The sequence below is a fragment of the Paenibacillus sp. BC26 genome, assembly GCF_900116125.1.
GTDB lineage: Bacteria > Bacillota > Bacilli > Paenibacillales > Paenibacillaceae > Paenibacillus_Z > Paenibacillus_Z lignilyticus.
On record NZ_FPAD01000002.1, the window covers coordinates 865072 to 922742 of the forward strand.

Consider the following 57671-nt stretch of genomic DNA (forward strand, 5'->3'; position numbering starts at 1 on the left):
TGCCTTCATCGAGCGCATAGATTGAGCGTATGCGGTTTTTCATCCTATAGCGCTGAATATCCATATACGCTTTAATACATTCGAACTCCTCCCGCATCGGGATGACATCTTTTCCTTTACTCAGGGAAATGCGGTAGAACTTCGCCAGGCTTTCCACGATCTCGCATACGTCGTCATTCCCGTTCTTCCGCCCAAGCCAGCTGACCGTAGACAAGGTATTGTATAGAAAGTGCGGATTGATTTGGCTTTGGAGTGCCGTCAATTCGGCTTCCTTTCTCTTAATCGTGAGCGTATAGACTTCATCGATCAAATATTTCATGCGTTCCGCCATTTGATTAAAGCTATGGTCCAGAACGGCGATTTCATCCTTCCCGCTCACAAACCGTCCCGTCTCGATTTCTCCGTTCCTCATTCTTTGGATGCGTTTGAGCAGAATGGTCATACGAGAGAGAATCAGATTCGAGAAAATGACCAGCAAAGCTACTGAAACGGCTGCGCTGACAAGAATAAACAACAGGCCGTAATTTCGCATGTTCTTCGTTTCTTCCAACAGACGGTTGACCGGAATCATATAAACCATTTTCCAGCCGTTCGACAGTTCGCTGTACATGACTTTGAAATGGTCCTCACTCCGCTGCAGCAGAAAATCGCCGCCAGCCTGACTCCCGATTTCGCCAAGCACGTCCGCTTCCAGGTTCTTGCCTACGCTGGTCCGGTTATTGGACGTAATGATATTCCCATCGGGCTCCACGAGGTAGATCGCCTTGTCTGTTCCCTCTTTGGAAAGCAGCTGATAGAACTCCGATTCCTTGATTTCAATCGTGAGCAAACCTACCGAATGATGATCCGTATAAAATTCCAAGGGCCGATTATAGCTGAATACGCGGGTATTCGGCGCGTTGCGCCTTAACTCCACGTCCCAATACAAATTCCCGTCCGGAACGGACTTCACCTTCCCCCAATATCCTTTATACTTGGATGCCGAGGCTCTCTGGAAATTAAGCTGACCCGCGATTTTGTCGTCGGCAAAGGTCAGATAGGGCTTGGCATTATACAAGGTTGCATTATGAAAATAAATACCGACGGTACGTACGTCGTTTTTGAATTTCAGCAATACTTTGACCCGCTCGATAAAATCGCTCTCGACCTCGTATTTGTCCAGGTTCGAGCTTTTGCTGTAATCCTTCTGGAGATCTAAGTTCAAATTGGTATCAAAGTAGAAATGATTGGACAGCTCCTCATACGAAGCAAGCCGGGTTTCCATATTGTACATCAACTGCTGCATCGAGATCCCATAGGTAAGGTTTGTCTGATTCTCGATGATCTGATTCGCCTTATGCACCAGAAAGAAGCCCATGAACAGGAGCGGTAAAAAGCCGGCAATCATATACGAAGCGATTAATTTCGGCTTCAGCCTGATCCGGTTAATCGTATGGTTGGATAAATCTTTAAGCCAGGATTTGATAGGCATCTTTGAAATCCCCCGGCGATATGCCGTAAAAGTTTTTGAATACCGCGCAGAAGTATGAAACGTTCTCGTAGCCGACGGCAAGCGCGACTTCATTCACTTTACGCTCGGGCTGGCGAAGCAGCTCGCTGGCATTTTTCATTCGGGTTTGCACGATGTACTCCTTTAGCGTCATGCCCGTGTGGTTCTTGAATAATTTTCGGACATAACCCGGAGCCAGGAATACGCGGCCTGCAATGGAATTAATCGTTACATCCGTCATGTACTCGCTCTTTACCCACTGCTTGATCGTTTGCACAATGTGTTCGTTTCTGTTGCCTTGATTCTTCTTGATCAATTCGGCGATGCCTTGAATATAAGCGACGACCCAAGCTGCCAGCGAATCGATGGTATCCATCTGCATCAACTTCTCCCATGGTGCCTTCTCTTGCTCGAACGCCGCTTTCACCAGCTCTTTCTTCTCCGCAAGCGTTTGCAAGGCCGTATTCAGAAGATCGATCGCGACGAACCAGGCCTGCTCCTTCTTCATCGATTTGCCTTGTAAGCTAGCCGTCACGATTTGTTCAATCCTGGCCGGATCGGAGGTTAGGATGGCTTCTTCCAATTCTGCTTTCGAGCGGTGAATGACAATCGGATAATGAGCCCAGCTGCCTTCGTCGTCCTCGTGCCACAGCACGTTTTGCGCGCCTGAATAAAACTTGCGGCCGACTGCCGTTCTGGCCATACGATAATAGCGCGGGCAGCTTCGGATCCCTTCCTCTGCCAGGGCAATGCCGATCGCAAGCGTCATCCCCGTTGACCGTTGCAGCTGCTGAATCCAGCTCGCGGCCGTCTGTTCCAAGTGCTCTTCCATATCTTCCTGAGCAAGAATCGGAGAGCAAGGAATCAGCACGACATATTCGCCTTCACGGGTCATGACGACCGGCAAATTCGTTTCCTCCCCGATCATCCCGCTCAGCTCGCGATAGACGGCGATCGTCTTCAAGTGCTCCGAGTCCTCGCGGTCAACCCCAAGCTCCTCCGCTTTCACGATCATGACGGCCGTAGGAATCGCAGGCAGCGACAACCCATAGGACGCTGCCCGCTGCATCGTCCGATCGTCGTCGATCCGTTCGATGCCGAGCAGAATGTCCCGCAGCAGTTGCTCTCGCAGCAAGGGCAGGCTCTCTTCTACCTGATGCTTAAGCTGGACCTCTTCTTTCTCGCGATGTTTCTCTTCCTGAATCCGGCCGATCGCTCCGGCAATGGTATCCATCAAGGTCTCTTTATTGATGGGTTTCATCAAATAAGCAACCGCGCTCACATCCACCGCGTTCCTTGCCGCATCGAAATCCTCATACCCGCTGATGAATATGAATTTGACGTTCGGATAATGCCGCTTCAGCCGGCTGGCGAACTCCAGACCATTCATGCCCGGCATCCGCACATCTGTAATCACGATGTCCGCTTCCACGTCGACAAGCGCCTCTAAAGCGGCTTGCCCGTTCCAGGCCTCGCCAATGATCGTGATGCCGAGCTGACTCCAGTCGAAGAGAGAACGAATCCCCTCGCGTTCCATATCTTCGTCGTCCACGATAAACAACTTGATCATGATGATTCCTCCTTGCCGAAATTGCCCGTGAGAAACTCGGAAAGGCTCCCGTCGTGGCAACCGGAGCCGTTCCGAAATTATCTTCTTATTGCTTCCATTCTGCTTTGCGGTCCTGATACATTTGGTTCATCGCCGCTTCCGCTTGGCCGATGCCCATATCATCCGCTTTCTTCAAGAATTCATCATAGCCTTTATCGAATTCCGCATCAGACGCGGATAGGATCAGCTTCACGATCGTGTTGTAAGATAACTGATTCACTTTAGTCGTAGCAATGTACTCCGCGCTCTCCGGCTTAAAGTTAAGTCCGGCGATATCCGTGTAATCCCACCCCGTGCTTCTTCCTTCCTCGATCCAATCCGTCCCTTTCTCGCCGTAACCCTCGTTGGCCCGCTTCGTCTCGTCGTCCCACCACATGGAGAAATCCAGTTCTTTGCGGGACATTTGGTACGTGAAGCTCGGGTGATCGTTCATATCCGTGCTGAAGGTCAGAAACCCGAATGTGTTCAATCCGCGCTTCGACGCAAACAGCTCATCATTCTGCCAGCCGTTCACTTGGAAAGTCGTGCTCTTGATATATTTTTTGCCTTCTTCTTCCGTAATAAAGTAATCATAGCCATCTTTATCTTCACCGTCAAAGTTAACGACGCCCTTTTGCAGCAAGTTTCCTTCCTGCGTATTCAAGTAATTAACGAACTGCATAAACCGCTCCGGATCTTTCATTTTGCTCGAAATATAGACGCCCGAATCGTAGTTGGCTCCGTATGCGTCGTAAGTCGTCTTTGCTACTTCCGGATTCCCTTTCAACAGGAAGTATTTGAAGCGAAACGGCTTCTTGTCTTGGGTGAAGATACTGTTCGCTTCGTACATGTTGTCGAACCAAGATCCGATGGATGAGAACACTTTCTCCGAAGCCATCTTCGCCTTAAACCCGTCAATGTTCTGAACGGCAGACTCCTCGTCGAGCAGTCCTTGCTGATAGAGTTGGTTCAGCCATTTCAACGAATCGCGGATGCCGGCGTCCTTATATTTGTAAATCAGCTTATCGTCAGGCGTCCAGACATAATCGTTGTAAAGCCTTACGCCCTCGGCGCCTGCCAAGGTTTTGACCATGTTCGTAAAGAAGCTCTCCGTTCCGAGCGCCAGAGACATCGGAATGTATTGCGGATACTTTTCCTTCACTTCCTGGAGCAGCGCCGTGAGTTCGTCGAACGTCTGCGGCTTGTACCAGCCCTTAGCCTCCAGAACGTTAGTCAGAAACTGAAAGCTGTAGCCGGTCTCGAGCATTCTATCCGCGCCCGGAAGAATGTAGCCCGAAGGGATTTTATAGATCTTGCCGTCCTCGTTCTTCAGCTGGCCCCAGACCGAGTTTAAATTTTCCTTGATTTGTCCGCCGTATTTGTCGAACAGTTCGTCTAATGGAATCACATAACCGGCGTCGATGAACTTTTGCGCCATCGAGGGGTTGTTAATGACGATCGCGTCCGTCATTTCCCCGCTTGCCAGCATAATGTTCAGCTTCTCATCCACATTAGCCGGAGGCGATTCAAGATTAAGGCGGACTTTCGTTTTATCATAGACCTGCTTCACGACCGGCGCATCCTGAGACGCAAGCTGCGGTACGTTCCAGCCCAGCATGACGCTGAATTCGGCATCCGGCAATGCAGACATATCTCCTGCCTGCGCCGCTGCGTTTCCTTCCGTATTCGCCGCTCCGTTTGACTCCGACGTCTGCTGTGCAGCATCGCCCTTCGCGTTGTTATTGCTGTTGTTAGAACAACCGGCTGCTGCGGTAATGATTATAAAAGCGCTCAACATAATACCAAGTACTTTCCGAACACTTGCTTGTCTCATTTGAAACCTCCCCCATTAGTGTAAATTCTCTTTTCCTATTTTGCTATTACAAATCCTCTTGGAGGACGAACAGCCCGGAATCCGCCTAACCTATTAACCCTTGATGGAGCCGAGCAGCATGCCTTTGACGAAATACCTCTGAATGAAGGGATACACGCACAGTATGGGCACCGTTGCGACCATTGTAATCGCCATCTTGACTGCTTCAGGCGTTACTTTGACCATACCGCGGCGAGCCATGCTGGATTTCATCTGATTGATCATCGCGCCGGCCTCGGTCTGATTCAAAATTTTCATGAGCACGTATTGAAGCGTCTGCAGCTTGCCATTCACCGTGAAAAACAGCGTGTCCTGCCATGAATTCCATTGGCCGACGGCAACGAACAGGCCAATCGTGGCAATAATCGGCGTCGATAGCGGCAATATGATTCGGAAAAACACATACACATCGTTCGCCCCGTCAATATAGGCGGATTCAATCAAGGAATCCGGAATGGATTTGAAATTGGTACGAAGCAAGATCATATTGAAGGCGCTGATTAATCCCGGGATAATATAAACCCAGAACGAATTGTAAATGTGAATGGTCTTAAACAAAATAAACGTTGGTATCAAGCCGCCGTATAGGAACATGGTCATAATGAACAGCGAATTGAAAAACTTGTAGCCGATCAGATCCTTCTTGCATAACGAATAAGCCAGCATAGCCGTGCAAATGACCGAGGTCACCGTCCCGACGACGGTCCGAAGCACGCTCATGATGGAAGCATCGATCAAGGCATCATAGCGGAAGATGACGCCGTAGTTCGCAAAAGTGAATTTACGAGGCCATACCGTCAGTCCTCCCCGCATGGAATCTACGGCATCATTTAGAGAGAAAGCCAGCACATGCAGGAACGGATACAAAGTAACAATCATCAATATCGTAAGGCCGCCTATGTTAAAGAAATCGAATGCAGTATCCTGCCATCTCTGTTTCATCGTTTTGTCCCTCTTTTCATAGCACGTTGTCCTCTCCGAGCCTCTTCGCCATGCGGTTTACAAGATACAAGAGCACCAGCGATACCAACAATCGAAACAGGCCAATCGCAGTTGCGTAGGAATACATCGCATTTCCCAGTCCCATGCGGTAAACGTACGTATCAATGACTTCGGAATACTCGTGAACCATTGGATTGCCGAGCAAGTAGGAGGGATCGAAGCCGGCGTTCAAAATTCCGCTTGCGCTAAGCACGAGCAGCACCACAATTGTCGGACGGATACATGGTAAGGTGATATGCCACATTTTCCGCCAGCGTCCCGCCCCGTCCACGCTGGCTGCGTCGTACAATTCCGTGTCTACGGACGACATTGCCGCAATGTAGATAATCGCATCCCAGCCGATGTTTTTCCAAACGTTGATGAGTACGACGAGCACCCAGAACAGATGCGGCTCGGCGAAGAAGAAGATCGGCTTATCGATCAGGCCAAGCTTCAATAACAATCGGTTCACTGTCCCATCCGAAGGAGAGAGCAGTGTCAGAAACAGGTTGGCGACAACGACATACGAAATGAAGTAGGGCAGATACGATACGGTTTGAACGGTCCGCTTGAAGAAAACGCCCTTCACTTCATTCAGCAGCAGCGCAAGGGCTACAGCGCCGAACGTACCCACCACGATATTTAAGACGCTGATCGCAATCGTGTTGCGAAGCAGCGTATAGAGCATTTCTTCTTGGAAAAAAGCTTGAAAATGCTTGAGGCCAACCCAAGGACTGCCCGTCACTCCTTTACCGGGATTGTAGTCCTGGAAAGCCATGATCCAGCCCCAGATCGGAGCATAGCAGAACACGGCTGCCCAAATCGCAAATGGGAGGCTGAAGAGTAGCAATATTTTCTGCCTCTTGATCTTCCTCCATAGGTGGTTTCTTTGATGAATAGGAGGGGAAGCTGCCGGTTGTAACTTTCCCGGTACATCATTCATATTCTGGTCATCCTCTCTGGCCTTTCCTCGCTGCATTGAAAGCGGATTCATTTCCTGTATCCATCATAGCTCACGCCTCTCTCGGGAAATATCCAAATTAGCGGACATTCATGTTTGAAAACGCTCTTTTTAAGACGTCACAGCTGCCGTCCTTGCGTGAGTGAAGCGAGTTTCATTCGGGTGAAATAGAAAAACCCGGATGGTTATCCGGGTTGATGTGGCTCAGGCCCTATCGAATCCAGCGTCCAAACCTGCAGCGAGCGAAACGTGACGCTGCCGCTGCCTGCCGCAAAAACGCTGATCCGATTGCTGTCTTCCGACAGCGGATACATCCGAGTAGAAAGACAGGATTCATAGTCGGCGAATACCTCCAGTAAGGAGTGATCCAGTAAAATATGCACGATAGCCTTATCTCCCGTTTGCCAATTAATCTCGCCTTGCAGCTCCATCCGATGAGTCAAAGGTGACAGGCTCGAGCGGGAGCGATCTACGATAAAGCGCTGCCGTGCAGGCTCAAATAAAAGAAGCGTGCATTCCTCGTCATCTTCGGTATGCAGCAGCTTGAAGCCGAAGGAGGAGTTCGCATCCGTCAGCACGATTTCCGCAAGCAGCTCGATCCCTCGCCCCCTTGTCTTAAACGTCAATGTCTGACCACCGCTCAACGTTAAATCGCTTGTGCTCTCGTATTCACCGCGTAACTGTTTAAGCTCCTGGACCGGCTCCATGCGGAGCGCTCCAGTCTCCGTCAGCGATAACGTCCGAGGAACGGTCAGCGCGCCTGCCCAACCCTTCGCGCCATCGAATTCTCCACGCGCAAATTCGGGCATCCACGCCCACAGTAATTTCCGTCCCTCGCCGTCTTCCATCACATTTGGCGCATAGAAGCCTTCCCACCCACTGGGATCGAGTATCCCGTGCCGTTCCGGCGTAAACGTAAAGTCGTCGTTGAACGTGCCCGTATAATACCGGACGGCGTCCTTGGGTGAGTAGATCAGCACGTACTTGCCGTCCAACGGAAAAAATATCGGGCATTCCCAAAGATACTCTTCGGCGCGCTCGGCTTCCATCAGCTTATTCAACAGCTTCCACGCCTTTAGATCGTCCGAGCCGTAGATCATAGCACAACCTTTGCCGTTATGTTTTCCGCCCACGACCATCAGCCACTGCTCCCCGTGTTTCCAGACATAGGGATCGCGCCAATCGCGGATATTCAGTTCTCCGTGCACTTCCTTCGACAGAACCGGATTCCCCTGGTGCTTATTCCAGCTCATCATGCCGTCCGTGCTCGTAGCCATCCACTGCTCCGCCCCGTCTTCATAGCCCCGATCTCCGCTTCCAATGCTCGTGTAGAACAAGGTTGGAACATCATCCGGGGCGATCACGGCGCAGCCGGAGAAGCAATGCTCCTCTCCCAGCTCCGGCGATGGAGCGAGCGCGACCGGCAGATGCTCCCAATGGAGCAGATCCTTGCTCTTCGCATGGCCCCAATGGATCGTTCCCCACTCATCTCCATTCGGATTGTATTGATAGAACATATGATATTCTCCCTGATAATAAAGCAGGCCGTTAGGATCGTTCATCCAGTTGCTCGGCGGCAAAAAATGATAGATTGGGCGATAGAGGTTCATATTAGCATGGCTCCTTAATCCGATTCGCGGTAGTTCGTATGGGCTCTCCACCGACACCATCATCATAGAGCACGCCATTCGGACGCGAATATATTAAAATGTGATTTTTCATGCTGCTTTCCGTTCCATTTGCACCGAAACGGTAAAATGCCTGTCACCGTGCCGCGGGGGCATAATGACAGGCATTTAATAGATTAGGATTTAGGAGTGCAGGAACAGCGATGCCGAAATCTTATTTCGCGGGTTTAAGCACCAGCACCCAGTCATTCCCTCTGCCGCTGATCGGCGGCGTGAACGTTGCTTCCCCGCTGTTGTCATACTCGCCGATAGCGCTGTACTCCCCTGTCCGAGGATCGAACCAGGATGCTGCAACACGGCTCCCTTTCAGAATGCCAAGCGCCGCGCGGAATGGGAGTCCGTTAGGGGCGTAGATGAATCCATAATCTTCGCCGCGAGTAGCGACCATGTAGTTGGCGCCTTCGTAGTTCTCGGCGATCAAGCTTTGATCCGGTACCCGGTCGAAGAAGGACACCGACTCGATCAACCCCCGCACATGCTGCATCTGCTGTGCGCCCGGACGATGGAGTGCTTGTCGCCAGTTCATAATGAAATAGGGCTCCGGCTTCGTTGTCATCGACCAAATGGAATGATGCCCATAGGTATGGCCAAAACCGCCGGAGAACACGGCATAATACGCCCCTGTCCGTACATCCGCTTGGTCGAAGTAGCCATTAACAGCATTAAAGTTAACCGGATGATCCTCGTAACAAGGCTCTGCGTCGAATGTCGGCTTCACCGGCAATCTCTCGTAATCCGCCTTCACATGCTTATAGTTTACGCGAATCCGCTCATGATGACCGGATTGAATCATATTGAAGTCCAGCCACGACGCATCATGCAGATGCCGCGAAGAGGATGAATCGCCGCACGGATGGAAGGTAATCAGATTACGCCCGCCATCGCCTTCCCGCAAGCCAGCAGCCAGTTCATTATTAACCTCAAAATGCTCGATGGTTTGCAATGGACGGTCACCGCCAAGCACCCAGATGATGTTCGAACGATCCTTGTACCGCTCACCCAGCCATTGTCCGTATACTCTCGCATTGTCCCCGTTGAAGATCGCCGGCCCCTTGCCCCATGCAACGTTGTATTTATCGCCCCATGTCGGCAGGAATGCTACATAAATGCCGTACTCCGCCGCGCGGTCCACAACATAATCGACATGGCTCCAATAGTTATCGTCTCCGTCCAAATCAGGCAAAGTCGGGTCATAGTGTCCTTCAGCATTCTGCTTCAGCGGACGACGTCCATAAACGTTATCGACGGTCAGTCCCTCGAACTCGGCAAGTGCAACGATTTGTACCACATTGAACTTCTGCTCTGCTCTGCCTCTTAAATATTCATCCGCATCCTCGCGGTTTAATCTATGAAACAGCTCCCAGGCCGTATCCCCAAGCCAAAAAAACGGCGTACCGTCCGCTTGCATCAAAAACCTCTTGTTATCGCTGACCTTCAACTGCTGCAACGTGCTCGACATCCTCTTACTCACGCTCCTGGTATAGGTTATTGATCGGCATCTTCTAGCTGTATCCTCAGCCTATCATATATCAATTCTGTACACAATATGTATACAATAGTTTAATTGGGAGATTAGTAGAGCAAACAATAGAGCGATCGGTAGAGTAAACAACTCTTCTCCCTTCATCAAAAAGAAGCCCCGCATTCACGAGACCTGCCGCGAACACCGAGCTTCTTCCATCTTGTCGTATAGGTCTTACTTCAACAGATCCTGACGGATCGGCGTAAACGTGTCCAGCAGCGCGGACGGCTCCAGCGCCTTTGCACCGTGCCTGGCACCACTCGGGATATAGATCGTTTCGCCTTGCCTGATTACCGTCTCCGTTCCATCGATTATGAACGCCATAGCCCCTTTGAGGCAATAGGACATTTGCTCGTGCGGATGGTCATGCTCATAGCCTTCCGCGCCGCTCTCGAAATGCACTTCCATCATCATCAGACCGCCATCGGCGCGTAATATTTTGCGCCTCACGCCCGGCTCTGCCGCTTCCCATATTCCGATGTTGCTCATGATCAATTCAGTCCCTCCTTCGGCTCATCAGTATGCTTTGGGCACCGCAATCATACGCGTTACGCCGTCTTCATTCGTGAAGTATAAATGAATGCCATGATCCTGGTCGTCAATGAAATAGGAGACGAACTTGTCTTCTCCCTTCTTCATTGGCACTAACAGCGTGACGATACGATGGTTCGTCGCTTCCTTCGTTTCAGCCATCAGATGCCACTGGTTTGCGAGCCCTTCGTATTCGGAAGGATCCACATCGGTGAACTGATCATGCTGACGAAGCGTCAGTTCGCCGGACGAGGCATACACGAATCGACCATCCATTTCCGCCATGTCTCCGATCGTACGGAACGTTTGCCCTTTCAGCTCCATCTGATGAAGAGTATGCATAAGCCAGGTCACGCGGCCCGGCTGCTCCAGGTCAACTGTGTCCACGATAACGGCATACGTATCGTCCAGCCAATACACTTCACGCACAAATTGCTTCAAATACGGCACCGTCTCTCGGTACGCCTCTGTCGCGTTCATTCGGACACTCGCATATCCCGGTTTCGATGAGACTTCTTGCACGACGCCATAGGCTTCCTTACAAAGCACTTTATCTGCGCCGGCGTACTGACCTTTCCCATCGATAAGCAAGTTGTTTTTCGAAATCGTCTGCCTCCGCCAATTGCGGTGCATGGTGCTTCCATGCGCAACATAGTAGCCGCTATCAATGGCAATCGGCTCACCGAAGGCATGAAGCAGGAAGCCGTTCTGATCTCCATGGCTATGACTGATCGATCCATAAGAACTGCTCTTAACGATCAGTTGGATATGCTCACTCGGATCGTCCATCCTCCGATGAAAGGCTACCCAGCCGACATCTCGAAACCACTTGACCGGCTCAATCCTCCCCGGTTCAGGAGTCAGAGGCTCGACCGCCGGATAATCGTGAGCGTAAAGTAAATCATCAAACCGGAAATCCCACCAGCCGTAGTTATAAAACTTACTGTCGGCGTCTTTATCCCGCTCTTTGACCTGCTCGTAATACCACTGGTACAGCCCGTTGCCCGTTAAACCTGCGAATTGGCGAATGTTATACGCGGTCTTCAGGCTCGGAGGCTCACCGAGCGTGGACTGATCGCCGAAGCTTGCTCGCACCGTATCCGGGCTATGTACATATAGCGGGAAATCGCCGGTACTCGTAAAGAAAGGCCGCTCAAACAAATCGATGCCGACATACTGCCGAATGAGATTAAAAGCATCGATCAGATAGGCAAGGCCTGTCGTCCAATACATCGGCCCTTCCGCCCATCCGCCGTCTTGTCCGCCCCAGGGAGAGTACAAACACGCGTAATATTCCAGCGTGTAATCCAGCCATTCCCGGGCTTTCGGTTCTTCATGCAGCATGGCGATGCATGACGGCACAAGGACGGAAGAAAGCGACCGTACCGCATGGCTGTCGTAAGGAACACGATGAATGCGAGAGCGTTCAATTACGTGAAAAGCAACCTGTTCCGTGCGGACAAGCAAATTTGCCCGAACCGCTCCCCGCTCCTCCTCCGACAAGAATCCATGCAGCCAATCGTATCCCCAAGCCACGGCTTGCGCGATGCGAAAAGCAGCTTCATCGTTATAATCCCGTGAAGTCGTTCCTTGCGGATCCCAGGAGATCACGTGCAGCAACCAACGCTTAGCCTGCTCCACGATATGTGCATCCTCAAGCAATACACCTGCTACACTCAAATGACGAATCGCATACAGCGTTTCTTGACAGTCCATATACATCCGGCGCCACAGCTTCGCGATGCGTTTATTATCCGGGTATCGCTCCGGCTCGGCGATGAGCTCCCGTTCCATCCAAGGCCTGACCGACTTCTCGTAGAAGACATCAAATCCGCAGGTCGAAGCATCCTCTCGTATACGGCCACGAAGTGCTTCAACTCGTTCACCGTCAAGCCAAAGCCGAGGATGAGCTGTACCAGTCTCGGCGTACCTGCTCTCCGGCGCGGGCAGCGGTGTCGCCGGAATAGAAGCCGGCACGCAGAACGTCCTTACCTGGCTCCAATCCGTCTGCGAGGCCGCCCCTTCTACCAGTAAAGCATATCGCCAATAATAGACGCCCGGCTCATAGACATGATCCGGCGTATAGAAGTTAAAGGGGATAGGTCCGATCGTCTCCGCCCGATCCGCTTCGAAATGCTCGGAAGTAGAAACTTGCAGCACATACCGGTCCTCCTCCGGCTTTGCGGGCATCCAAGTGAATCGCGGCGGGTTCTCCCGCAGCTCGGTCGCCTCATTCGGTTCGTAAGGTACGGTCAATAATCCGCTGACCGGTTCGAATAGCTTGGACATGCCAATCCCTCACTTTCGCTCGTCGTTGGTGGACTCTGATTCTGATTTGATTCTATTTCCCAAATTTCTTATCGCATGAACATGCCTCCGTTTACCTCAATCGTCTCGCCGGTCAGATAGGCTGACAATTCGGAAACGAGAAACAGAGCAACGCCTGCCACATCCTCCGGCGTCCCTTCTCTTCGAAGGGGTATGCTCTGAATCGTCGCTTCTCTTGCTGCAGCAGACGTGAACGTTGCATGAAACGCCGTATTGCCGATAAATCCGGGCGATATCGCATTAACGCGGATGCCGCTGGCGGCAACCTCTTTGGCCAACCCTTTCGTGTAAGCGAGCACGGCTGCTTTACTCGCAGCATAAATGGAAGCACCCGGTCCTCCTCCGTTATGAGCAGCTACCGACGTCAAGTTCACGATACTTCCGCCTCCGGCTGCCTTCATGCCCGGAATAACCGCCTTCGAAACGAACACGGCGCTCTTGAGGTTCACATCCATAATTTGCTCGTATACTTCCTCCGTCATGTCCTTATTGGGTACACGCTGCACGAGATGTCCCGCATTGTTGATCAGCACGTCGACCCGCTGGCCGAAGGCTTGCTCCGACTCGGCTGCCAGCCGCTGCGCTTCTTCCGCCTTTGAGACGTCTGCCTGAATGGCAATCGCCATTCCGCCTTGATGCTTAATCACAGCAACTGCCTCTTCAGCAGCCTCCTTACTGTTCAGATAGTTCAGAACCACCTTCGCTCCGGATGCGGCCAACGAAACCGCTATCGCTCGCCCAATGCCTCCGCTCGCTCCCGTTATGAGCGCGACTTTCCCTGTCAAATCGATTGCCATCCCCATCGCCTTCCCTTCTTCTCGTTATGCCTACGCCGGCTCTTGCTTAAGCTCCGGCTTCGTAAGCGAGCGAACCTCATGCGGCATGCGCAGCACGATCCGCGTTCCTACGCCAAGCGAGCTGTCGACGCGCAGTCCGAATTCATCGCCGTAGACCATTTGGATTCGCCGATGAACATTCACCAATCCTATGCCTCCGCGCCGTCCATGGTTTGCCGTCTCCACCTCTATCAACCGGTTCCGATCCAATCTCTTTCTCAATTTAGCGAGCTGTTCCACCGTCATCCCCACACCGTTGTCTTCCACAAGGACAAGCAACTCGCCCTCTTCCAGGCGGGTATCGATGCGGATGAAATGCTTAGCCTCGAACCCATCTGCAAACGCGTGCTGAAAAATATTTTCCACGATCGGCTGCAGCGTCAGCCTGACCATCCCCGACAGCAGCAGCGACGGAGGGGTAGCGACTTCAATTTCGAAATCATGACCGATGCGATGTTTCTGGATGATCATATAATTGCGTACATGATTCAATTCGTTAGCCAGCGTCACTTCTTCGAGGTTCGTCTGAATCGAGTAGCGCAGCATGAACGCCATCGCCTCGACCATCTCGGAAATTTCATCGGAATCCTGCACGATCGCATAGCAATTGATCGTCTCCAGCGTGTTGTACAGAAAGTGCGGATTGATTTGCAGCTGCAGCGCCTGGAACTCTGCTTTATGCCGCTCCAGCTCGATTTCCTGCAGCTGCAGCTTTGTTTTCTGACTGCTAAGTTCCGTATCGTACACCCGCTCAATCATGTCCGAAAGCCGGCTTACCATGAGGTTGTAGCTGTGAATGAGACCGCCAATCTCGTCATCCCGCTGCTTGCTTTCGATGCTGATCCAGTTTCCTTTCTCCGTCTCGCGCATCCCGTTCTTAAGGGTTCGAATGGGACGAACAATGGAATTGCCAAACCGGAAGGCGAGGAATAACGCGATTACAAGCGTCACAAGACCAACCGTTACGATCGTCGAGCGAATACCGGAGATCGGCTCACGCAGCTCATCAAGCGGCATCGATACTGCGAGGCTCCAGCCCGAATAAGTAGATTTATGCGAGACGATTAGCATCTTCTTCCCATTCATCTTCTCGATGAAGCGCGTATTCTCACCGGTTGCGATTCGCTTCGCAAGCCCGGTCTTGGCCAGTTCGTTCTTCGTGCCGGCAACCGGTGCGTATACGATGGACCCTTCCGAATCGAGAATGAAGAAGAAACCGTTCTCGCCAAGATCGACATTGTTCCATAACGTCGCCAACTGACTTTCGTTCAGCTCGATCGCAAGAATGCCTTTCACTGCATAAGAGGAATAACCCCTGATCTTCCGGGCGATCGTAACGACACGCTCGCCATTCATAAGCGCCGTGTTCAATATTGCAATCTTGCCGTTGTCGGGCGTCTTCGCTTTCAATTCCTCGTACCGGTTCGTCGGGTCGACCGTAAGCGAAGAGAAGCTTTGATTCTGATCGAAGATGGACCGTCCATGCTCTCCCAATATGTAAATCATGTGAATCTGAGTCGGATACGTGATGAATATCTTCTGAAACACATCCTGACGAATGCCGTTGGCAAACCGGTAATACTCGTAGCTATCCGAGGGGTCCATATCCAGAAACCGTTTGACGGACTGCTGGGATAAAATCGAATTGCTTACCCGTTCGAACGTTTCGAGCTGTTGGTCGGTTTGTGCCCCTGCATTCTCGATTACCGTAGAAATATAGCGCTCGACCTGCTTATCGATAGCAGCCGAAGATTTCAGGTACGTGAAGATCCCGACTGTAGACAGGGAGAACAGGATGACGATCAGAAAATAGAGAAACAGCTTTCGCGATAAACTTAGCTTCATCCGCGAATCCCCAGCGATTCCCGGTATTCGGACGGCGTTTGCCCGCTGTATTTCTTGAAGGTCTTTGTAAAATGCGGATGATCGGCAAATCCGACTTCAGCAGATACATCCGTAATCTTATGATGCGGCATCGATAGCAGCCGTTTCGCTCTCTCCATTCGCCGCTTCGTCCGGTATTGCACGAACGTCTCATTCGTCATTTGCTTAAACAACTGACTGAAATACGAAGCATTCAGGCCCAGCTTGTCGGCCACTTCCTCAAGCGATAATTCACGGCCCAGATGCTGCTCGATATAGCGCTTGGCTTCCTCGACCGGATCCTTCAGATTGCCTTTTCGTTTGGAACGCAATTGCTCCATCATCAAGGTTGCCGATTCCCCAAGCCAGGTGATCGCGGCCGATTCCCGGTCCGCCGGCCGCAGCGGCCGTTCGAACGGATACACATCGCGCGCGTTTAGCCGATCCGCCAGTTTACCCGAGAGCTCTTGCATCAGCTCTCCAACCATCTGGGCGTCGAACTTGCACATCGCGCAGTACTGTTCCATGCTCGCGATCACGGCTTGAATCGATTCGGAGCGCAAAAACCAGATGCCGTCCTGCAGCCGATCCAGCCATTCTTCCGTCAGCTTCAGCGGAATATAGGCAGCTTGCCGCTGCGCTTCGAGGCCGGCAATCATTTTCGCAACCGTTTGGCTCACAGCCGCTTTGGTTACCGGCTTCAGCAAATATTCCTTCACCCCAAAAGACATGCACTGCCTGGCATATTCGAAATCTCCGTAACCCGATATAATGACGACCGGCAGGTCAGGATACTGCTCATTCAACCGGCGGCAAAGCTCCAGACCGTCCATCTTCGGCATTTTAATATCGGTAAACAGCAGGTCGGGACGGTTCGCCGCTATTTTCATAAGCGCATCCTGTCCGTTGTCTGCCGTTTCGGCATGGCAAATAGAAGGATCGGCTTCGCCGATCAGCTTCTGCAGCCCTTTGCGAATCATGGGTTCATCATCGACGACTAAGATGCGGTACATAGCTGTGTCCTCCTTGATTGCCGTCTTCAGTCGGCAATCCGGTTATGGAGCAAGATGCTCCCCCAGCCAAGCAGGAGGAGCATCCGAGTCTCTTACTGTCATTTTAGTGCATCGCGAGCGTTACTCGAAAGCGTTTTCTTTACTATTAAACCGGGTAGTTGCTTCCTCAATGACTTCGTTGCCGCCCTTGGAAAGATACTCCTCCAGCACCTTGCCGTAATTGTCGATCGGCTCTTTGCCATAAACCATCTTAAGCACATGCTCAAGCACCAGAGGCGGAAGCTGATCGGATAGCGGGCTCAAATCCGGATAATTCATGAACGCTTCCAGTCTTGGATCAAACTCGATGCCTCTGCGCCCTTCCTTCGTCAGCAGGTTATCAAATGCATCGACCATTTGTTTGCCCGGCTCCGAAAGCTCGGCGATGAATTTGTTGTACGTCGTATCCTGTACCATCCACAGCCAGTAGTTCAAGTAACGCTGCTTGTTCGTGCCTTCCTCATCTGTAGGAGGCGTGTAGGTAATCGTGCCGCCATCATTCTTATAATCTTCGCCTTCGATCCCGTAGCTGAAGAACTCCTGCGCTTGCTCGCTGACCATCCAATCGAAGTACTTGATGATGTCAGCCGCTTTGTCCTTAGCAGCCACGTTGATAAAGTAGGACCGCGTAACCGGGTTATAGTGGGCGTAACCGCCTTTCCCGTCATCGCCAACCGGAGAAGGAATGAGTGCAACTTTCGCGCCGGGAACGTTTGTTGTAAGCTGCGTGCCCCAGATCGGAAGCTCGTTGGCATTCATCGACCACATACCTGCTTTGCCGCTAGTGATGATGCTCTTGAAGTCCGCGCTTTCGATAGTAGCGAACTCTTTGCTGATCAAGCCTTCGTCGTACATCGTTTTGTACGTCTGGATGGCTTTCTTCATTGCTGCGTCATCGAAGAAGGTGGGCTTCACTTTACCGTCCGGGAACTGCTTGAATTGGTTCAAATAGCCAAGCACATCATACGAACCGAAGAACGTGTCCGCGTATTTGAAGTTCTTGCGGCCCATGTAGGGATGCTCAACGCCGAGCTCTTTGAACGCCCGCAGCACATCAAGTGTTTCCTCCACCGTCTTCGGAATCGGTTTGCCGGCTTTCTCCAGCAGGTCGGTCCGGATCCAAGTGGCCCGTCTCGATGGATTGCTCAGCACTTCCGGAATCCCGTAAATGCTGCCTGTCTTCGCATCCGTCAATCGATCCCATGCAGCTTGTGGAAGGAACTTGAGCAAATTCTGGCCATGTTCCTTGAGCAGATCGTTCAGAGGCAGGAACACCCCGCTTTGCACGGCGCCGCCAAGCTCTTGGCCGCTAATGCCGCCGCTGCCCTGGACAACGTCCGGAATGTCGTTCGTCGCGAACATTTGAATCATTTTGTCCTGATACTCGTTATGCGGAATAAGCCGGATATCGAGATCGGTGTTCGTCATTTTCTCCAATTGGAGCACGTACTTGTCTTTATTAATGTCCGGATTCTGTTCCACGTAAGGGACGTTCAGCGTCCGCATGGAAATCGAGAATTTGGTCGGTTCCGCTGCTGCCGGCGTTTCCTCTTTGTTGTTCGTTGCAGTCGCCGAGTTTGCCGGCGTATTCGCTGCCTGGGATGGTTCATTGTTGTTATTCTTTGAGCAGGATGACAGCATCGAGATGGATAGTGCGGCAACCGTGGCTAATACGACAAGCTTTCTCATAAAATCCCCCTCATCTCCTCAGTCGGCGTTTATCGATCAGTAGAGCGCTTTCAAAACTCAACCTCAGTATAGGTACGAACGATGCACGGCCACAATGGAGTTTGTTTGGCTTCGTTTGTCATTTTTCTATATTTCTGATTCATAATCTCATTATCAAGATTTGATAGAACCGATCAGCATCCCCTTAATAAAATAACGCTGCATGAACGGATACAGCATGATAATCGGCAAAGTCGCCACGAGAATGACGGCCATCTGGACCCCTTGTACCGATTGGGAGGCAATATCGAATGGTAAATTACCGGTATCGACCAGGTCATCGTTAATGAGCAGCTCCCGCAGCTTCACCTGCAGCGGGTACAGCCTTCTGTCGTTCAAATAATACAGGGCATCCATGTACTTGTTCCAGTTTGTTACCGAATAGAAGATGCCGATTGTCGCCAGTGCAGGCTTGGACAACGGGAGCATCAAGCTCCAGAGTATCCTCATTTCGCCGCAGCCGTCAATCCTGGCGCTGTCGATCAGCTCCGTCGGGATTTGGACGAAGAACGACCGCAGCACGATCATATTAAACGCACTGATCGCGGTAGGAATCATAAGCGCCCACAACGTATTGATCAGATGGATTTCCCTCATCAGAATAAATTGCGGGATCAGCGGCGCCGTGAAGATCATCGTCATCAAGACAAACAGAAGCACGTATTTGCGTCCAACGTATTCCGCCCGCGACAGTGGATAGGCCAAGGATGAAGTAGCGGTCAGATTAATGAGTGTACCGACGACTGTGATATAAACGGTAATCCCGAATGCCCGCCAAATCGAGACGTCATCGAAGACGTAGCGGTAATAATTGAGGGTGAAGTCGACCGGCCAGAACATGACATCCCCGCGGTCAATCGCCGCCGCTCCGCTAAACGACTGAGCAATCACATTTAGAAAAGGGAGTAGCATCGTTAGCGACAGCCCTGTTAAGACCAAATAGTTTGCGATGAGAAACAGCTTCCTGCTCCAATGCTCGCGCCGAATCACGGCCACCCCTCCTTCAATACAACGATTCTCCGGTTGCCTTGCGGCTTAATGTGTTGGCGATCACAAGCAGGACCAAACCCACGACCGATTTGAACAGCCCAATGGCAGTGGCATAGCTGTATTGCATTTGCTTCAAGCCGGCCTTGTAAATATACGTGTCCAAGATTTCGCTATTTGTAATGTTCAGCGGATTCTGGAAAACAAAGACGCGTTCAAAGCCATAATCCATGAAATCCCCAATCTTGAGCAGGAAAAGCACCGTAATGACCGGCAGCAGAGATGGAAGCGTGATCCGGAGGGTCTGCTTCCAGCGGCCTGCGCCATCGATTTCCGACGCCTCATACAATTCCGGGTTGATTCCGGTCAACGCAGCCAAGTAAATAATCGTGCCCCAGCCTACATCGCGCCACAACCCCGAGCCGACCAAGATGGCCCGTATATAGGAATCCTCGCCCAGAAAGTAGATCGGCTCGATGCCGAACCAGCCGACAATGACATTCACGATGCCGGAAGTCGGAGAAAGCATGCCGACGAAGATCCCGCTCACGATGACCCAAGACAGGAAGTGCGGCGCGTAAACGATCGTCTGGACAATCTTCTTGTACACGGCTAGCCGGACTTCATTGAGCAGCAGCGCAAGTATAATCGGTGCCGTGAAGGCGATCAGAATATCGAGAAATCCCAGAATGAGCGTGTTTTTCAAAATCCGCAGAAAGTCATAATGCTGGAACATGCGCTCGAAATGCCGGAATCCGACCCAGGGGCTTCCGCCGAATCCGGAGAAGATATTATAGTTCTGGAACGCAATGACCGAGCCGAGCAACGGCACATACTTGAAGACGATGAAATAGACGATGCCCGGAATTGAAATCAGATATAACGTCCGGTACTTCCACATGAAACCGAACAATAGCCGTCCCTCCCTCGTGATTATCGTTTCTGCCTACTCTCATCCTAGCGTTTCAACGCGGGAGCCAACAATGGAATCGCTTTAATAGCGCTTGTGTTTTTTTTAGGTTGCCGAATCCAGTGCCGAGGATATCGATATTCCGAAAAGCGCAGTAAAAAAGCCTTCGACACCACTGGTTCGGTGGGTCGAAGGCTCTCTACTCCAGATGCACGCCGCTCGTGCGCTGATCCAGCATTTTGCGGACGATTGTACCCATATGGGCTCCTGCCTCGACGGGCGCGGTCCCTCCGGCATGAATGTTGGATAAGACGGTTCGGCTGCTCTCGATCATTCCCGCACGCGGGCGGTAACACATATAGGCGCTCATCGACTTCGAAGAGACGAGTCCAGGCCTTTCCCCAATTAGTAAGACCAGTACCTCCGGTTCCAGCAGGTCCCCAATATGATCCATCACGGCAACCCGTCCTCCGCGTACGAAGAACGTTGTCCCGGTGGAGAGACCCCGTTCGCTGAGTGAATCTAGCAGTGAGGGATAAACATCCGCGAGATTAGCCGTCACTGCGTTCGCGCTCAGTCCGTCGGAGACGACGATTTGTACCTGGGGCCGCCGCTTGCATCTCTCTAAGATGACCCGAACTCCTTCTTCGGTAATGACGCGGCCCATGTCTGGTCGTTTCAAGTAATTCTCTGTATTTACGAAGCAAGTTTCGACGGTAAACAGCCCGTATTCATCCAGCAGCGACTGGCTGACGCTCCCATAGATGGAATCCACCGCAGCGGCATGGTCACAGCGAAAATGGAGCCACTCCCTCGTAAGCGGACGCGTGCCCGCCCGCCATACGCCGATACGTGCAGGCGTGCTCGCGATGAGCTCCGACATCCCTTCCTCCCATTTGGGATTCGGTATATGAGCTGTACGAGGACCGTCGAACGCATCTTCCACCGTTAAGCCATCGACTGGATCACCAACAGATCCTCTGTCCTCCGAAGGCTGCGATGGAGGTGGGGATGGTGACTGCGCCGGTGACTGTGACTGTAACTGCGATATTTCGGTCGGCGATATCGACGGCGACGGAGCGATGCGTTTCTCCAGTTCTGCCATGACGCGATCAACCAGCTGCTCCACGGATAGTTTTGAATGCATGCCCGCTTCCTCCTTTTGCGCTCAAATCATGAAGAGGCTGGGGTCGCCTGCCAGCGGCGTCAGCCTGCCGTTCTCCATCAGTCCCATTCGAACGAGCCACTTCTCGAACTCCGGTGCCGGCCTTCGCCCCAGCGTCTCCCGCAGCGTCGCAATATCGTGGTAGCTCGTAGATTGATAGTTAAGCATGCAATCGTCCGCCATCGCGACACCGATGATGAAATTCACCCCGGCAGCCGTAAGCAGCACAGCCAGATTATCCATATCATTCTGATCCGCCTGCATATGGTTCGTGTAACAGACGTCGACGCCCATCGGCAGTCCATGCAGCTTCCCCATAAAATGATCCTCAAGCCCAGCCCGGATCACCTGCCTGCTATCGTAGAGATATTCCGGGCCGATGAACCCGACGACCGTATTGAGCATGAAAGGCCGATACTTTCTGGCGAGCCCGTAACATCGGGCTTCGAGCGTCACCTGATCGATGCCATGATGAGCTTCGCCGGAGAGCTCCGACCCTTGCCCGGTTTCAAAATACCACAGGTTCGGCCCCGCTCCCGTCCCCTCCTTATGAATCAGCTCATGCGCCTCATCGAGCAGCCCCACACTGATGCCGAACGCGCTGTTCCCTTTCTCGGTGCCGGCTAAGCTCTGGAACATCAGATCCGCCGGCGCACCGCCGCGAATGGCGCGCATTTGCGTTTTCACATGGGCCAAGACGCAGTTCTGCGTGGGAATCTGCCACTTGGTCATCTCTTCCTTCGTCGCTTCGAGCAGGCTCTTCACGCTGTCGGCCGTATCGATGACCGGATTCACGCCAATGACGGCATCCCCGATGCCGTAGCTTAGCGCTTCGAATAAGGAAGCTTTTACGCCTTGAATGCGGTCCGCGGGGTGATTCGGCTGCGCCCGCCCGGCGAGAACGCCTCGCTGCCCCATCGTGCTGTTGCAGCTCGTAATAATCTCCGCCTTCGAAGCGGCTTGAATCAAATCCAGATTGCTCATCACCTTCGTAACGGCGGCAATCATCTCGCTCGTTAAGCCTCGGCTCAGGCGACGGAGCTGCTCTTGACCGGTATCCTGCCGCAGCAGATATTCCCTCAGCTCGCCGACGCTCCAATTGCGAATCTCGGCAAAGATCCGCTCGTTAACCGCTTCCTCAATAACCCGGGACACCTCGTCCCCCTCGGGAGCAATAAGCGGATGATCGCGAATATCGCCGAGTGTCAGCTCGGAGAGCACCAGCTTCGCGGCCATTCTCTCTTTGGCATCCTCCGCAGCGATTCCCGCCAGCTGATCGCCGGACTTCTCCTCATTGGCCTTCGCCATCACGGCTTTCAAATTATGGAATTGAAAACTTCTGCCGAACAGGTTCGTCTTCAGCTTCATCCTTCTATCCCCCCTCGGGCCGGAAAACAAGCGTCTTGATCATAACAGGCAGCATCATACCCGGCAGAGGTTCCCCCAAATCGATATAATCGCCATGCATCACCGGAATTTGATCAATGCAAATAACGGACATCCGCTTCTCAAGCCGCTTCCGGAGCGATTGTCCGAGCGCCTGTGCCATATCATGCTCACACACGACGACCACTACCTCAGCAGGAGCAAAATAGTCCAAATAACTTCGGGAGATCGCCTCGGCCAATCGCTGTACGGAAGCGTAGGAGATCCCATTCATCCCCCGCATAGCAAGCGCAAAAGGAATCGAAGCTTCCTTGTCATAAAGCCCTGCACCTACTCGCATTGCAGCTGCCAGCATCGCCATAAGCGCGTTCTGATTCGCGAGAATCTCATCGGTCAATTCATCAAGCCGATATACCGGCAAGTTTCGAATCGGCAAGGGGTGCGGTGCTTCGAGATAGATCGTAGCTCCGCTTATCTCCGTGCTTTGCATGCCTGCACCGATGACGGTCGCTCGCACAGTCTGATTCGGCTTGCCCAGCGCGATATCGTAATGAGCCATTGCCTCCTTGAGCTCATGCGCGAGCAACGGCCCGATGTCGCCATACGCGGCAACCTCGGCAATCGTTGTCGGTTTCGGAAGCTCCGTCAATCGTCCGATGCCGCCCGAAACCATCCATTCCTCGAGCTGCGGCAGGCCGCTTCCATCCATCGGCTCACCACCAACAAGGAGCTCCTTCAGCGCGGCATCCGCATCCTTCGCTAGGTGCGTTAAACCACCGCCTGCCAAATAATCCAGCATACTGCGGCTCATGTCTTGGCAAAGCTCCGCCACATCGCCGAAGCTGAGCGATTGTCCCTGTTGGATCGCATACCCTCTTGATGTGAGCCAGGGTCGAATAGACGGCGATATCGCCGTAACCATCCCGTTCTTATCAAGCTCTATCAATCTGCCGCCGACATGAAACGTTACCATTCCAATAGGCCGCCCCCGCCGAAATATCGCCACATTCGCAGTACCGCCGCCAATATCCAGGTTTGCTACCGCTCCTTTGATCTGCATGGAGCGCAGATCCGCCCCGGCTCCCCGTCCTGCAAGCAGCCCTTCCAGTTCCTCGCCGGCCGCCGCTACCACGAAATCGCCGGAACGCTCCGCAAGCCGCTGAACAATCTCGCGCGCGTTTCTCTTATTCGCTGTCTCACCCGTAATGATGACGGCGCCTGTCTTCAACTCGGCAGGATTGATGCCGGCATGCTGATACTCCGCCGTAATCATGGCCCAGACACCGTCCGCATCGAGCTGATCCCTACCTATCAGCGGTGTGCTGTACATCGGGCTAGCATATACCAGCTGCCGCTCCGCAATTTCATAACGCGGAATCGAAACCGAACTCGAGATGCGCTTCAGCCGCAACCGGCTTACGATCATCTTCGTCGTACTCGTTCCGATATCGATGCCGACACTCGTGATCCACTGATCCTCCATGGCGGCACGCCCCTATCCGCCGTGTTCGATGATGCGTACAGCCAGCTCCGGCAGCGGGATTCGCTCCGTCATGCTGTGGGCTTGGATACGCTGATAAGCGGCAGGCTCATCCAGTCCGTGCCGCTTCATAAGGATTCCTTTTGCCTTCTCGATGAGCTTGCGCTCTTCCAGCGTTCGTTGAAGCTGACGGATATCTTGCTTGAGTCCGTCTATCGCCGCCTTCTGACTTAACGCGATTTCAACAGCCGGAATTAAATCCGCCTCCGATACCGGCTTGACCAGATAGGCAATCACGCCGGCGTCGCGCGCTTGCTGCACCAGCTCCTTCTGACTGTACGCCGTAAGCAGCAGCACCGAAGAATGCTGCATGCTGCGAATGATCATCGAAGCTTTGATCCCGTTCATCACCGGCATTTTCACATCCATAATGACAAGATCGGGCTTGAGCTTCGCCGCAAGCTCAATCGCTTCTTGTCCGTTCTTCCCTTCGCCGACAACGGAATAATGCTCTTCCTCCAGCATCTCGCGAATGTCCATCCGAATGATCGGATCATCGTCAATAATAACAATCGTCCTGCTCACCGTTCATCCTCCTAAGCGGGAATGTGATCTCAACCTGTGTTCCAAACGGACCGGAAGACAGCTCGAACGTGCCGCCAAGATTTTCGCTCACTAGCGTTTCCGAAATTTGCAGGCCGATATGACCGCTTCTCGCTGCCGAAGCAGCTCCATCGTCAGGCAGCCCTAACCCTGTATCCGACACCCGAACTCGTCCATCATCGCCAAGCCGTTGCAGCGAAACTTCAATCTCGCCTGTGCTCCGCTCCACGAAAGCATGATTGACGCAATTTTGCACCAGCTCGTTCAGGACAAGTCCAAGTGTCATCGCCTGCTCTGCCGCTAAAATCAGTTCATCCCCGCCTACATGCGTTGTTATCCGCTGATCGGGTTTGACGGAAGAAGAGATGATCGTCTTCACGATTCGAGCCGCAACGTCATGGAATGGAATGGTCTCCACCCCTTCGAAAGCCAGCATCTCGTGGATGACGGCAATACTGTTGATCCGATTGATGCTGTCCAGATAGACATGCCGAATTTCCTCGTGTTTCGTTCTTCGCATTTGCAGCCGCAGAAGGCCCGCTACCGTTTGCAGATTATTTTTGACCCGGTGATGGATTTCCTTGATGACGGCCGACTTGACGAGAAGCTGCTTCTCCTTCTCCTTCAGCTCCGTCAAATCCCGAATCAGAATAAAGCCGCCTACCATGCCATGATCCCGCTGCAGCGATACGGCTTTCAACTCCAGAGCCACATGCTTCGTCTGGAATTCGCTGCGGAAGACGCCGGTATGCTCCTGCATCGCGATGCTGCTTAATTGGCCGCCAAACATCTCGTCTATTGAGCTACCAGCAATAGAGCCGGAACAACCGATTTCCTGAAGCAGCTTGAGCGCCTGAGCGTTCGTATAGGTCACCTTGAGGCGATCATCGAACAGCACAATCCCCTCTTGCATCAAGGACTGCATCCCGCCTTCGGACATGGCAAGCGAAAGCAGCGTTTCGCCCAACTGCTCGTTCGACTCCAGCAATCGCTCGACATTGCGCTCTTGCTCGACATGCTTGGATATATCCGATTCCAGAATTAGCGCGCCAATGACGCTGCCTCGCTTGGAGCGGATCGGCACGACATTTTGCTGCATGGCGATCCCTTCCTGCGAGGTACCGCGTGAGCCCAGCATCGGTTTACCTGACAAGAGGCAGAACATAACGGCAGGCTCATTATGAAAATGGGCAAATTGACCGACAACGGACGTCTTGTACAGCGAAGCCGCAGTCGTCGGATGCGCCTGCGCAACAACGAGCGCCGTGCGCTCATCGGCGAGCGGGCAATCTATAAAAGCATCGGATTGGGACGCATCGGCAATCCACTGCAGATGGCGCGCCAAATCCTCAATCGTTTCCATGTCATCGATTGGCATCGTCGTATGGCTTCCGCATAGCTCCCTGACCATCCCCATCACCGCAGGTCACTCCTTAAACGCAAATGAACGAAGCTTCTCGCGAAGCTCCTCGATCCCTTGAAGCTGCAACGATGAGGTGAAGAAGATTTCGCTCCCCGCGGAGAGCGACTGCCGCAGCAGCTTGACGGCTCTGTCGCCATCCGCGCCTACCGCATCCAGCTTCGTGATGACACCGATAGCCGGAATTGGGAATCCGCTAGAGAATCCGGGCGGAAAATAGTTCCGCAGCCGCGTCGCATCTTGAACGAGCACCAAAGCACATGCCTCATACGAAGTAGCCATTAATGCGCGATAAAAGATCGGGTTCTCGCTGTATTCGCCAGGCGTATCGATCAGCCAATCCCGATAAACGAGCGACTGCGTCTTCCTTGCGGGATCTTGCTCGCCGAACAGCCTTTTAATCAACGTGGACTTGCCCGAGCCAATGGCGCCGATGATCATAATTTTCTTCGCGGCCGTCATCATCAGGATCTCGTTAAAGGCGCAATGGTGAACGCCAGCTTCTCCGCCAGAAAAATATTCACCGCTTCGATCGCCATGCTGACGGCCGATACTTCGCCGACGATGACGAGTGATCCCGTGAAACGGTCCAAGTAGCCGATGCTGACATGCGCTGCCTTCGTCGCGATATCTGCGGCGATAATGGCGGTTTCCGTCGGCGTCAGCGTCAGAATGCCGATGGCGCTCGCTTCTTCAATGCCGAGCTTCGTGTACAGCATCGGATCGGGATTCGCGATGACATGAGCAAGCGTCAGCTGCTTGCCCGGCACATATTCCTGGATGACGCGCTGCTTCGGTGGCTCCATCATTCATCCTCCGATCCATCTTGCGCCTTTACGACGTCGAAGCTGTCGACAATGCCGACAACCATGGCGTCGATCGGGACATTTTTGCCGCCGAACAGCGCTCTTGCCGGGCTCCCGCGAGATATAATGACATGCTCGCCTACCCCAGCCCCGATCCGATCAACGGCGATAACCGCTGCCCCTTGCGCATGGCCGGTGAAATCAATGGGCTGTACAACCATCAGCTTCAGATTGTCCATCCCTTCCTCCTTCTGAGTCGCCCAGACGCTTCCGATTACCTTCCCGTAGAACATTGGCTGCTCACCCTTCATCCCGGATTTGGACAACGATGTCTTTGTCTCTCAGCACATCTCTGGCAAGCGGCGAGACAATCGTCCCTCTGTTCACGAGAATGGCCGTGATGCGCCTATTTCTTGTCTGCTGACTGACCCAATCGGCGGATAGGAATTTCCCATCGAAGAACTCGGTACACGCTGGCGGCGATTCGGCGGCGGTGACTTCGACATTCTCGTGGCATATGCTGCTATTCATCTCAACAGCTGCGTGGCCAACTCGTCGTACCACCCATTCCGCCAGTTCTTTTGCCGGAGCGAATTCAACGCCGTACATGTGCATTTCGCTCTTATAGTAGCTGAACAGCTTCTGATAGGGCATCGGCAAAGTCAATTCCTTCAGCGTGCGCCGATCAGAACGCGAGAGTCCGGAACCGTCGTCGCCTACCACCACGAACTTCCCCGTCACGAGCGCCGCGAATATAATCTCCGACCTCACCGTCCCCTTCATGCCAAGCGCAACTCGTCCGGCATCGCCTAAGTCGATCTCCGGGATAACGATGCCGTTATAGTCCATTGGTATTTCAATCGGAGCTGGCGCAGATTCGTCGACGGCGATCGTTCTGCCAAGCCCGCTTGACTCTACTTTATGCATGCCAAGCCATCCCGATGTTACTCCATCGAGAAACAGCCGATCGTAATGAATCCCATTCTTCTGCAGCAGGATAAAATGATCCCGATACGCTTCGTGGGCCGTGCTGTCGCAGAAGATGTACAGCACTTTGGGAGGCCGCTCTGCCTCTTGTACCCGCATCGCGCCGACGAGCTCACGAACGATCGATTCCACCAGCTGCTTCATCTCCACCTGACTCACCTCCTCGTACCAACGCCTGGGACAATGATGCCATTTTTCCCGATGACCCTCACCTTATCGCCTGTTTCCAATCCGGCAGCATTCGCTTCATCCCGGTCGATGTGCAGCTCAAGCGCGAATCGCTCATCCACTCGTACGATAACATCCGGAAAAATAAGCGGTCGTTCCGAGTCTGCCTGCAGCATGATGCGATCGCCGTGAGCAACCTGATAGTCCGCCGCTTCCACCGCCGACATGTGCACATGTCTCTTCGCGATGATCAGTCCCTCTTGAAGAACGACGGTACCAGCCGGACCTATAATCGTGATACCTGATGTGCCGGCGATGTCGCCGGAAAGTCTGACCTTCGGCTGAAGACCCATCGTATGACCATCCGTGCGAGATATCTCCACCTGCGTGGCAGCTCTAATCGGGCCGAGAATGCGAACAAGCGGAATGGCCCCTTTAGGACCGGCAATCGTGACCGTCTCTTTCGCAGCGAACTGCTTCGGTTGAGACAGCTCTCTTAGCGGCTGCAGCTGATATCCGGCGCCAAACAGGGCTTCGAGATGCTGCTGGGAGAGGTGCACATGCCGGCCTGACACGCCTACAGGGATTACTTGATCTACCGCGTCTCCTTCGAGCATATAAGCTGCCGCCTTCAAGGCGTCCGACTGTTTAAGCAGCGGAATCCCCCGGGCTTTCAAGAAATCGGCGGCGGCCGGCGTCAGTATGTCTCCCTGTTCAACCGGATAGGGGTTCGGGAGCCCCCGAGCCAGTCTCGCACGCAGCGACGCTTCCGTAATGAGTCTCATCGTGAGCGAGGTCAGCCTTCAAGCTTCGGCAGAATAAACTCGATATCGGAATGCGGACGCGGAATAACGTGAACCGAGACGAGCTCTCCGACTTTCTCGGCGGCGGCCGCACCAGCGTCCGTTGCCGCTTTTACCGCGCCGACATCGCCTCTGACCAGCACCGTAACCAGTCCGCCTCCAACATGGACTTTGCCTACCAACCTTACGTTTGCCGCCTTCACCATCGCATCCGCTGCTTCTATGGAGCCGATCAATCCTTTCGTCTCGATCATGCCTAGGGCCGTGAGTTCGCCTGCCATTGTTCATTCCTCCTTATTGGTTGGGCTCAATTAGAGCTTCATCTGGGAAAGCACACTCTTCACGATCGCTAACACTTCTTCTCTGGAAATACCGACAGCGAGTCTGCCCGCAACCTGTTCGGCGAGCTGTGCAGCGGCGGGTTCCGAGGATGGCATCTCGCGAATGCCGAAGGCCACCCGCTTCACATTCATCAAATGCTGCGGCCCGATGTTATCCGACGTAATGTTATGCCCGAGCGATCCGCAGCCGAGCGTCATGGACGGCTGAATGCCGGTAGTCGCACCGATTCCGCCGAAGGTCGTCCCCGCGTTGACGATAATGCGCGAGGCGGGAAGCTGAAACCCGAATGCCTCGATAATTCGCTCATCCTCGCAGTGGATGCCGAGCGTATGTCCGAGTCCTCCCAGCTCAAGGAGCTGCGTGCAGCGGCGGCTTCCTTCCTGCCAATCGTCGACGGTGTACAGCGCCAAGATCGGCGTCAGCTTCTCCACCGACAGGGGATACGGCAGTCCGACGCCGGTTTCTTCCGCAATCAGCACGGTTGTATGCTGCGGGACTGAAATACCGGCCATCGCCGCAAGGGCTTGCGGCGATTTACCTACGATCTTCGGATTCAAGCTTTTACCGTTAGCCGACATGATGATGCTTGCGACTCTCTCCTTATCCTGCCCGCTCAGCATGTGCGCACCGTGCCTATTAAGCTCATCGACAAGCTGTGACTTCACCTGCCGCTCGACAACTATCGCTTGCTCGGAGGCGCAGATCGTACCGTAATCGAAGATTTTACTCTGCACAATCTGATTTGCTGCACGCGGGATATCCGCACTGTGATGAACATAGACAGGAACATTGCCGGGGCCAACACCATACGCAGGCTTGCCAGAACTGTAGGCAGCCTTCACCATGGCCGATCCGCCGGTTGCGAGAATGACGTCCGTCAGCTTATGCCTCATCAGCTCCATGCTCGCTTCGACCGATGGGTACGACAAACATTGAATCAAACCGGGCGGAGCGCCTGCTTCCTCTGCCGCTTGCCGCATCAGGCTCGCCGCCTCTTGCGAGCATCGCAGCGCAGCGGGGTGGGGGGAAATGACGATGGCATTCCTTGCTTTGAGCGCGATTAAGCTTTTGAAGAAGACCGTCGATGTCGGGTTGGTGGATGGAACGATGGCAGCGACGACGCCGACAGGCTGCGCCACTTCCCATACGCTTCGCTCTTCGTCCTTGCTGATGATGCCGACGGTCTTCATAGCCTTGATCGCCTCGTAAACATTGCGCGCCACAAACAGGTTTTTCGCCTTCTTATCGGGGATATTCCCGAAGCCGGTCTCCTCGACGGCCAGCCTGCCAAGCCGCTCCGCATGCTCCTCTGCAGCAGCAGCCATCGCCTCCACGATGCGATCTACTTGAAGCTGCGTCATAGACTCGTACTGTTTCTGCGCAGCCTTCGCTTGATGCAGACAATCGCGCACCTCCTGGATCGCTTGCAAATCCACGTCCAGCTTCATGCCGGGTGGTCACCTCCCCCCGCCAAATCCGGAGGCAGCAGCGATTCTACGAAATGGGAGATTGCAGCATCCGGCCTTGCGATAACATGAACGCCAAGCAGCTTGCCGACTGCCCGCGCTGCCAGTCCGCCTGCATCCACGGCTGCTTTCACCGCCGCGACATCGCCGAGAATATAGAGGGTTACGATACCGGCCTCGATTTTCTCGTATGCCGTCACCCTCACGTCTGCCGTCTTGGCCGCAGCATCCGCAGCTGCAATAAGCGCGGGAAGTCCATGCGTCTCAATCAAGCCCAGTGATTGCAAGGGCTGTTTCATATCCGCTCACCTTTGCTTTCTCACAGTTTGATGGGTCTCCCGGCGATCTCTGCCACCACCTCGGCGAAAGCTTCTGCTGCCGCCACACATGCAGATTGACTGCCCGTCAATAAACCGCCGGCGAAGTTGGTTTCCGTCGGCGGACCGTAGAACGTGCACAGCCTCACATCCGCAGCCTTCAGAGCGGCATCCAAGCCGCAGACCGCTTCAAGCGGCGGCGCGATGAGGTAAGCTAACGGCTCCCCTTCCGCTATATTGGCTATTGCGGATAGATAAGTGCCTGTTCTGGAGATGACATGCGCATAGTACGCGTGTGTGCCTTCCTCATTCAAGGCATAAAAGCAGCAGGCTCCGCTTTGCATCAGCGCCACGGCCGCTTCCAGTCCGCTCGCCACTTCAGCCGGCGAAGCCCCGCCAATCATGCCGATAAACTCCCCCGACAACGGGCCGGATGAATGTGAGGAACCAGCGTAGAACGACTTGGCATACACCACTTCAACAGCTGCTTTCTTCGTTGCTTCATCCATTGCGGTATATCCGACATCATCAATGGTCGAAGTAATGAGCCCGATGCTCCGCGTGCTCGGTTTCAGACCGAGCTGTGCGGCCAGTCCCGAATCCACATTCGGAATAACCCTGACAGACAGCGGAATTGCGTATATCGGTCGTTGCTGCTGCTTTTGCCGAATCACCCGAATCCCCCCACGCAGGCAGACAGAAAGAGCCTAGGTTGAAAGCGTGCTCCGCGCACGCTCCCTGCCTAGGCTCCATTGCCTAACTGTCTATGCTTTTGTTAACAAGATATGCCTCCCGCTGCTGCCCTATTCCTTCACCGAGCCCATAACCAGTCCTTTTACGAAGAACTTCTGCAAGAACGGATATACGATGAGAATCGGCAGCGCGCCGATGAAGATCTGTGCTGCGTTAATCGTCTTCTGGGACAGCAGATCCATCTCCTGCTTGGAGAAATTCATGGAGCTCATATCCCGTGATACGATGACTGTCTGCAGGTAAGAAGCGAGCGGGTATTCCCCTTTATCGCTAATATACAGAATGCCGTCAAACCAAGAATTCCAATGCCAGACCATCGCGAACAGTCCAAGCGTTGCCAAGGCAGGCAGCGAAACCGGCAGATAGATTCGGAGCAGGATGCCAAAATGGCCCGAGCCATCGATCAGCGCCGCTTCTTCCAGCTCCTTCGGCACGCCGCGGAAGAAATTCATCAGCAAGATAATGAGCCACACGTTGACGATTCCCGGCAGCACGAGCACCCAGAAATTATCCATGAGGTGAAGCTTCTGGATGACGATGTAGAAAGGCACCAGACCGCCGTTGAAAATCATCGTGAACACAAACAGCCAGGCATAAACCGAGCGACCTTTAAACTGCAAGGTTTCTTTCGAAAGCGGGTAGGCCGCCAGACAAGCGACAGCGAGAATGCCGATCGTGCCGATGACGGTACGCTTTACCGAAACCCATAGCGAGTGAAGGAACACCGGGTTATCGATGGTTTTCGTATACGCGACCGTAGAGAAATCGACCGGCCACAAGCCGACCAAGTTGCCGTCAGCCGCCGACTTCGCGCTGAACGAGATCGCGAACACATGAATGAGCGGGATAATGCAGGCGAGCGACAACAGGATCAGGAGACAGGTATTGAAGATGTTGAATACGCGATAAGGCACCGTTTTGTGATACATCTCTCCGCCCCTCCTTAGAACACCCGGTAATTAGCCCATTTGAAGGCTAACCGGTACGAAATAATAATCAGGATCATGCTGATGACGGATTTGAACAGCCCCACTGCCGTTGCAAAACCGAACTGTCCATCGAGAATCGCCGTACGGAAAACGAAGGTATCAATAATATCGCCTTTATCCAGCACAAGCGGATTGTATAGGTTAAAAATCTGATCGAAACCTGCATTCAGTATGTTGCCGAGCGACAACGTGCCCACCACAATCGCGATCGGTATCAGCGATGGAATCGTAATGTGCAGCGTCTGCTTCCAGCGGCTCGCGCCGTCCATCTCGGCGGCCTCATAGAGCGAGGGATTAATGCCGGCAAGCGCGGCTAGGAATACAATCGTGCCGTAGCCGAATTCCTTCCACACCTCAGATACGATGACCGTGAAACGGAACCAATTGCCATCCCCGAGGAAGAAGATCGGCTTGATCCCGAACAGCTGTCCCAGCACGCGATTGACGAAGCCTCCGTCGGAGGAGAGGAATTCAACGAGAATCCCCCCGAGAATAACCCAAGAGAGGAAGTGCGGCAAATACACTAACGTTTGCACCGAGCGGCTCAAGTGCCGCTGACGGATTTCATTAAGCAGAATCGCAAATAGGAATGGCGTGATCAGGTTAAAAACGATTTTGAGCAGGGCGATAAAAAAGGTATTCCAGATGACCTGCAAGCTATCCTCGCGCTCGAACAGCGATCGGAAATTATCAAGCCCGATCCAGTCGGATCCGCTGATATGCAGCCATGGCTTGTAATCTTGAAATGCCATCACAATGCCGCCCATCGGCAAGTAGTTGAACACGATGAGAAACAACAGGGCGGGCAAAAGCATCACATGAAAGTACCATGTTCTCTTGAGATAACCAGTCATCATGTACCTCCTAATGCGTTTGTTAAGTTATTCGGCTGTATGGTGCAGGTCGGTAGCCGCCGCCGGATGCGCGTGGCAGCAGAAGCTGCAGGCGCAGCACCCGGTGGCGGGATGCGGCGCCGCGAGTTGCGGTGCGCGACAGTACCCGGTACGCGAGAGGCGCTGCTCACGCGTAGCACGCATGTTGCGATTTCAGGCGTTCCAATTACGGTACCTTACACATGACACGCATGTTGCAAATACAGCTCCAAATCGTGTGATGCAGATTGCGTCAAACTCTAACGAATCGTAGAGGTCTTATTTGCCCCAAAACACCTTCAAAAAAATTCTAACGAATCGTAGAAGCCTTATTTGGGGGTTTTCGAGTAAATTACAGGCCATTTTACCGAAATAAGACCCGTACGATTCGTTAGAATCTCGGAGCCCGGAATTCCGACCAAATAAGACCTCCAGGATTCGTTAGATTTTCGCGGTGCATGAACACACGAGATACAGCGGATTACGGTAACGGGATAGCGGCACACGGACGTAGATTTCGGCGCAAGCCAGCCAATGCGAGATGCTAGTTACTAGATTAGGCACGCGGATTTCGGCACAAGCTAGCCATTGCGAGATGCGAGTTACTAGCTCAGCACGCGGATTTCGGCACAAGCCAGCCAATGCGAGAAGCAAGTTACTAGATTAGGCTCCCAGATGCAGCTTCGGAGCCAAACTAGCCAATGCGAGATCGAGTTACTTAATCACGCACACCGTTGCAGCTTTCGCCGCAAGCCAGCCAATGCGAGATGCAAGTTACTAGATCAGCTACGCAGATGCAACTTTCTGCGCAAGCCAGCCAATGCGAGATGCAATTTACTACATCAAACGTACGGACACAGCTTTCACCACAACCAACATCTTTAGAAAAAAGAGCAGCCGGTTGCCCAGCTGCCCCGGAGTAGGGTTATTTGGTGCTCTTGTACCAGTCGTTTACTTCTTGCGTCATTTTGTCTCCGCCGGCGGATTTCCAATCGGCGACGAATTGGTCGAAGCTGTCCAAGCCCTTCTTGCCGTAGATGATTTCGTTGAAGGTTTGCAGCTCGATCTTCTTCAGGTAATCCAGCTTGGATTGCATCGTTTGCGTTGCCGGTCCCGTGAACAAATCCTTGAACGAAATATCCGGCTGCGATAACAGCACTTTCGCTGCAGCAGGCGTTTCCGGCCCGTAGTTGTTCTTCACTTCTTTCTCCAGCTTCGTCGTCGCTTCGCTTCCGTCAGCCAGCTTCAAGAGCGCTTTCATTTGGGCATCCGGAATACGTGCGCCATCTTTCACAAGCCAGTAACGGTTGATGTTCACTTCGCCGCCCGGGATTTTGTCCAGGTACAGCGGGTTTCCGCTAGCGTCCAGATCGTAGTCATAGCCTTTGAATACGCCAAGATCCCAATCGCTGCCCGTTTGCGGATCAGCCAGATGGTCAAACAGATAATTCTGGTACGTGAAAATCGCTTCCGGATGCTCCATGTCTTTGTTGATCAGCGTTACGCCGCTCGTAAAGTTCGTGCCATGGCGGCCGGCTTTGCCGTCAGGTCCTGTAGGTATTGCATATGGCTTCCACACTGCCGTTGGCACGTTCTTCGCCGTATCCAGCAGCGGCCAGCCGCTCATCCAGTAAGGTCCGGGAATGATGCCCGCTGTTCCCGCTACCGCAGGCTCTGCAGTCTTGTTCTCATCCCAGATCGCTGCCTCGCTCGGAATATAGCCTTTATCGCGCCATTGCTTCAGCTTCTCCAGCGCCTGCTTGGAAGCCGGATTGATGGAGCCCCACTCCAGGCTGCCGTCAGCCGCTTGATTCCACTGCGCGGGGATCGTGCCATACGCGCCGAAGATCCAAGAAGGATCGCCCATCCACGTGTTCATCGTCGACTTGAAGCCGATGGACAAAGGTACGACTTTATCCGGCTTCAGACCGTCCGGATTCTGATTCTTGAACGCATCCATGATTTTCTCCAAATCATCGAGCGTCTTCGGCGCTTGCAAATTCAGCTTATCCAGCCAGTCTTGGCGGATCCACAGCAGGTAATCGTGGTTGTATGCATAGTCCAGTACGGGAATACCCATCTTCTTGCCATCGCGGGTGTATGGATTCCAGACGTTCGGATCAAGATTCATCGCCGTTTTCCACTTCTCGTTGGCATACTGGTCGAACAGCTCGCCCACATCGCGGAACGCGCCGGTTTCGATCAGATCCTGCGCCAGCTGTGAGTCGCCGACTGTCACCACATCCGGCAGATCCTGACCGGAAGACAGCGAGAGTCTAAGCTTCGTTGCAAAAGCATTATTCGTATCGGTTACCGACCAGAGCGAATCGATTTTGATGCCCAGCGTATCCAGCGCCCATTTGGTAGAAACGTTGTTCTCGATGGATTCGCCGTTCTTGAATTTCAGTGCGGGGTCAACGCCCCATACGGTAGAGATGGTAACCGGCGGATCGTATTTGTCTTTATAAGCGCTCTCCGGTTTCGCCTCTTCGGTCGTGTTTGCTGCTGCGTTACTCGTCGTATTGCTCTGCTCCGTGGAAGCCGCATTTTTGTTCCCGTTGCCGCTGTTTCCGTTCTCGTTATTACCGGAGCAAGCCGCCAAACCGGAAGCGATCAGCATAAGCGCGGATGCTGCGAATATCCCCTTTTTCCATGTGGTTGTCATGTTCTTCCCCCTACGCGGTTATGTCTTACAAGATTAATTATAGGGAAGTGTCGGTGCGGAACCTATGATACTTAGCGAAGATTTCTGCACCTTTGCCAACCTTCTGCCTCGTTAGTCTCTATATTCATTCGGTGTCATGCCGTAATGCTTCTTGAACATTTTGCTAAAATATTGCGGGTTCTGATAACCCAGCTCCGAAGTAATCTCGTAAATCTTCTTATTGGAGTGCTTCAGCAGATAGAGCGCCTTCTCCATCCGAATGCGAATGATGAAATCGCCAAGACTCTCTCCCGTCTCGCTCTTGTAAATCTTCGAGAGATAGACCGGATGCAGATACACTTTATCGGCAATCGTTTTGACCGAAATATCAAGCCCGATGTCCTGCGTAACGAGTTCCTGCACTTGCTTAATCATATGGCTCTTCGTGTAGCGATCCGATTCGGACATCTCCTGCTTCAGCTTCTCCAGCGATAGCAGCGCCCATTTGCGCAGCCGCTCCGGCGACTGCAGCACGCTCTGGTTCAGCATCAGATCGAATTCCAAGCCTTCGATCTGATGGATCAACAGTCCTTGCTTATGCACGAGATAGAGATAGGCATTCGTAATGCATAGGTACACTTCGTACAGATGCTCCATCGTAATGAATGCTTTCTCCGCTTCCAGGTAACCGAACACTTCGCCAATCTTCTCTTCGGCTGCCGTCCACTGCTTCGACTCCAGCAAATGAATAAGCGTTGGCGGTTTATAGAGCGCTTCGATCGACTTCACCGAGTACCGGCTCTCCGGGTAATCTTCTTGAAACAGAATCGATGCCTCATTCGTTCGTCCATGTTGAAGCAATGCACCAAGCGCGCTGCGATAAGCGGCTGACAGCTTGCTCGGAAATTCGAACCACGGGCTGACGACGATCGAGATGTCACCTTTGAGATGGGTTCGCACCTGCAGGCCAACCTCGCGCGCGAGCTTCTCCATCTCTGCCCGCAGCGGCCTGATCTCGCCTGAGATCAACAGCACGAGACAATCGTGCGGCGCCTTGCTCGGCCACACCTTAAACGATGCGCCTAACACTTCTTCGGCGATGTTGCCGACCGCGAATTCAATCAGCCGCACCGACTGCGGATCATAATCGGCAAAATGGCTGCCCAGCTGAATCAGCATCAAGAACGATGGAGCGTCCAAACTTATCGGAAGTGCATACTGACGCAGCTTATCGCCGATGGTCCGGCTCGACAGCTGCCTGCCGAGCAGCAGATCGTTCATGAGGTTTTCTTTGAGCACGGAATGATCCGACTTCATGTCGTAGAGCAGCCGGTGGTAGCGGTCAGCTTCCTCCCACTCATCCTTGAGCGACTCTATCGCACCTAGTATGCTGCGCATAAATTCATCATCATCGACAGGCTTCAGAATATAATCGGACACCTGCAGCTGAATCGCCTTCTTGGCGTATTCGAAATCGGAATAACCCGTGAGCAGAATGCGCCTCATATCCGGCCAACGCTCGCTTACCAAGCGAACTAACGCAAGACCGTCCATTTCCGGCATCCGAATATCCGTCACGAGGATATCGATCGACTGATTTTCCATAATCGCAACGGCTTCCATGGCAGAAGCGGCCGTATAGACCGCACGAACGTTCAGCGCTTCCCAAGGAATCGTTTTCTTCAAGCTTTCCGTTACATAGGACTCATCGTCCACGAGCAATATTTCAATCATGCCCTCTAGTCTCCTTTCCGTCACCGTGATGGGTACGCCAATGCAGCGTTACGATGAGGCCGCCATGCTCTCCGTTCGTAATGGTCATGCCCGCTCCTTCTCCGTAGCGTAGCTGCAGCCGCTGATTGACGTTCCATAATCCGCAGCCCGTCTCTTCGCCCATAGGCTCATCAAGCTTATTCATAAGCGTACGGATCCCCGCTTCATCGAGTCCTTTGCCGTTGTCTTCGACCCGAATTTGGATTTCTCCGGCCTCTTCCTTCGCGGTAAGCCGGATGATACCCTCACCTGCCCTGCCCTCGATGCCATGCAGGACGGCATTCTCCACAAGCGGCTGAATGAGCAGCGGCGGGATGTCCAGATGGCGCAGCCAAGAGGGAAGCTCCACCTCAAAATGCAGCCGGTTCATGCGCAGCCGCTGGATTTCCAAATAGCTCGTTACGAAATCCAGCTCCTCCGCCAGCTTCACTTCGCCTCGCTCCTGCCGCGTGGTATAGCGATAGTAGGCCGATAGATTTTGAGACATCGCCACAATCGCTTTGTAATTCTCCAATTTAGCCATGCTCGATATAAACGAAAAGCAGTTATAGAAGAAATGCGGGTTGATCTGAGATTGCAGCTGCTTGAGCCGCGCTTCCCGCACATGGATTTTCTCTAAATAAACGGTGCCGAACAGCTCTTGAATTTGCGCCACCATGGAATTAAATCGCATGAAGACGTAGCTGAATTCGCTGTTTCCTTTCGGCACGAGCCGAACCGAATAATCTTCCTGCTTGAGCCGTTGGAAGCTCTGAATGAGCTTCTTCATCGGCACTTGAACCTGCGCATACAGAAGATAAGCTATCACGCAGCCCATAATTAACAGGGAACAGAGAGTAGCATAGAACAGATTGTTCGATTTCTGAATCGGGCCGATGACATCGCTGTACGGGATATAGTCGACCAGGTACCACTGCGTCACCGGAGACTGCTTCGTATTGACCAGATACTTGATGCCTTTGAGCTCAATCGTCTGGTTGCTGATATCCATCAAATGCTGCTGTTCCAGCTTGCCTACCAGCTCCTGCGCGACGCTTCGGTCTGCCGTGTTATTGAAAATCGTCCCTACGTCTTGCTTGTAGAAGAACGGATTACGCCTGCCATCGCTGTTGAATTCATCCAGCATCCTGACGATATTGCTGCTGTTGAAGCGCACCTCGATCATGAGATCGGCATCCTCAGGCCGTTTCATCGCATAATAAGGCGTGACGGTTAGCAGCGAGAACTCGTAGCTGTTCGTGGCGTCAGGCGAATCCTTCCTCACATGCCAGCCTTGGCGCAGTCGCTGCTTGAGCGCCGCATCGTCATAGCTGCGCACATCATTAACGGTGATGACGCGGCCGAGTCGAGGCGAGTATATGTAAAGCGAGCACTTCCAATTAATAGAGCTCTCCTGCGTGCTTATCTTCTGTTGAATTCGTTTCACCAAATTAATCATATCGAGGTCGAGCGAACCTTCCCCGATCGGAGCCATGTCCCTCAGCTCGGATATGTCAGGATCGCGCACGAGCAAATTCGGCCATAACGTAACGGAGTCCATGTTCGCATCTACCTGCGATTGGAAGAAGTCGAGCTTGCTCGTATTCGACTTATTTAGTTCGTTTCGCAGCACATCCGTGCTCGTCTGATTGGATAGGAAATAGAGTCCTGCAATCAACACGATCAGAACAGCCAGCGTGATGACGATTTTGCTGAACAGATTAATTCTTGGCATTGCGCGTCCCATCCTTGCCTTAGGTGTAATGACATGCTTCAACATTATAATGGAGGCGCGGCTTGGTTGTCTCCAAGCTTCTTCCGGTCAAACGGGGAAGAGGATTCCCCTTCAGACCCGTTGCAGGACTGAGAGAATCCTCTTGCTGTGCCTAGTGCGTGCTAATGCTCGAGTACGTTCCAAATTACTTGGGCAGCCTCAGCTCTCGTTGCCGCTCCTTGCGGTGCAAATCGGCCGGCCGCTTGCCCTTGCACAAGTCCGAGTGCGGATGCTTGATTGATGGCTGTTGCAGCCCATGCCGAGAATTCACTCTGATCTGCGAATGGTTCAGAGGATTCCGCTGCGGCCGATGTGCCTTGGCCGTGAACGAACGTATAAGCTCGCATCGTTAACACGGTCATTTCTTCGCGTGTGATCGGGCTGTGCGGGTCAAATAACTCCGTGCTTCTGCCGTTTATCATGCCAGCCTGAACAGCCTTCGCTACGTAAGGAGCAAACCAGGCATCAGCGGGAACGTCGGTGAACGATTTCTCCGTTGTTGTTCCGGAAGCGGCGGTATCCGCGAGTTCGAGTTTTAATGCTTTCACAAGCAGGGCTGCAAATTCTGCGCGGGTAATCGTGCGGCTAGGCTCGAAGCGACCTTGGCCCGTACCGCTCACGACTAGTTTGGACGCCAGCTGGCGAATGGTCTTGTAAGCCCAGTGCCCCGGTGAAACGTCCGAGAAGGATTGCTCTGCTTGCAGCAGCGCGTAGCTGCTGAAATGGTGAATCTCTGCCGTAATACTATCAGTTGCAGCTTCTCGCGTTCCCCCGATATATTCCATTTTGCCGTCATCGCCAATGAAGAAGATACCGGCAATATCTGGATCGGTAACACCTGCCGAGGAGATACGAATGGTGAGCGGTTCTTCGAACTGCGACAGGCTCGATTCCTTGCCGTCCTTCGAACGGATGGACAGCTTGAATTCATAGATTTGACTAATAATCGCGATGTCCGCATGGTTCTGTTTCTCTAGCAGCTCCGTCTGCTTGTTGGCCGCATCCTTATCCAAAGGCGCGAATGTCAGCGTGATCGCGCTGTCTGCCGAGCCATCTCCTAAATCCGCCAGCCGGAGGAACACCGATGATGGAATGCTCAGCGAAAACGTCTCTGTATTCAGGGTAAGCGAGTGACCTAAAAGCAGCTCCGCCGTTTGAGCCGGAAGAGTAACGCCCGTCTTGCCTGTCGGTATAGCAACTTCCACCTTGCCATCCGCATTAGCGGACAAGCCGCTTGCCCCAATGGCGAATGAAGCTGCATCGCTTGGCGCTGTCGGCGTTACCGGCCCTGTTACGGGGCTGGATTCTTGAGCGGTTTGTATCGTTGTCGACGGACCTGTTGACGTCCAAATCTCGCCATCTAAGCTCGCTTCCACTTTGAAGCTATAGGCTGTATTCGCGCTTAGATTTGAAACTGTATACTCCGTTCCAGCGGTAACCGCAGTGAGCAGTTTCCCGTTCTTGTAGATTTTGTAGCCTTCTATTTGATCCGCATCCGCCGCGCCGGTCCAAGCCAGCTTCACGCTGCTTGTGCCCACATTCGAAGCGGTCAATGCCTTCGCATCTGTCCATTCGGCAACGGGCGTTTCCCTATACAACTCGAAGGAGTCGATCCAGCCCCATGTTTCGGCAGGCGCATCGACAGTCAGACCGATCGTGACTTGACCATTCGTCACTTGAATGCGGCCAAGCTCTGCATCGTTCCAGTTCTGCCAGCCCGTATTGACGATATTGCCGCTTTGCACCGGATCCGCGCCGAAGTCTTGGGCAAACAGATGAATCGCATGGTCCCCGCCGCCGCCGGAAATCTTTGCTTGAAGCAGATAAGTGCCATTTGCCAAGCCGGTAACGGTTTGCGACATCGTGAAGCCAAAAGCTGCGCTTGCGTAATAATTGACGGCTTTAGTACCTGCGAATGCATTCGCGGCATCGGTCTTCACTTTAGCTGCGCCGCCGGAATCCGTGACCGTCCAGCCCGTGAAGGCCGTGCTGTCTTCGAAGCTTCCGTTATGCAAGAGATTGCGATTGGTCGTTACGGTAACCGGAACCTTAACCGCAAGCTCCGTGCCTGTTATGAATCCATCGACCAAGAATGTGCCGATTCGGCTCAGATCATCCTGTTCAATCGCGGACCACTCCACGGCTGCTGGCTCAATGCTGCCGTCGTTACATAGCACATCCGCTGTTGCCGGCAAGAGCGCAGACACGGTTTCCGCCGGTTCATTGACAGGAACGCTGATGCCTTCAGGATTCGTCGCCGTCAGTGCCGCCTTGGTGTCCAGATCACCCGGCTCGAATTGGAATGCATCCAGCGATGGGAGCACGTTACCGCGGAAATCAAACAGCGCCTGATTGTCCCACGATGCGCCTTCGCCGCTTTTCCAGCCTGCCTGGAAATTACCCTCACTGTCCTTCGGAACCGGGATCCATGCCGGCTCCCAATAGAAGACGCCTGCTCCTTTGCCGCCCGGCACATGCGCTACCGTGTTCATGACGGTGGTGAGCACTTGCTTCTGCCCCTCTACCGTTGCAGGGAAACCCGCTTCATCCGCTTCCTTTTGCCCGAAATTGTTCGGGTAACCGTCGCCGTCCTCGACCGTGAAGCCGTAGGACGTCTCCGCAACGATCACTTGCTTGCCATATCTGTCCGCCATATCGTTCAAGTTATCCTTCAGCGACTGGAAAGGACCATGCCAGAACGGATAGTAGGACATGCCGATGACGTCATAATCGACGGATGCCGCCTCCATCGCGTCGAAGAAACTGCGGAACGCCCAATTGTTGCCGCCCTCTGCCAGATGCAGCATGATTTTAACCTTATGCTCCTCGGGGGTTGTGTCGCGCACGGCTTGAATGCCCTGCTTCAGCAATGCGGTCAGCTTGCTGTAGTCCGAAGTCGAGCCGTCCGGAAGCAGCATGCCCGGATTGATTTCGTTGCCGATCTGCACCATGTCGGGGTAGGCATCCACGGCTTTCAACCCGTTCATTACATCTGCCGTGTAATCGTAGACGGCTTGCTTCAGCTCGTCGAAGCTCAAATCCGCCCAATCCTCCGGCTTCACCTGCTTGCCCGGATCTGCCCAGAAATCCGAGTAATGGAAATCCAGCAGCAGCTTCATCCCCTTCGCTTTCGCTCGCTGTGCCATCTCAATGATATGGGCTTTGTCGTTATAGCCGTCTGCCTCTACCGGATTGTTCCAAATCCGAAGCCGGACGTAATTCACGCCGTGATCCTTCAGAATATCCAGCAAATCGCGCTGAACGCCGCCCTCATAATACTTGCCTCCGGCAGCTTCGATCGCTTGCAGACTTGAAATATCCGCACCTTTGATGAACGGTTCATCGGATTCTTCCGGAACCGTTGGCTCCTCTGCCTTCACCAGCTCCACATCGTCAAAAAAGCCCCATTTTCCCGCCAAACTGTTCACCTCGAAACCAATTGTCGCTTGCCCGTTTGATACAAGAATTTGCTCGACCGTATAAGGCGTAACCGTGCCCCAGCCGCTGTTCGTAATATCCGTTGTCAGCTTCCCACTGCCTCCGAAGTTGTCCGCATACAGCTTGAAATTGTTATTTCCGGCGTCCCCGGAGGACCACGCCTTGAGCGTATAGATCCCATTCGCAAGTCCGGTCACCGTCTGGCTCAGCTTGAACGCATAAGCACTGCCGTTCCAATAGCTCGCGGCGGCGGCCCCGGTGTGCACGTCGCTTCCCGAGACGGTAAGCGTCGAAGCCGGTCCCGGTTCCGATCCATCCAGTGATGTATACTCCCAGCCGTTCAGTCCATCCTCAAAGCCGGGATTTGTCAGTACATTCGCTGCAGCTGCTCCCGCTTTCCCCGGTAAAGCAACAGCAGATATGACCATGGATAGAAGCATAATGACGGCGGTCAAGGCCGAGAGCCCTTGTCTCCACCGATTCAAGCGGAAATGATGATATGAACGATTCAAACCAATTACCTCCCCTGATGAATGTCCTGCATCTTCAATTATAGGGAAGGTCTGCGGCGGAACGTATGGCACGAAATGAACATATCTACAGTTTTGACAAGCAGTATTGGGATGGCCTGAGTTTGTTGGTCAGCGGAGGGGATTAGCTGATGTATGGACTAGGTGAGAGTGGGATCGGGGACTTCTTATTAGAGAAACCCGCCGTTTTCAAAACGGCGGGTTTCTTTTTAGTTTACGGGTTTGTATAGTGGCACTCTTCTTCTAACGGTTGTCAGCGCGGCTATTTCATGAATGGGCGACTTTTACAAATCTAACGGTTGTGAGCATCGTTATTCGCCGCATAAGGGTAGATTTCCATCAGAAAATATCCGAATAAGCTCCTTGGCAACCGTTAGACAATAAAATCGGACTATTTAGACGAAATAACCACTGTCACAACCGTTACACGCTGGAAGTTGGCTGTTGGTCATGTGCTGGCGCAGGCTGGAAGGTAGCTCTTCATCTTGTACTGCGCAGACTGGAAGTTGGCTCTTCGCTATGAGCCCGCCATGATATTTCTTAGTTATTGAATCGCGCGAATCCCCGGCCAATGCTTCCAAATATCAGTCATCGGAGCTCTCCAATCCTGCTCGTGCTCGAGATGAGAGACTCGGAAGAAGATTGCGTATCTCGTGTTAGGCGATGCATTCACCGCTACCGTATGTGCAAGCTGATAGTGAACGAGGAACACGTCGCCGGGCTCCCCCAAGGTCTGAACCGGTTCCGGCAGCTCCACAGGAGGCATGCCATTCAACAAAGCATCCGGTGTATGCTCGCGGAAGTACTGCTCATAAATGCTATGCGTACCCGGCCAGACCGTAAAATTACCGGCAAAGGGTTCACGCACCGGACTTAGCAGTACACCGACAAGCATGGAGAAATTGCCAATCGTGCCTTCCTTCACCCCATTGGTCGGCGTATACATGCCATCCAGGTGAGGTTTATTGATGGTTGGCGGATCCTGCAGCAAAGGGAAACGCAAGGCGATCTGGCCGCCTGTGACCGGATGGGACATCCCTTCGCCGAGCAGCTCCTCTACGTAAGCTTTAATCGGCGTGTCGTTAAACAACCCGGTAATCGGCGGCTTGTCAGAGAGCTCCGGGCAGTAGGATTGCGCGCGATAAGTAGGCATCATCTCGAGCGGCATCCCTTGTCCGACGGAGTGATTAATATGCTTTAACGCGTGGTCGATCATGACTTTAGGAATGGCGCCTTTGATATGAATATAACCTTTGGCGAGCATGGACTGTTTCTGTTCGTACGTGAGCTTCATTACGATAGTTCCTCCTTATCGCGATTCGTTTCACGAGGTCGAGTTCACTTCCAGATTTATACATGTCTCCCTCGATAATCATCATAAAGGACTGGCGGAGTTCTGCCAATAGTCTATAAGATAGCTTTGGTCGATTAATAGACTGTTATCGGACTTTACTATGAAAATCACAATCCAGCGAATGGTCATCCACCATGCCGCAGGCTTGCATGTAGGCATAACAAATCGTCGAACCGACGAACTTAAAGCCGCGTTTCTTCAATTCCTTGCTCATCGCATCGGATTGCGGAGTGGTTGCCGGAACTTCAATCTTCGTGGGCCATTGATTCCGAATCGGTGCGCCGCCGATGAATTGCCATATGTACGCATCGAAACTGCCAAACTCCTCTTGAACCTTCAAGAAACATCTTGCATTCGTAATGGCAGATAGAATCTTTAGCCGATTTCGAATAATACCGTCGTCCGCCATCAACTCCTCAACCTTCGCCTCGTCGTATGCCGCCACCTTATGGGGATCAAAGCCGTCGAAAGCTCTCCGATAACCTTCGCGTTTCCTCAGTACGGTATACCAGCTTAATCCGGCTTGTGCTCCTTCCAGTACCAGCATCTCGAACAATTTCTGATCCTCATGCTCAGGAACTCCCCACTCATGATCGTGATAATCGATATATAAAGGGTCTTCATTAACCCAGGCGCAGCGTGCTGTCATAGGTTCCAGCTTCCTCTCGTAGTCGGCTCAGTACGGTCAACCCTTCATCTGTATGCCAAAATCATAATCGGCCGTATTCTTCTCCAACCATACCGCCGACAGACGGTATTTATAATACCCCGGCTCGCTTGGAAGGTCAAAACGGAATTGATTGGGCTTACCTATCAATACTTGTTTGCCATCGTCCGTGTACATCGTTAATGTAAACTCCTCGGGATTAATCGGAAACTTAACGGAGATTAGATCACCGCGCATGGCCTCGATTGCTTTATCCTTGATCATCTTGTTGTATGCAGCCGGCTCCGGAGGATCCGCACAGACTCCTTCTGTTTGCGTACCATACCAACAATAATGCGCCAATAAATAGTCAACATTGAACCCTTCTACGGTAATGATCGGCTTGATGGGTTCGTCCGGAAATTCTGGATTGGATGAACACCCTGTCAACATAAAAGTTAGTAAAGAAGCACAGAGCAGCAAGAACAGCTTTCCCCTCATTCTCTCTTCCCCCAGCACTAATCAAGATATCTACTTATTCTGAGACGCAGGCTAGGCCAAAAGGTTACAGAAAAACCAGATTTGGATTACAAAGCAAGTGCGGAATCGCTCCAGGCAGCAACCTCAATTGCGCATATAGGAATGTTGCATTTTCAGCAGCAAAGTACCGTTTGAAGCCATTGGAGAGGTTCTATTGTTGTATATTCTGCAGCATTATGCCTGTTGAACTTCCTTTCTCAAACGAAAAAGGCCGCCACCCCATGTGTGCTCCACACTTGTGATGGCGGACTATCTACAGAACAGAACCGGCTTAGGCGCCTTGAATCACACTGCGAATGAAAGCTACTTCTTCCGCATTCAATGGGTTGCCGGCACCTTGCGCATTGGACTCTACTTGCTTCGCATTCTTGAAGCCCGGGATGACGCAAGCATTCGGAGATTGAGCAAGCGCAAACTGAATCGCTACCCGCACCAAGTCTTGGACTTCCGTGCCGAACCGTTCCTTGATCGGTAGCAGACGCTCGCGTATTTCCAGCAGGCGCTCTTTGGTATAGGAAGAGTTGGAAGCCCGAACATCGCCTTCGCCGAATTTCGGCGGGTTTTCCGGATCGAATTTATCCAGCAGCAGCCCCTGTGCAAGCGGTCCGAACAAGACCATCCCGATATTTTGCTCGTTTGCCCATTGAAACAGATTCGTGTCCGGCTTATCGAAAGAATTGCCAAACGCATTATAGTGGAACTGCAGAACATCCGGACGCGTAACCGGGCAGACACGCATAAAGTCGTTGTAGCCGTAACCGGATTGACCGATGACCCGCACTTTGCCTTCCTTTTGCAGCTCGCGCATGGTCTCGGCCGCTTCCTCCAGATAAAGATCATTCGGTCCGAAATTCGTATTATGGAAGAAGTGAAGATCCAAATAATCCGTTCCTAAATTCATGAGCGATTGCTCCAGCTGATGACGAATGTGAATCGGCTGCATCGCGTTCGGCGCTGTTCCGCGGAACCAGCCGACTTTGGACGCAATCACGACTTGATCACGCGGTACCTCTTGCAGAAACCGTCCGAGAACGCGCTCCGAATGGCCATCCCCATAGACATCTGCCGTATCAAAATGATTGATCCCAAGTTCAAAAGCGCGGTTCAACCCGGCAATGGACTCACGATCATCGTTACCGGACCAACCTACTGCCTCACCATCACGCCACGAAGGTCCGCCAATTGCCCAGCAGCCTAAGCTGACCTCGCTTACCCGTAAACCGGAACGACCAAGAACACGATATTCCACTAGATCACAACTCCTTACGATGGTTTGAATGGGATGAACACCTTCATGTGAAACTATATACAAGTTATAGACTGCTAGGAAGTACGCACATTATGTTCACCTACTTCCCTTAAAGTAACTACCCGCTGCTAAATAAAGCTCCGTTCGGTTTCGAACGGGGCTTTACTGCGACAATTTCGTATGAATTTCCTTCTTCTGGATAAAATATGCAAATCAAGCATCTTATCCGATCTGCATTGTTTAGTAAGAGGGGGAAATTCAACTGTGAAAATATCACCCACAGGAGACGCGGATGCAGACTTACTTAGTGATATTCAAGAAAATGAGCAGCTTTTTAAACGCGTCTTTCTAAACTGCTCGGACGTCTCGTTCCGGGAAATTACAACGGACGGCCAGGTAAGGCTGCTCTTAATTTATGTGGCCAACATGGTGAATTCGGAAGAGCTCAATACGAATATCTTAAAACCTCTCTTCTACGAAGGACTGCCGCAAGGTTTGGACTCCGTTAACAGCATCTCCCAAATGCTCGAACAATCGCGGTTTTCCGTATTGCATATTATGACGAGTTCGAATGTTAGCGGGATCGTGGAATGCGTATTGCGGGGACATGTGGCGATCTTGGTTGACGGGGAATCGTCGGCTATAGTGGCAGATGTGACCAACTTCGAATCCCGTACAATCGGCGAACCCTCGGAAGAGGCCACGCTTCGCGGCTCCAGAGAAAGCTTCACGGAGCTGTTGACTACCAATACCACGATGATGCGCCGCATTTTCGCCACGCCGGACTTGAAAATGGAGCAGCTGACGCTCGGAAAATATACGAAAACCGAAATCGTGATCGCCTATCTTGAAGGTGTCGTTGACCTCTCCGTTCTGGATGAAGTTCGCAAAAGGGTCAAACGCATCCGCATAGACGGCATTCTGGAATCAGGTTATATCGAAGAATCCATTGAGGATACCCACTTCTCGCCTTTCCCGCAAATCCTGAACAGCGAACGACCCGATGTCGTTGCCGCCGGACTTCTGGAAGGCAAAGTAGCGATCTTGACGAACGGAACGCCGATCGCGCTTATCGTGCCCATGACATTCTGGGCTGGCCTGCAGGCACCGGATGATTATTTTGAACGTTTCCTCTTCGTCACGTTAAACCGATGGATTCGCTATATGTTTGTCCTTATCTCGGTCTTCCTGCCTTCCATCTATATCGCGCTGACGGACTTCAATCCGGAGATGGTTCCTGCCAAGCTCATGCTAAGCATCGCCGCGCTGCGCGAGAAAGCGCCTTTCCCGACAGTGATCGAAGTGTTCATGATGGAATTCGTATTCGAAGCGCTGCGGGAGGCCGGAATCCGTCTCCCGCGGCAGATCGGTCCGCTCGTCAGCATCGTCGGTGCCTTGGTTATTGGTGAAGCAGCCGTTCGGGCCGGTATTATTTCCGCGCCGATCGTCATAATCGTACCTGCTGCTGGCATCTCGTCGTTCGTCATTCCAAGGTATAGCTTCAGTTTCCCCATGCGGATCCTCCGCTTCCCCATGCTCATACTCGCCGGCTTGTTCGGGTTGTTCGGGATCGCGATCGGGATTATCGCCATTCTCATTCATTTGATTCATTTACAGCCGTTCGGTACGCCCTATCTGTCGCCGGTTGCACCACTTAAGAAGGGAAAGCTAAAGGACGTATTGATGCGTTGGCCTCACAAGCTGACCCGAAAATCCGAACCCGTTCCGGAGGCGGACAACCCATGATCAAGGCAGCCAAAATTGGCTTCGTTATGCTCTTCACGGTCCTAATCGCGACCGGTTGTTGGAATCTCGAGGAACCGGATCAATGCGCCTTCGTCATGGGCACGGGAATGGACCTGAACAAGGATGGCAAATACATGCTCAGCACGCTAATCGCGATACCGGCGGGTATCGGCGTAGAAGAGGGGAATACCACCCAGAAGAGCTTCCGGGTATTGACCTCTACGGGCAAAAACAACACGGATGCGGCGCAGAAGCTGCAGGCCCAATTATCGCGCAGCTTGTTCATCGGCCATCGTGAAATCGTTCTGATCGGCGAGAAGATGGCCGAGCATGGGATAGCTGATTTGGTCGACGAATTTTTCCGCAACCCCCAGTCGGAAGCCCGATCCAAGATATTTGTCGTGAAAGGCACGCAGGCGAAGGACGTCTTCGAAATCAACTCCATGTTCGATCCCTATATCACGTCAACGCTCTATGACGAGCAAGCCACGCTAGGGTTGAGAAACTTTTATTTCGCCGCCTTTATGTACGATGCCTTGGGCCAGGGGACACAACCCCTGCTGCCGGCGCTCACTATGAATCGGAGGAAACACTACGTCTATTCCGGATTCGCGATCTTGGACAAGGATAACGATCTCAAGCTGGCGGCATATTTGAACCCGGAGGAATCCTTCTATACGAATTGGATGAAGAGAAGAGTCAATAACTACTTCATGACTTCCTCCGTATCCGGATTCGAGGGAACCTTCAGTGTTAAGCTGAGAGCCCTGAATCGGCGGATTCAGACGAGCGTACAAGGTAATCGGGTAAAAGTCGATATTCTGCTGTCCGGGGCCGGCGTTCTCGTTGAAAATAATACGAATTTGGATCCGTCCACGGAAAGTCATCTCTTGCTGATTCAGAAGTCGATGAATGAAAGTTCCCAGAAAACAATTGAGCAGTTAGTAGACAAAGCGCAAAAGCAAATCAAACTCGATTTCTTCGGGTTTGGCGAAATTGTCCATCATCAGCATCCCGCACAATGGAAATCGCTGCGAACCAATTGGAATGTGATATTTCCGCAAATCGAGGTGTCGGTACGCGTCAATCTAAAATGCAAAGATCTGGGTGAAACCAATGCTACAATCTACCGCTAAGGTCAGGAGGGATGCACTTGAAAGAGTTGAAATTGTCGGGCGTACAGATCATGTGGATATTCGCTACGGTCGAAGTCGTACTGTTCATCTGGGGAATGATAACGCCGTCGATTAATCTAAGCAAGCAAGACGCATGGATAACCATGATAACCGGCGGCGCAGTGGCAATGGCTTTAACCGCGATCGTCGTCCGTTTGTGCATGCTGCATCCCCGGCAAACGCTGGTCGAATTTAGTCAGGCCCTTCTCGGAAAGTGGCTGGGAAGGGCAATCGTCCTTCCTTATTTCGCGGTGTGGTTTGGGCTGAATGCTGCCGCGCTTCGATTGTTTGGCGATTTTATCCATCTCATCATGCTCGACAAAACGCCGGTTTGGCTGATCATGCTGCTCATGACCGTATTAATGATCTACATCACGTACTCCGTTGGCATTATGGGCATCGGAAGGTTTTGCGAAATTGCCGGACCTATTATGGTGCTTACCTTGCTCGTTGGCTTTAGTCTGAATATCGTCGATATTAAGTGGCATTATATTCTACCGATCATCACTGATTTCGGATGGGGCGCCATTATGAAGCATTCTATTCAACCCGCTTCTTTCCTGGGCGAATCCTTGATCTTCTTCAGCATCCTTCCTTTTCTGGAGCACCCGAAACAAGCCTATTCGAAATCGTTGATTGCCGTTGGCATGACTGCTTTACTGGCTTGCCTCGCAACGACATTGGTCCTGCTCGTCTTCGGGCCGGATGTCTCGGCTAGGATGCGATACCCCTACTTTATGCTCGTACGCTCCATTAATCTCCTCGATTTCATCCAAAACATGGATATCTTCGTCATCTTCATCTGGGTCTTCGGCCTGTTCGCCCGGATATCGTTATATTTGTTCATCACGAGCTATGAAGCGGCACGCTGGTTCCGTGTGAAGAATTGGCGGACATTCATTTGGTTCGGAGCGCCCGCGATGTATATAATGGCCCTGTTCATTCCGAACGAAGCCATCATGAATTCCGTGAATTTTTATTGGCAAACGATCGCATACCCGATCTGTTCGATCGCGATCCCTCTGCTGCTCCTGCTCGTTTCGGCTTTTCGCAAGAAGACGGTGCAAGCGTAAAAAAGTCTGCCGCAATCGTCGGCAGACTTCCTACATTTGCATTTATTCTGAGATCCGGAGGATGTCCACTTCCCACTTTCCTTTATTGCTTTTGTGAAGGCTGGAAATAACATGCACGCTTCCCTTTGTACCTTTGACTTTAAATCGGAAGCTTGCTTTTCCTTCTCCGTTTGACGTCTCAATACTCCCCGATGACGGAAAAAGCCCAAAGCCGGTTACCTCTCCCACTCGTGCTACTACTTGTTCATCCTGTTTGGATGCTTGTTTAGCAGCGTCAAAGGCTCCCGAGTTTCCTAAAAAAAGCATTGTCCCACCAACCGTAATAACGAAAAAAACAACGACACCGGAAGCGAGTAAAAGTAACCGTTTCTTTGTGTTTCTTAACTTGCGGGGCCTATCTTCATAACTAACAACAATGGTCTTCGCTGCTAGATCTCCCAGCCGTCGCCCTTCCTTTTGCACGACTAAACTCAATAACTCAATCGGCCCTAATATTAAGAGAACATTCCGAAGCACGAGGGCTCCTTTAGAAGGAGCTGCTCTGTCCTCAGCTTTCACAATGTAGAGCCCCAACATTCGTTTCCCAATACTCCGGTTTGTGAATACATCCCGTAACAACAGCCATAATGGCAATAGAAACATAGATATACTCAAATTTATACCAGCTATCGTCCCAACAATCACCACAATTATCAGTGCAGCAAACATCAGGCTCATGTCAATCATAAAACCAAAAACCCGCCGTCTGTTAGATGCCCAAGTTAATACTAACTCTACTTCACTCTGCATGACTTGATCCACTCCACGGTTCCCATTTAACTCTTGCAGATCTACCCCTGATTGCCCTCAACGGCGATTAGCAATACCGCGGCGGCGAGGCCCAAACGGCGATCAAGCTTGTCATTATGCTCTTCGGAGAAATTAAGGTTTAGTTTCTGGACAAACGGATTGAAGTTTTGTTTAAACTCAGCGACCTTCGTCCCGTTCACCACTACGTTGTAATGCTGAGGAATCAAATTCGTCAGGAATCTTCGCAGAAGCGCAAGCAGCGCGTTATCTTCCTTAATCAAGCCGATCTCTTCCTCACTCGGGCTCAATATCGCCCATTCATCCTTTAATATCGACTTCATCCCCTTACGTCGAAGAGAACCTATTTTATGCCCGGTTTCGACATCCACTACATCGAAGATGGAGGAAAAATCAATGACGCTTCGCGCATGAATGGTGACTAACTCATCTTGCATCGTTTCATCGCCGTAAAGCCGGATGTCTTCTTTTAACTTGAAGGCTTTCATCTTCGAGAACAGAACCGGTTTCTCATTGTTGTCGAAAATATCGATTTTAGCGCCAACCAGAGAAAGGATTTGTTTTCTAACCACGTATTGTTGAAGATTGAATTTCGGATTCAAGTCCTCGCCCCCTATAAGTGTACATACTCTCACTGATTGTACCAGCTATTGTTATTCTTCGGTATATGGATCTCTGAGGCGATTTACATAATCTTAACAAGCAATCATCGAAACTTCCCTACTGATCGGACGTTTAACCCTTTCGGAGGTGAAAATCATGAAAAACAAAATCGTTAAGTATTTACCTATCACTGCTATCATCCTATTACTAGCAATGATTGGCACGGCGTGCGGGAGTAATAACACCAACAATTCCGCTGAGAACGCTTCAGTAAACGCTTCGGCAACGGATTCTTCTACCGCTGATAACAACTCCGCGTCAACGGATTCGGCTGCCGCTACCAATGGCTCCTCAGCAGACGATACCGTTTCGCAGGAAGACGCGCCTGTCGTTATGTCCGGTGTATTCAACGGAGTGGTTAGCGACAAGACCATTGAAATCGAAACCGGCGTCGGATCGCTCTCCTATCAGGTCAGCAGCGAGATTGCCGACAAAGTATCCAAGTGGGAAAAAGGCATCAATGTAAAGTTTGAGTACAAGGAAGACACCATAACCACAATCGATAAAGAGTAAGGCTGTGGTGATTATTAAACAACAAAGGGACCGTGGAGCACTTCTCCGCGGTCCCTAGTTTTATTAGCTTCCGTACTGCAAGAGAGCAAACGCACTTCCGCGATGAGCGCATACTTTGCCGCAGGTGCCAACTCTAACGGTTGTGACAGGGCTTATTCGGCATACATTTACCCTTTTTATAGGCTAACGGTTGCCAGCGCGCTTATTTGCACGTTTTCCACTGGGAATCGACCCATTTGCTGCAAATAACGTCTGTCACAACCGTTAGACTTTCAATAAGGCTTATTTTCATCAAATAGCCTCGCTGACAACCGTTAAAATTCTGTTCATAAAGCATAGACGCAATAGCGGCCGTCGAGATTTACTCGGGTAGCCCGGGGACCGCGGATGACTTCTCCTACGCTCTGCATCTCTTCAACCAACCTTGGCGCCGTGAGCAAGGGCAAGCATGACCGTTTGCTCCCTATCCATTCTCAATCCCTCAATGGTGAGCGATTTAAAATCCACGCCTTCCATCTTGGCCCCTCTTACATCCGCACCTTGCAGCTTCGCTTTGGCCAATATCGCCATCGTCAAATCACTGTCTCTTAAGTCGGCCTTTTCCAAGTTGGCTCCCGATAGGTCGGCTTCATGAAATTTAACTCCGCGCAAATCCTGCCTGATTAAGGAGACGTGTCTCAGATTGGTATAGGACCAGTCGCCTTTAATAATCGAGATCCCATCCATAGCGGAGCCGGTGAAATCTGAACCTGTCATCTTGCATGACTCGAATTTCGATACAAACAGGTTAGCTCCGTTAAAGTTGCAATTCTCAAATGCGGTTTCATTATGAATGGAACCATTTAGCAAGGCACCTCGAAAATCGCACTCGATAAATCGGCAATTACTGGAAACTATCTCATTCAATGCTCCGTTAGCAAAAGAACACCGATCAAACGTACAACTTATTAGCTCGCCATATCTTAAATCCTGCGTGCCAAATTGCACGCCTGCATATTGCTGATTACTATACTGGAACATAAGGTGCCTCCGTAAACTACTTATTGTCTCCGCTGCAAAATCACCTTATTACTATAGCATACGGGAGTCAAGTACCTGTCTGTTCCCCATGATTAGTCAAGTGCATTATTTTTCTTTCATCTGTATCGGACTGCTGTAAGCACGGCCTCTACGTCAGATGATTTACCAAATACGATCCAATGATCCGAAATGAGCGGACTAATTTGCGGCCCTTCTCCGGATACAACCGTTTCGGTTCCCTTATCCAGATCTGCTAAATAGATGTCCGAGTTGTGGGATTCGGCTCCGACGTCATGCGTAGATGAACCGTTTCGTTCATCCATCCAGGCGACGAAATGACCGTTAATGACGGGGGTTCGTTGAGTCGCATCCAAATGGGTCACTCGAGTTGTTTTGCCTGTGCCTAGATCATGGACGAAAACATCTCCCGCGTAGGAATCGTTAAAAGCCTCCCAAGTTACGAGGCTGCCCGATACTTGCGGCCGACCTTCCTTATAATCTTCCGCAGCGATGGGGGTGGTTTCTCCTGTTTCGATCCGGTATAGATAAATGTCCGTGTTGTTCTCCGGCACATTCTCGCCTGCCCGCAGCACCCTTTTCGTCACGCGAAGCCCGTTCTCCCAAACGATATTCCCGGCATCGATATCCGGATTCGTATGACCGCCGCTCTCCGAAGTAATCATCTTCTGTTCACCGGTGTCGATATTATACAAGACGAGCTGCCAGTGGGACGGATATTCCTTGATCGCGTCGGTAGCATTATCCATCCAAACGATGTAGTTCCCCCAAATCTTCGGGTTGATCTGCGCCGATGGGTCCGTTGTCAGCTGCCGCTCCTCTCTCGTGGACAAATTGTAGAGAAAGATATCGGCATTCGCAGCATCGTAACTACCCAAATCACCTAGCGGCGTTTTCTCGTTTCGCAAATCCGACCAAACCACGAAGTTACCCGAGATATCGAAGCCCGCATCGTCCTGTACCGGAATCGATGTCAGCTGCTTATTCGCGACCAGATCGGTTACCGTCAATTCTCCCTTGTCTCTTGTGACCAATCGGTCTCCGTCAAGCGAGCCTTGCCAGCCGGATATTTCGCGCTTCAGCAGCGGTTGAAAGGAATCGCCTTGGGCTAAATCACCGGGCTTCGAAGTCGTTGACCCGCATCCGGTCATACACAGCAACAGTACCAGTATGGCGGCGATAGCCTTATGGTATCTTGTGCTCCTCATAATAAGATCCCCCTCACAGCATCTTTTTCCATATTAGACGAGGAAGCCGGCTGCAAGGTTACATAGCTATACAGAGCTCCAACCAAGTGGACTACGATTTCACGGCCCCATCCACCTGTTTATTTCATTTGACATATATTCAGCAAACGCAACGAAAGCTTCCTTATCCCCTACAAATTCATTGGTGATGCCGCTATAATCTTCAAGACAATAAGTGAGAACAGGATGGAATTTAAGAGGTAACACTTGAAGCGCCCACTCGCCGCCTTCTTTCTTAGAAGCAATGAAATCTTCACGTAAAAACATGAGAACCCTGCACATATTTAAGGTGAAGTAAGTAGGAGAGTCACTAATCTCCTCAGCTGCCGATGAAATATCATTTAGAATAGATTGCAAATAATAACTTCTGTCGATGGGTTGAAACATATCCTGAATAGGTCGACCGTATAGGGTGATTCCTCGTTGATACGTAACCGTTAGATGTGCCGCTAGGTCATCGTCTGTGAAACCGCCGCAAATGTAGTCCTCATCAGTCCGATACCTTTCTCGATGATAGTCCGAGTAATGCAATTCAAAGGGAGAAGGATGGACAAACTCCTGTACATGTGCTTCCAGCAGAATACTTAACTCAATCCCACGTCCGCTTGGCAGCTCATCATGAAGGATTAATAGTCTGTTTATGATTTCCTTTTGTTGCACTCGGGTGAGTTTGTCTGTTACAACAACAATCAAGTCTATGTCGCTTTTCTTCGGATTAAAGCAACCCATTGCCAAGGAGCCATGCAAGTAAACACCCGCTAGACTTTCCTTCAACACTGCATGAAACATAGTGGTTATTTGGTGTAAGTATTCGTCCGTCTCCATCTCTCTCCCCCCATTTCATTGCTTCTCTTTAATAAGTAATCTGTCCAATTTTCTCTGCCGGCTGCCACATTCTACCCGTTCACGCAAAGGAACCATTGTGATATCTCCTCGCACAATAACTAAATGTTATAATCCTAAGTTACTTCACCCAATTCGGTATATGGTGCCTAAAATAGTTGGCCACCTTCTCCAGCTCATTCATGACGTACCCGATTTTCTTCTCATCGAGATACCAGTTATCTTTAGAAGTTCCCGTTTTATCCACAACCGGACTTACATAAAAAGTTGTTTCTCTCGGAAAATCAATCTGATAGGTTAACAGAGCTCTTCGTGCGTGATAATTTTTACAAACCAATATGACCTTATTGGGGATTATCCCTTGTTGTTTCAATACTTCCAATGAAAAACGTGAATTTTCGAAGGTGTTCGTTGCTCTATTTTCTTTAAGAATCGCTTGGGGAGGAACGCCTAATGATATTCCTACCTCTCGCAAGAAGTCCCATTCCGTTGATTCTACATGTGAAGTGGCGCCTCCGGAGGGCAGGATAAACGGGGCCAAACCCTCGTGGTATAACATCGCGGCTCTTTCCATGAGCTGGGGATGACTGCCTCCCGGAATCAATAAGACATCTGCCGGTCCAAGCTCCGTATTGAAAAACATGAACTCACTTATACAATCAAATGGAAAAGACAAAACAACTCCTCCTAAACCTATCCGAAGAATTATTGCTCCTCAATCGCCCAGAACCGATTCCCATAAGGA

General features: G+C 52.0%; 51 protein-coding genes (2 of these 51 only partly in view). 5 read left to right on the plus strand and 46 right to left on the minus strand.

The genetic code is table 11. From position 1 onward, the window contains the following. The 31 genes from BM412_RS19955 to BM412_RS20105 all read right to left on the minus strand — a co-directional run. Positions 1–1471, minus strand: the 5' portion of a protein-coding gene (locus BM412_RS19955; RefSeq protein WP_177245948.1) for a cache domain-containing sensor histidine kinase. It extends 347 nt beyond the left edge of the window; only the first 1471 of its 1818 coding nucleotides appear in the window; it begins with the start codon at positions 1469–1471; the stop codon falls past the left edge of the window. Continuing rightward, entirely contained in the window at positions 1449–3059 is a 1611-nt protein-coding gene (locus tag BM412_RS19960) for a response regulator (RefSeq protein WP_091222249.1), read from the minus strand. Before BM412_RS19960 ends, BM412_RS19955 begins: the two co-directional genes overlap by 23 nt. A gap of 85 nt (positions 3060–3144) precedes the next feature. Continuing rightward, positions 3145–4911, minus strand: a complete 1767-nt coding sequence (locus tag BM412_RS19965; protein WP_091222252.1) for an extracellular solute-binding protein — start codon at positions 4909–4911, stop codon at positions 3145–3147. A gap of 93 nt (positions 4912–5004) precedes the next feature. After that, on the minus strand, positions 5005–5892 hold the full coding sequence (locus tag BM412_RS19970) for a carbohydrate ABC transporter permease (protein ID WP_091222254.1): 888 nt from the start codon (positions 5890–5892) through the stop codon (positions 5005–5007). A gap of 16 nt (positions 5893–5908) precedes the next feature. After that, positions 5909–6781 (minus strand): ABC transporter permease, encoded by an 873-nt coding sequence (locus BM412_RS19975; RefSeq protein WP_256256468.1) that lies wholly within the window; start codon positions 6779–6781, stop codon positions 5909–5911. A gap of 296 nt (positions 6782–7077) precedes the next feature. Then, positions 7078–8502, minus strand: coding sequence for a glycoside hydrolase family 32 protein (locus BM412_RS19980; RefSeq protein ID WP_177245949.1), 1425 nt, complete (start codon positions 8500–8502; stop codon positions 7078–7080). Positions 8503–8734: 232 nt separating this feature from the next. Then, on the minus strand, positions 8735–10039 hold the full coding sequence (locus tag BM412_RS19985; RefSeq protein WP_091222261.1) for a glycoside hydrolase family 140 protein: 1305 nt from the start codon (positions 10037–10039) through the stop codon (positions 8735–8737). Between the two features lie 237 nt (positions 10040–10276). Further along, on the minus strand, positions 10277–10591 hold the full coding sequence (locus tag BM412_RS19990; protein ID WP_091222979.1) for a cupin domain-containing protein: 315 nt from the start codon (positions 10589–10591) through the stop codon (positions 10277–10279). 27 nt (positions 10592–10618) lie between these two features. Continuing rightward, positions 10619–12922, minus strand: a complete 2304-nt coding sequence (locus BM412_RS19995; protein WP_091222264.1) for a DUF4962 domain-containing protein — start codon at positions 12920–12922, stop codon at positions 10619–10621. Between the two features lie 68 nt (positions 12923–12990). Then, positions 12991–13758 (minus strand): SDR family NAD(P)-dependent oxidoreductase, encoded by a 768-nt coding sequence (locus tag BM412_RS20000; RefSeq protein WP_091222981.1) that lies wholly within the window; start codon positions 13756–13758, stop codon positions 12991–12993. 30 nt (positions 13759–13788) lie between these two features. Continuing rightward, a complete protein-coding gene (locus BM412_RS20005; RefSeq protein ID WP_091222265.1) occupies positions 13789–15642 on the minus strand; it encodes a cache domain-containing sensor histidine kinase in 1854 nt (617 codons plus the stop codon). Continuing rightward, positions 15639–16673: a response regulator gene (locus tag BM412_RS20010; RefSeq protein WP_091222267.1), complete on the minus strand. Its 1035-nt coding sequence runs from the start codon at positions 16671–16673 to the stop codon at positions 15639–15641. The genes BM412_RS20005 and BM412_RS20010 overlap by 4 nt, the downstream gene beginning before the upstream one ends. A 120-nt stretch (positions 16674–16793) precedes the next feature. Continuing rightward, positions 16794–18401: an extracellular solute-binding protein gene (locus tag BM412_RS20015; RefSeq protein ID WP_091222270.1), complete on the minus strand. Its 1608-nt coding sequence runs from the start codon at positions 18399–18401 to the stop codon at positions 16794–16796. A 153-nt stretch (positions 18402–18554) separates the two neighbouring features. Further along, positions 18555–19430, minus strand: a complete 876-nt coding sequence (locus tag BM412_RS20020) for a carbohydrate ABC transporter permease (protein WP_256256469.1) — start codon at positions 19428–19430, stop codon at positions 18555–18557. Between the two features lie 13 nt (positions 19431–19443). Continuing rightward, positions 19444–20328: an ABC transporter permease gene (locus BM412_RS20025; RefSeq protein ID WP_091222985.1), complete on the minus strand. Its 885-nt coding sequence runs from the start codon at positions 20326–20328 to the stop codon at positions 19444–19446. A gap of 208 nt (positions 20329–20536) precedes the next feature. Next, on the minus strand, positions 20537–21484 hold the full coding sequence (gene eutC / locus BM412_RS20030; RefSeq protein WP_091222272.1) for an ethanolamine ammonia-lyase subunit EutC: 948 nt from the start codon (positions 21482–21484) through the stop codon (positions 20537–20539). Between the two features lie 21 nt (positions 21485–21505). After that, positions 21506–22870 (minus strand): ethanolamine ammonia-lyase subunit EutB, encoded by a 1365-nt coding sequence (locus BM412_RS20035; RefSeq protein ID WP_091222275.1) that lies wholly within the window; start codon positions 22868–22870, stop codon positions 21506–21508. Between the two features lie 4 nt (positions 22871–22874). After that, positions 22875–24371 (minus strand): ethanolamine ammonia-lyase reactivating factor EutA, encoded by a 1497-nt coding sequence (locus BM412_RS20040; protein ID WP_091222277.1) that lies wholly within the window; start codon positions 24369–24371, stop codon positions 22875–22877. 12 nt (positions 24372–24383) lie between these two features. Then, positions 24384–24908: an ANTAR domain-containing response regulator gene (locus BM412_RS20045; protein ID WP_371264844.1), complete on the minus strand. Its 525-nt coding sequence runs from the start codon at positions 24906–24908 to the stop codon at positions 24384–24386. 19 nt (positions 24909–24927) lie between these two features. Continuing rightward, complete coding sequence (locus BM412_RS20050; protein ID WP_091222283.1) at positions 24928–26388, minus strand: sensor histidine kinase; 1461 nt, start codon at positions 26386–26388, stop codon at positions 24928–24930. 9 nt (positions 26389–26397) lie between these two features. Next, complete coding sequence (locus BM412_RS20055; protein ID WP_371264839.1) at positions 26398–26856, minus strand: EutP/PduV family microcompartment system protein; 459 nt, start codon at positions 26854–26856, stop codon at positions 26398–26400. After that, on the minus strand, positions 26856–27197 hold the full coding sequence (locus BM412_RS20060) for a BMC domain-containing protein (RefSeq protein ID WP_091222288.1): 342 nt from the start codon (positions 27195–27197) through the stop codon (positions 26856–26858). Before BM412_RS20060 ends, BM412_RS20055 begins: the two co-directional genes overlap by 1 nt. Beyond that, positions 27197–27490 carry a EutN/CcmL family microcompartment protein gene (locus BM412_RS20065; protein ID WP_091222293.1) on the minus strand — a complete coding sequence of 98 codons (294 nt, stop codon included), beginning with the start codon at positions 27488–27490 and terminating at the stop codon, positions 27197–27199. Before BM412_RS20065 ends, BM412_RS20060 begins: the two co-directional genes overlap by 1 nt. 7 nt (positions 27491–27497) lie before the next feature. Beyond that, a complete protein-coding gene (locus BM412_RS20070) occupies positions 27498–28328 on the minus strand; it encodes a hypothetical protein (RefSeq protein WP_256256499.1) in 831 nt (276 codons plus the stop codon). A gap of 11 nt (positions 28329–28339) precedes the next feature. Further along, positions 28340–29137 (minus strand): phosphate propanoyltransferase, encoded by a 798-nt coding sequence (pduL, locus tag BM412_RS20075; protein ID WP_091222298.1) that lies wholly within the window; start codon positions 29135–29137, stop codon positions 28340–28342. Positions 29138–29148: 11 nt separating this feature from the next. Then, positions 29149–29436, minus strand: coding sequence for a BMC domain-containing protein (locus BM412_RS20080; RefSeq protein WP_090981122.1), 288 nt, complete (start codon positions 29434–29436; stop codon positions 29149–29151). Between the two features lie 30 nt (positions 29437–29466). Continuing rightward, a complete protein-coding gene (locus BM412_RS20085; protein ID WP_091222301.1) occupies positions 29467–30945 on the minus strand; it encodes an acetaldehyde dehydrogenase (acetylating) in 1479 nt (492 codons plus the stop codon). After that, on the minus strand, positions 30942–31262 hold the full coding sequence (locus tag BM412_RS20090; protein WP_091222303.1) for a BMC domain-containing protein: 321 nt from the start codon (positions 31260–31262) through the stop codon (positions 30942–30944). The genes BM412_RS20085 and BM412_RS20090 overlap by 4 nt, the downstream gene beginning before the upstream one ends. A gap of 20 nt (positions 31263–31282) precedes the next feature. Next, positions 31283–31954 carry an ethanolamine utilization microcompartment protein EutL gene (gene eutL / locus BM412_RS20095; RefSeq protein ID WP_256256470.1) on the minus strand — a complete coding sequence of 224 codons (672 nt, stop codon included), beginning with the start codon at positions 31952–31954 and terminating at the stop codon, positions 31283–31285. A 129-nt stretch (positions 31955–32083) separates the two neighbouring features. After that, entirely contained in the window at positions 32084–32962 is an 879-nt protein-coding gene (locus tag BM412_RS20100) for a carbohydrate ABC transporter permease (protein ID WP_091222306.1), read from the minus strand. Between the two features lie 14 nt (positions 32963–32976). Further along, positions 32977–33876 (minus strand): ABC transporter permease, encoded by a 900-nt coding sequence (locus BM412_RS20105; RefSeq protein ID WP_091222309.1) that lies wholly within the window; start codon positions 33874–33876, stop codon positions 32977–32979. A 39-nt stretch (positions 33877–33915) separates the two neighbouring features. On the opposite strand from BM412_RS20105, the gene BM412_RS31925 reads away from it, so the two are divergent. Beyond that, complete coding sequence (locus BM412_RS31925; protein WP_143111665.1) at positions 33916–34101, plus strand: hypothetical protein; 186 nt, start codon at positions 33916–33918, stop codon at positions 34099–34101. A gap of 718 nt (positions 34102–34819) precedes the next feature. Here BM412_RS31925 and BM412_RS20110 read toward each other — a convergent pair. The 8 genes from BM412_RS20110 to BM412_RS20145 all read right to left on the minus strand — a co-directional run bounded on the left by BM412_RS20110 (position 34820) and on the right by BM412_RS20145 (position 47821). Then, positions 34820–36559 carry a type 2 periplasmic-binding domain-containing protein gene (locus tag BM412_RS20110; RefSeq protein WP_256256471.1) on the minus strand — a complete coding sequence of 580 codons (1740 nt, stop codon included), beginning with the start codon at positions 36557–36559 and terminating at the stop codon, positions 34820–34822. 111 nt (positions 36560–36670) lie between these two features. Next, entirely contained in the window at positions 36671–38272 is a 1602-nt protein-coding gene (locus BM412_RS20115) for a response regulator (RefSeq protein WP_091222311.1), read from the minus strand. Beyond that, positions 38265–40025, minus strand: coding sequence for a sensor histidine kinase (locus tag BM412_RS20120; protein ID WP_091222315.1), 1761 nt, complete (start codon positions 40023–40025; stop codon positions 38265–38267). Before BM412_RS20120 ends, BM412_RS20115 begins: the two co-directional genes overlap by 8 nt. Positions 40026–40186: 161 nt before the next feature. After that, positions 40187–44014: a glycosyl hydrolase 53 family protein gene (locus BM412_RS20125; protein ID WP_091222318.1), complete on the minus strand. Its 3828-nt coding sequence runs from the start codon at positions 44012–44014 to the stop codon at positions 40187–40189. Between the two features lie 562 nt (positions 44015–44576). Continuing rightward, a complete protein-coding gene (locus BM412_RS20130) occupies positions 44577–45326 on the minus strand; it encodes a phytanoyl-CoA dioxygenase family protein (protein WP_091222320.1) in 750 nt (249 codons plus the stop codon). Between the two features lie 145 nt (positions 45327–45471). Next, a complete protein-coding gene (locus BM412_RS20135; RefSeq protein WP_091222323.1) occupies positions 45472–46035 on the minus strand; it encodes a DNA-3-methyladenine glycosylase I in 564 nt (187 codons plus the stop codon). 36 nt (positions 46036–46071) lie between these two features. Beyond that, positions 46072–46395 (minus strand): hypothetical protein, encoded by a 324-nt coding sequence (locus tag BM412_RS20140; RefSeq protein ID WP_218163166.1) that lies wholly within the window; start codon positions 46393–46395, stop codon positions 46072–46074. Between the two features lie 448 nt (positions 46396–46843). After that, positions 46844–47821 (minus strand): aldo/keto reductase, encoded by a 978-nt coding sequence (locus BM412_RS20145; RefSeq protein ID WP_177245950.1) that lies wholly within the window; start codon positions 47819–47821, stop codon positions 46844–46846. Positions 47822–48085: 264 nt separating this feature from the next. Between BM412_RS20145 and BM412_RS20150 the strand changes: the two genes are divergently transcribed. Genes BM412_RS20150 through BM412_RS20160 form a run of 3 tightly spaced genes read left to right on the plus strand, consistent with a single transcriptional unit; the run spans position 48086 to position 51815 of the window. Continuing rightward, positions 48086–49567 (plus strand): spore germination protein, encoded by a 1482-nt coding sequence (locus BM412_RS20150; protein ID WP_256256472.1) that lies wholly within the window; start codon positions 48086–48088, stop codon positions 49565–49567. Beyond that, positions 49564–50703, plus strand: coding sequence for a Ger(x)C family spore germination protein (locus BM412_RS20155; protein ID WP_091222333.1), 1140 nt, complete (start codon positions 49564–49566; stop codon positions 50701–50703). The genes BM412_RS20150 and BM412_RS20155 overlap by 4 nt, the downstream gene beginning before the upstream one ends. 17 nt (positions 50704–50720) lie before the next feature. Beyond that, positions 50721–51815 (plus strand): GerAB/ArcD/ProY family transporter, encoded by a 1095-nt coding sequence (locus BM412_RS20160; RefSeq protein ID WP_177245951.1) that lies wholly within the window; start codon positions 50721–50723, stop codon positions 51813–51815. A gap of 42 nt (positions 51816–51857) precedes the next feature. Here BM412_RS20160 and BM412_RS20165 read toward each other — a convergent pair whose 3' ends face one another. Both BM412_RS20165 and BM412_RS20170 read right to left on the minus strand, forming a co-directional pair. Beyond that, on the minus strand, positions 51858–52604 hold the full coding sequence (locus BM412_RS20165) for a cytochrome c oxidase assembly factor Coa1 family protein (RefSeq protein ID WP_091222338.1): 747 nt from the start codon (positions 52602–52604) through the stop codon (positions 51858–51860). A gap of 41 nt (positions 52605–52645) precedes the next feature. Next, the gene (locus BM412_RS20170; RefSeq protein ID WP_091222340.1) at positions 52646–53224 is read right to left on the minus strand and encodes an LURP-one-related family protein; all 579 of its coding nucleotides are present in this window, start codon (positions 53222–53224) and stop codon (positions 52646–52648) included. 157 nt (positions 53225–53381) lie between these two features. Here BM412_RS20170 and BM412_RS20175 point away from each other — a divergent pair, with 157 nt between their 5' ends. Continuing rightward, complete coding sequence (locus tag BM412_RS20175; protein ID WP_091222343.1) at positions 53382–53798, plus strand: hypothetical protein; 417 nt, start codon at positions 53382–53384, stop codon at positions 53796–53798. A 414-nt stretch (positions 53799–54212) separates the two neighbouring features. Here BM412_RS20175 and BM412_RS20180 read toward each other — a convergent pair whose 3' ends face one another. The 5 genes from BM412_RS20180 to BM412_RS20200 form a co-directional block, all read right to left on the minus strand. Continuing rightward, on the minus strand, positions 54213–54818 hold the full coding sequence (locus BM412_RS20180; protein ID WP_091222346.1) for a pentapeptide repeat-containing protein: 606 nt from the start codon (positions 54816–54818) through the stop codon (positions 54213–54215). Positions 54819–54934: 116 nt separating this feature from the next. Then, positions 54935–56044 carry a hypothetical protein gene (locus BM412_RS20185; RefSeq protein ID WP_091222348.1) on the minus strand — a complete coding sequence of 370 codons (1110 nt, stop codon included), beginning with the start codon at positions 56042–56044 and terminating at the stop codon, positions 54935–54937. A 99-nt stretch (positions 56045–56143) separates the two neighbouring features. Continuing rightward, positions 56144–56908, minus strand: coding sequence for an aminoglycoside adenylyltransferase domain-containing protein (locus tag BM412_RS20190; RefSeq protein WP_091222351.1), 765 nt, complete (start codon positions 56906–56908; stop codon positions 56144–56146). A 139-nt stretch (positions 56909–57047) separates the two neighbouring features. Continuing rightward, positions 57048–57602, minus strand: coding sequence for a YdcF family protein (locus BM412_RS20195; RefSeq protein ID WP_091222354.1), 555 nt, complete (start codon positions 57600–57602; stop codon positions 57048–57050). 29 nt (positions 57603–57631) lie between these two features. Next, positions 57632–57671, minus strand: partial view of a VOC family protein gene (locus BM412_RS20200; protein ID WP_091222356.1) — the end only. 368 nt of this gene lie beyond the right edge of the window; the window shows 40 of its 408 coding nt (coding positions 369–408); its start codon lies beyond the right edge, outside the window; it ends in the stop codon at positions 57632–57634.

What these genes read in the sequence shown, in the direction of transcription:
- BM412_RS19965 (WP_091222252.1), bottom strand. Translation starts at nt 4,911, where the DNA reads ATGAGACAAGCAAGTGTTCGGAAAGTACTTGGTATTATGTTGAGCGCT.
- BM412_RS20050 (WP_091222283.1), bottom strand. Translation starts at nt 26,388, where the DNA reads ATGGGGATGGTCAGGGAGCTATGCGGAAGCCATACGACGATGCCAATC.
- BM412_RS20190 (WP_091222351.1), bottom strand. Translation starts at nt 56,908, where the DNA reads ATGGAGACGGACGAATACTTACACCAAATAACCACTATGTTTCATGCA.
- BM412_RS20040 (WP_091222277.1), bottom strand. Translation starts at nt 24,371, where the DNA reads ATGGAGGATCAGTGGATCACGAGTGTCGGCATCGATATCGGAACGAGT.
- BM412_RS19995 (WP_091222264.1), bottom strand. Translation starts at nt 12,922, where the DNA reads ATGTCCAAGCTATTCGAACCGGTCAGCGGATTATTGACCGTACCTTAC.
- BM412_RS20085 (WP_091222301.1), bottom strand. Translation starts at nt 30,945, where the DNA reads ATGAAGCTGGACGTGGATTTGCAAGCGATCCAGGAGGTGCGCGATTGT.
- BM412_RS20155 (WP_091222333.1), top strand. Translation starts at nt 49,564, where the DNA reads ATGATCAAGGCAGCCAAAATTGGCTTCGTTATGCTCTTCACGGTCCTA.
- BM412_RS20045 (WP_371264844.1), bottom strand. Translation starts at nt 24,908, where the DNA reads ATGGACATTCGCGAGATGCTGGAGGAAGAGCATTATTCCGTTGTCGGC.
- BM412_RS20090 (WP_091222303.1), bottom strand. Translation starts at nt 31,262, where the DNA reads ATGAAACAGCCCTTGCAATCACTGGGCTTGATTGAGACGCATGGACTT.
- BM412_RS20100 (WP_091222306.1), bottom strand. Translation starts at nt 32,962, where the DNA reads ATGTATCACAAAACGGTGCCTTATCGCGTATTCAACATCTTCAATACC.
- BM412_RS20055 (WP_371264839.1), bottom strand. Translation starts at nt 26,856, where the DNA reads ATGATGACGGCCGCGAAGAAAATTATGATCATCGGCGCCATTGGCTCG.
- BM412_RS20015 (WP_091222270.1), bottom strand. Translation starts at nt 18,401, where the DNA reads ATGAGAAAGCTTGTCGTATTAGCCACGGTTGCCGCACTATCCATCTCG.
- BM412_RS20010 (WP_091222267.1), bottom strand. Translation starts at nt 16,673, where the DNA reads ATGTACCGCATCTTAGTCGTCGATGATGAACCCATGATTCGCAAAGGG.
- BM412_RS20005 (WP_091222265.1), bottom strand. Translation starts at nt 15,642, where the DNA reads ATGAAGCTAAGTTTATCGCGAAAGCTGTTTCTCTATTTTCTGATCGTC.
- BM412_RS20120 (WP_091222315.1), bottom strand. Translation starts at nt 40,025, where the DNA reads ATGCCAAGAATTAATCTGTTCAGCAAAATCGTCATCACGCTGGCTGTT.
- BM412_RS20060 (WP_091222288.1), bottom strand. Translation starts at nt 27,197, where the DNA reads ATGGAGCCACCGAAGCAGCGCGTCATCCAGGAATATGTGCCGGGCAAG.
- BM412_RS20065 (WP_091222293.1), bottom strand. Translation starts at nt 27,490, where the DNA reads ATGTTCTACGGGAAGGTAATCGGAAGCGTCTGGGCGACTCAGAAGGAG.
- BM412_RS20105 (WP_091222309.1), bottom strand. Translation starts at nt 33,876, where the DNA reads ATGACTGGTTATCTCAAGAGAACATGGTACTTTCATGTGATGCTTTTG.
- BM412_RS20130 (WP_091222320.1), bottom strand. Translation starts at nt 45,326, where the DNA reads ATGAAGCTCACGTACGAACAGAAACAGTCCATGCTCGCCAAAGGTTAT.
- BM412_RS19985 (WP_091222261.1), bottom strand. Translation starts at nt 10,039, where the DNA reads ATGTCGAGCACGTTGCAGCAGTTGAAGGTCAGCGATAACAAGAGGTTT.
- BM412_RS20110 (WP_256256471.1), bottom strand. Translation starts at nt 36,559, where the DNA reads ATGACAACCACATGGAAAAAGGGGATATTCGCAGCATCCGCGCTTATG.
- BM412_RS20185 (WP_091222348.1), bottom strand. Translation starts at nt 56,044, where the DNA reads ATGAGGAGCACAAGATACCATAAGGCTATCGCCGCCATACTGGTACTG.
- BM412_RS19980 (WP_177245949.1), bottom strand. Translation starts at nt 8,502, where the DNA reads ATGAACCTCTATCGCCCAATCTATCATTTTTTGCCGCCGAGCAACTGG.
- BM412_RS20080 (WP_090981122.1), bottom strand. Translation starts at nt 29,436, where the DNA reads ATGGCAGGCGAACTCACGGCCCTAGGCATGATCGAGACGAAAGGATTG.
- BM412_RS19960 (WP_091222249.1), bottom strand. Translation starts at nt 3,059, where the DNA reads ATGATCAAGTTGTTTATCGTGGACGACGAAGATATGGAACGCGAGGGG.
- BM412_RS31925 (WP_143111665.1), top strand. Translation starts at nt 33,916, where the DNA reads ATGGTGCAGGTCGGTAGCCGCCGCCGGATGCGCGTGGCAGCAGAAGCT.
- BM412_RS20035 (WP_091222275.1), bottom strand. Translation starts at nt 22,870, where the DNA reads ATGAAGCTGAAGACGAACCTGTTCGGCAGAAGTTTTCAATTCCATAAT.
- BM412_RS20000 (WP_091222981.1), bottom strand. Translation starts at nt 13,758, where the DNA reads ATGGCAATCGATTTGACAGGGAAAGTCGCGCTCATAACGGGAGCGAGC.
- BM412_RS20165 (WP_091222338.1), bottom strand. Translation starts at nt 52,604, where the DNA reads ATGCAGAGTGAAGTAGAGTTAGTATTAACTTGGGCATCTAACAGACGG.
- BM412_RS20025 (WP_091222985.1), bottom strand. Translation starts at nt 20,328, where the DNA reads ATGTGGAAGTACCGGACGTTATATCTGATTTCAATTCCGGGCATCGTC.
- BM412_RS19990 (WP_091222979.1), bottom strand. Translation starts at nt 10,591, where the DNA reads ATGAGCAACATCGGAATATGGGAAGCGGCAGAGCCGGGCGTGAGGCGC.
- pduL (WP_091222298.1), bottom strand. Translation starts at nt 29,137, where the DNA reads ATGAGACTCATTACGGAAGCGTCGCTGCGTGCGAGACTGGCTCGGGGG.
- BM412_RS19970 (WP_091222254.1), bottom strand. Translation starts at nt 5,892, where the DNA reads ATGAAACAGAGATGGCAGGATACTGCATTCGATTTCTTTAACATAGGC.
- BM412_RS20115 (WP_091222311.1), bottom strand. Translation starts at nt 38,272, where the DNA reads ATGATTGAAATATTGCTCGTGGACGATGAGTCCTATGTAACGGAAAGC.
- BM412_RS20070 (WP_256256499.1), bottom strand. Translation starts at nt 28,328, where the DNA reads ATGAAGCAGCTGGTGGAATCGATCGTTCGTGAGCTCGTCGGCGCGATG.
- BM412_RS20135 (WP_091222323.1), bottom strand. Translation starts at nt 46,035, where the DNA reads ATGACAGCACGCTGCGCCTGGGTTAATGAAGACCCTTTATATATCGAT.
- BM412_RS20180 (WP_091222346.1), bottom strand. Translation starts at nt 54,818, where the DNA reads ATGTTCCAGTATAGTAATCAGCAATATGCAGGCGTGCAATTTGGCACG.
- BM412_RS20175 (WP_091222343.1), top strand. Translation starts at nt 53,382, where the DNA reads ATGAAAAACAAAATCGTTAAGTATTTACCTATCACTGCTATCATCCTA.
- eutC (WP_091222272.1), bottom strand. Translation starts at nt 21,484, where the DNA reads ATGCATTCAAAACTATCCGTGGAGCAGCTGGTTGATCGCGTCATGGCA.